The sequence below is a fragment of the Pseudomonadota bacterium genome (genome assembly GCA_027624715.1).
Lineage (GTDB): Bacteria > Pseudomonadota > Gammaproteobacteria > Burkholderiales > Eutrophovitaceae > Eutrophovita.
The window spans coordinates 57,672-115,342 of record JAQBTV010000005.1 but is presented as its reverse complement, the minus strand read 5'-3'; the positions used below and the strand labels follow the sequence as shown (position 1 = coordinate 115,342).

Annotated in this window: 53 protein-coding genes, 1 tRNA gene and 1 other RNA gene (2 of these 55 cut by a window edge); 43 read left to right on the top strand and 12 right to left on the bottom strand. The window is 45.7% G+C overall.

Annotated elements, in window-relative coordinates:
• From O3A65_05200 to O3A65_05175, 6 genes are all read left to right on the top strand, one after another.
• A protein-coding gene (locus tag O3A65_05200) for a fumarate hydratase (protein ID MDA1331868.1) crosses the window boundary here: on the top strand, positions 1–900 show its 3' portion. 627 nt of this gene lie to the left of the window's left edge; the window shows 900 of its 1,527 coding nt (coding positions 628–1,527); its start codon lies off the left edge, out of view; it ends in the stop codon at positions 898–900.
• A gap of 52 nt (positions 901–952) precedes the next feature.
• Positions 953–1,051: signal recognition particle sRNA small type (ffs, locus tag O3A65_05195), an RNA gene on the top strand.
• A 41-nt stretch (positions 1,052–1,092) separates the two neighbouring features.
• Positions 1,093–2,673, top strand: coding sequence for a DNA polymerase III subunit gamma/tau (dnaX, locus tag O3A65_05190; GenBank protein MDA1331867.1), 1,581 nt, complete (start codon positions 1,093–1,095; stop codon positions 2,671–2,673).
• A 48-nt stretch (positions 2,674–2,721) separates the two neighbouring features.
• A complete protein-coding gene (locus O3A65_05185) occupies positions 2,722–3,048 on the top strand; it encodes a YbaB/EbfC family nucleoid-associated protein (GenBank protein ID MDA1331866.1) in 327 nt (108 codons plus the stop codon).
• 20 nt (positions 3,049–3,068) lie between these two features.
• Positions 3,069–3,668, top strand: a complete 600-nt coding sequence (gene recR, locus O3A65_05180) for a recombination mediator RecR (protein ID MDA1331865.1) — start codon at positions 3,069–3,071, stop codon at positions 3,666–3,668.
• Positions 3,669–3,693: 25 nt separating this feature from the next.
• Positions 3,694–4,629: a pseudouridine synthase gene (locus tag O3A65_05175; protein ID MDA1331864.1), complete on the top strand. Its 936-nt coding sequence runs from the start codon at positions 3,694–3,696 to the stop codon at positions 4,627–4,629.
• Here the strand turns inward: O3A65_05175 and prmB are convergent.
• The 5 genes from prmB to O3A65_05150 all read right to left on the bottom strand — a co-directional run bounded on the left by prmB (position 4,563) and on the right by O3A65_05150 (position 8,810).
• A complete protein-coding gene (gene prmB, locus O3A65_05170) occupies positions 4,563–5,462 on the bottom strand; it encodes a 50S ribosomal protein L3 N(5)-glutamine methyltransferase (GenBank protein MDA1331863.1) in 900 nt (299 codons plus the stop codon). The two genes, O3A65_05175 and prmB, sit on opposite strands and share 67 nt — an antisense overlap.
• 62 nt (positions 5,463–5,524) lie before the next feature.
• Positions 5,525–6,346, bottom strand: a complete 822-nt coding sequence (dapD, locus tag O3A65_05165) for a 2,3,4,5-tetrahydropyridine-2,6-dicarboxylate N-succinyltransferase (protein ID MDA1331862.1) — start codon at positions 6,344–6,346, stop codon at positions 5,525–5,527.
• Between the two features lie 36 nt (positions 6,347–6,382).
• Positions 6,383–7,579, bottom strand: coding sequence for a succinyldiaminopimelate transaminase (gene dapC, locus O3A65_05160; GenBank protein MDA1331861.1), 1,197 nt, complete (start codon positions 7,577–7,579; stop codon positions 6,383–6,385).
• A gap of 95 nt (positions 7,580–7,674) precedes the next feature.
• Positions 7,675–8,358 carry a YdcF family protein gene (locus tag O3A65_05155; protein MDA1331860.1) on the bottom strand — a complete coding sequence of 228 codons (684 nt, stop codon included), beginning with the start codon at positions 8,356–8,358 and terminating at the stop codon, positions 7,675–7,677.
• An 83-nt stretch (positions 8,359–8,441) separates the two neighbouring features.
• The gene (locus O3A65_05150; protein ID MDA1331859.1) at positions 8,442–8,810 is read right to left on the bottom strand and encodes an MTH938/NDUFAF3 family protein; all 369 of its coding nucleotides are present in this window, start codon (positions 8,808–8,810) and stop codon (positions 8,442–8,444) included.
• A gap of 138 nt (positions 8,811–8,948) precedes the next feature.
• On the opposite strand from O3A65_05150, the gene alaC reads away from it, so the two are divergent.
• The 4 genes from alaC (at position 8,949) to O3A65_05130 (ending at position 13,852) form a co-directional block, all read left to right on the top strand.
• Positions 8,949–10,181, top strand: coding sequence for an alanine transaminase (gene alaC, locus O3A65_05145; protein MDA1331858.1), 1,233 nt, complete (start codon positions 8,949–8,951; stop codon positions 10,179–10,181).
• A 53-nt stretch (positions 10,182–10,234) separates the two neighbouring features.
• The gene (locus O3A65_05140) at positions 10,235–11,542 is read left to right on the top strand and encodes a homoserine dehydrogenase (protein ID MDA1331857.1); all 1,308 of its coding nucleotides are present in this window, start codon (positions 10,235–10,237) and stop codon (positions 11,540–11,542) included.
• A 44-nt stretch (positions 11,543–11,586) separates the two neighbouring features.
• Complete coding sequence (thrC, locus tag O3A65_05135; GenBank protein ID MDA1331856.1) at positions 11,587–12,708, top strand: threonine synthase; 1,122 nt, start codon at positions 11,587–11,589, stop codon at positions 12,706–12,708.
• A 94-nt stretch (positions 12,709–12,802) separates the two neighbouring features.
• Entirely contained in the window at positions 12,803–13,852 is a 1,050-nt protein-coding gene (locus O3A65_05130) for a class I SAM-dependent methyltransferase (protein MDA1331855.1), read from the top strand.
• Between the two features lie 333 nt (positions 13,853–14,185).
• On the opposite strand, the gene nadC is transcribed toward O3A65_05130, so the two are convergent.
• Positions 14,186–15,025 (bottom strand): carboxylating nicotinate-nucleotide diphosphorylase, encoded by an 840-nt coding sequence (gene nadC, locus O3A65_05125; GenBank protein MDA1331854.1) that lies wholly within the window; start codon positions 15,023–15,025, stop codon positions 14,186–14,188.
• 33 nt (positions 15,026–15,058) lie between these two features.
• Positions 15,059–15,628, bottom strand: a complete 570-nt coding sequence (locus O3A65_05120) for a DUF3365 domain-containing protein (protein MDA1331853.1) — start codon at positions 15,626–15,628, stop codon at positions 15,059–15,061.
• 118 nt (positions 15,629–15,746) lie between these two features.
• Between O3A65_05120 and clpB the strand changes: the two genes are divergently transcribed.
• The 14 genes from clpB to O3A65_05050 all read left to right on the top strand — a co-directional run bounded on the left by clpB (position 15,747) and on the right by O3A65_05050 (position 32,582).
• On the top strand, positions 15,747–18,320 hold the full coding sequence (gene clpB / locus O3A65_05115; GenBank protein ID MDA1331852.1) for an ATP-dependent chaperone ClpB: 2,574 nt from the start codon (positions 15,747–15,749) through the stop codon (positions 18,318–18,320).
• Positions 18,321–18,414: 94 nt separating this feature from the next.
• Complete coding sequence (locus O3A65_05110; GenBank protein MDA1331851.1) at positions 18,415–19,227, top strand: ScpA family protein; 813 nt, start codon at positions 18,415–18,417, stop codon at positions 19,225–19,227.
• Entirely contained in the window at positions 19,217–19,867 is a 651-nt protein-coding gene (gene scpB, locus O3A65_05105; protein ID MDA1331850.1) for an SMC-Scp complex subunit ScpB, read from the top strand. The genes O3A65_05110 and scpB overlap by 11 nt, the downstream gene beginning before the upstream one ends.
• A gap of 111 nt (positions 19,868–19,978) precedes the next feature.
• Positions 19,979–20,055: transfer RNA gene (locus O3A65_05100), tRNA-Met, on the top strand.
• An 82-nt stretch (positions 20,056–20,137) separates the two neighbouring features.
• Positions 20,138–21,349 carry a mandelate racemase/muconate lactonizing enzyme family protein gene (locus O3A65_05095; GenBank protein ID MDA1331849.1) on the top strand — a complete coding sequence of 404 codons (1,212 nt, stop codon included), beginning with the start codon at positions 20,138–20,140 and terminating at the stop codon, positions 21,347–21,349.
• A 356-nt stretch (positions 21,350–21,705) separates the two neighbouring features.
• Positions 21,706–22,281, top strand: coding sequence for a hypothetical protein (locus O3A65_05090; protein MDA1331848.1), 576 nt, complete (start codon positions 21,706–21,708; stop codon positions 22,279–22,281).
• A gap of 141 nt (positions 22,282–22,422) precedes the next feature.
• Positions 22,423–22,854, top strand: a complete 432-nt coding sequence (gene rimP, locus O3A65_05085) for a ribosome maturation factor RimP (GenBank protein MDA1331847.1) — start codon at positions 22,423–22,425, stop codon at positions 22,852–22,854.
• Positions 22,855–22,876: 22 nt separating this feature from the next.
• Positions 22,877–24,355 carry a transcription termination factor NusA gene (gene nusA, locus O3A65_05080; GenBank protein ID MDA1331846.1) on the top strand — a complete coding sequence of 493 codons (1,479 nt, stop codon included), beginning with the start codon at positions 22,877–22,879 and terminating at the stop codon, positions 24,353–24,355.
• Between the two features lie 22 nt (positions 24,356–24,377).
• On the top strand, positions 24,378–26,939 hold the full coding sequence (gene infB, locus O3A65_05075) for a translation initiation factor IF-2 (protein ID MDA1331845.1): 2,562 nt from the start codon (positions 24,378–24,380) through the stop codon (positions 26,937–26,939).
• Between the two features lie 22 nt (positions 26,940–26,961).
• Positions 26,962–27,315, top strand: a complete 354-nt coding sequence (rbfA, locus tag O3A65_05070) for a 30S ribosome-binding factor RbfA (protein ID MDA1331844.1) — start codon at positions 26,962–26,964, stop codon at positions 27,313–27,315.
• Positions 27,316–27,355: 40 nt separating this feature from the next.
• Positions 27,356–28,282 carry a tRNA pseudouridine(55) synthase TruB gene (truB, locus tag O3A65_05065; GenBank protein ID MDA1331843.1) on the top strand — a complete coding sequence of 309 codons (927 nt, stop codon included), beginning with the start codon at positions 27,356–27,358 and terminating at the stop codon, positions 28,280–28,282.
• A 53-nt stretch (positions 28,283–28,335) separates the two neighbouring features.
• Positions 28,336–28,605: a 30S ribosomal protein S15 gene (gene rpsO / locus O3A65_05060; GenBank protein MDA1331842.1), complete on the top strand. Its 270-nt coding sequence runs from the start codon at positions 28,336–28,338 to the stop codon at positions 28,603–28,605.
• Positions 28,606–28,720: 115 nt separating this feature from the next.
• Entirely contained in the window at positions 28,721–30,820 is a 2,100-nt protein-coding gene (pnp, locus tag O3A65_05055) for a polyribonucleotide nucleotidyltransferase (GenBank protein ID MDA1331841.1), read from the top strand.
• Positions 30,821–30,905: 85 nt separating this feature from the next.
• Positions 30,906–32,582, top strand: coding sequence for a thiamine pyrophosphate-binding protein (locus tag O3A65_05050; GenBank protein MDA1331840.1), 1,677 nt, complete (start codon positions 30,906–30,908; stop codon positions 32,580–32,582).
• 6 nt (positions 32,583–32,588) lie between these two features.
• Here the strand turns inward: O3A65_05050 and O3A65_05045 are convergent, their stop codons facing one another.
• Positions 32,589–34,163, bottom strand: coding sequence for a gamma-glutamyltransferase family protein (locus O3A65_05045; GenBank protein ID MDA1331839.1), 1,575 nt, complete (start codon positions 34,161–34,163; stop codon positions 32,589–32,591).
• Positions 34,164–34,332: 169 nt separating this feature from the next.
• Between O3A65_05045 and O3A65_05040 the strand changes: the two genes are divergently transcribed.
• Positions 34,333–34,986: a site-2 protease family protein gene (locus tag O3A65_05040; protein MDA1331838.1), complete on the top strand. Its 654-nt coding sequence runs from the start codon at positions 34,333–34,335 to the stop codon at positions 34,984–34,986.
• Between the two features lie 12 nt (positions 34,987–34,998).
• Entirely contained in the window at positions 34,999–36,201 is a 1,203-nt protein-coding gene (locus O3A65_05035; protein MDA1331837.1) for a tryptophan--tRNA ligase, read from the top strand.
• Between the two features lie 14 nt (positions 36,202–36,215).
• On the opposite strand, the gene smpB is transcribed toward O3A65_05035, so the two are convergent.
• Positions 36,216–36,662: an SsrA-binding protein SmpB gene (gene smpB / locus O3A65_05030; protein MDA1331836.1), complete on the bottom strand. Its 447-nt coding sequence runs from the start codon at positions 36,660–36,662 to the stop codon at positions 36,216–36,218.
• An 84-nt stretch (positions 36,663–36,746) separates the two neighbouring features.
• On the opposite strand from smpB, the gene O3A65_05025 reads away from it, so the two are divergent.
• Positions 36,747–37,193, top strand: a complete 447-nt coding sequence (locus O3A65_05025; GenBank protein ID MDA1331835.1) for a type II toxin-antitoxin system RatA family toxin — start codon at positions 36,747–36,749, stop codon at positions 37,191–37,193.
• Positions 37,186–37,491, top strand: coding sequence for an RnfH family protein (locus O3A65_05020; protein MDA1331834.1), 306 nt, complete (start codon positions 37,186–37,188; stop codon positions 37,489–37,491). The genes O3A65_05025 and O3A65_05020 overlap by 8 nt, the downstream gene beginning before the upstream one ends.
• Positions 37,492–37,506: 15 nt before the next feature.
• On the opposite strand, the gene O3A65_05015 is transcribed toward O3A65_05020, so the two are convergent.
• Positions 37,507–37,812, bottom strand: coding sequence for a hypothetical protein (locus O3A65_05015; GenBank protein MDA1331833.1), 306 nt, complete (start codon positions 37,810–37,812; stop codon positions 37,507–37,509).
• Positions 37,813–37,892: 80 nt separating this feature from the next.
• Here O3A65_05015 and guaB point away from each other — a divergent pair, with 80 nt between their 5' ends.
• The 3 genes from guaB (at position 37,893) to O3A65_05000 (ending at position 42,121) form a co-directional block, all read left to right on the top strand.
• Entirely contained in the window at positions 37,893–39,356 is a 1,464-nt protein-coding gene (gene guaB / locus O3A65_05010; protein MDA1331832.1) for an IMP dehydrogenase, read from the top strand.
• Between the two features lie 59 nt (positions 39,357–39,415).
• Positions 39,416–40,984, top strand: coding sequence for a glutamine-hydrolyzing GMP synthase (guaA, locus tag O3A65_05005; protein MDA1331831.1), 1,569 nt, complete (start codon positions 39,416–39,418; stop codon positions 40,982–40,984).
• A gap of 141 nt (positions 40,985–41,125) precedes the next feature.
• Entirely contained in the window at positions 41,126–42,121 is a 996-nt protein-coding gene (locus tag O3A65_05000; protein MDA1331830.1) for a fatty acid desaturase, read from the top strand.
• Positions 42,122–42,149: 28 nt separating this feature from the next.
• On the opposite strand, the gene O3A65_04995 is transcribed toward O3A65_05000, so the two are convergent.
• Both O3A65_04995 and O3A65_04990 read right to left on the bottom strand, forming a co-directional pair.
• The gene (locus tag O3A65_04995; protein ID MDA1331829.1) at positions 42,150–42,377 is read right to left on the bottom strand and encodes an NAD(P)-binding domain-containing protein; all 228 of its coding nucleotides are present in this window, start codon (positions 42,375–42,377) and stop codon (positions 42,150–42,152) included.
• Positions 42,378–42,388: 11 nt separating this feature from the next.
• On the bottom strand, positions 42,389–43,210 hold the full coding sequence (locus O3A65_04990; GenBank protein ID MDA1331828.1) for a phytanoyl-CoA dioxygenase family protein: 822 nt from the start codon (positions 43,208–43,210) through the stop codon (positions 42,389–42,391).
• A 575-nt stretch (positions 43,211–43,785) separates the two neighbouring features.
• Between O3A65_04990 and O3A65_04985 the strand changes: the two genes are divergently transcribed.
• The 12 genes from O3A65_04985 to O3A65_04930 all read left to right on the top strand — a co-directional run.
• The gene (locus tag O3A65_04985; GenBank protein MDA1331827.1) at positions 43,786–44,508 is read left to right on the top strand and encodes a glycosyltransferase family 25 protein; all 723 of its coding nucleotides are present in this window, start codon (positions 43,786–43,788) and stop codon (positions 44,506–44,508) included.
• Between the two features lie 64 nt (positions 44,509–44,572).
• Positions 44,573–45,736, top strand: a complete 1,164-nt coding sequence (locus O3A65_04980) for an O-antigen ligase family protein (protein MDA1331826.1) — start codon at positions 44,573–44,575, stop codon at positions 45,734–45,736.
• A gap of 323 nt (positions 45,737–46,059) precedes the next feature.
• The gene (locus O3A65_04975) at positions 46,060–47,778 is read left to right on the top strand and encodes an SET domain-containing protein-lysine N-methyltransferase (protein MDA1331825.1); all 1,719 of its coding nucleotides are present in this window, start codon (positions 46,060–46,062) and stop codon (positions 47,776–47,778) included.
• A 243-nt stretch (positions 47,779–48,021) separates the two neighbouring features.
• Positions 48,022–48,807: a Bax inhibitor-1/YccA family protein gene (locus tag O3A65_04970; protein ID MDA1331824.1), complete on the top strand. Its 786-nt coding sequence runs from the start codon at positions 48,022–48,024 to the stop codon at positions 48,805–48,807.
• Complete coding sequence (locus tag O3A65_04965) at positions 48,807–49,013, top strand: hypothetical protein (GenBank protein MDA1331823.1); 207 nt, start codon at positions 48,807–48,809, stop codon at positions 49,011–49,013. Before O3A65_04970 ends, O3A65_04965 begins: the two co-directional genes overlap by 1 nt.
• Positions 49,014–49,064: 51 nt before the next feature.
• Positions 49,065–49,448, top strand: coding sequence for a DUF4149 domain-containing protein (locus tag O3A65_04960; GenBank protein MDA1331822.1), 384 nt, complete (start codon positions 49,065–49,067; stop codon positions 49,446–49,448).
• 39 nt (positions 49,449–49,487) lie between these two features.
• Entirely contained in the window at positions 49,488–51,683 is a 2,196-nt protein-coding gene (locus O3A65_04955) for an OsmC domain/YcaO domain-containing protein (protein MDA1331821.1), read from the top strand.
• Between the two features lie 231 nt (positions 51,684–51,914).
• Positions 51,915–52,325 (top strand): SxtJ family membrane protein, encoded by a 411-nt coding sequence (locus tag O3A65_04950; GenBank protein ID MDA1331820.1) that lies wholly within the window; start codon positions 51,915–51,917, stop codon positions 52,323–52,325.
• Positions 52,326–52,337: 12 nt separating this feature from the next.
• Positions 52,338–52,490, top strand: coding sequence for a DUF5989 family protein (locus tag O3A65_04945; GenBank protein MDA1331819.1), 153 nt, complete (start codon positions 52,338–52,340; stop codon positions 52,488–52,490).
• Between the two features lie 20 nt (positions 52,491–52,510).
• Entirely contained in the window at positions 52,511–54,349 is a 1,839-nt protein-coding gene (locus tag O3A65_04940) for a carbamoyltransferase (GenBank protein ID MDA1331818.1), read from the top strand.
• Between the two features lie 392 nt (positions 54,350–54,741).
• Entirely contained in the window at positions 54,742–56,961 is a 2,220-nt protein-coding gene (locus O3A65_04935) for an NADP-dependent isocitrate dehydrogenase (GenBank protein ID MDA1331817.1), read from the top strand.
• 26 nt (positions 56,962–56,987) lie between these two features.
• On the top strand, positions 56,988–57,671 hold the 5' portion of the coding sequence (locus O3A65_04930; protein ID MDA1331816.1) for an NADP-dependent oxidoreductase. The gene runs 354 nt beyond the window's last position; only the first 684 of its 1,038 coding nucleotides appear in the window; its start codon is at positions 56,988–56,990; its stop codon lies beyond the right edge, outside the window.

Sequence of the window (57,671 nt, the reverse complement as noted above, 5' to 3'; positions counted from 1 at the left end):
ATGGAGTCGATTGATATGCAAGCGCTTAAGGCTAAAGGCCCCCAGAGTAAGTTAGAAGAGTTGCGTATTGAAATCTATGAACGAGTCAACGCCTTAGGTATTGGTGCGCAAGGATTGGGTGGTTTAACTACTGTGTTGGACGTCAAAATCAAAGATTACCCGACGCATGCTGCGTCGCTACCTGTAGCGGTGATTCCAAACTGTGCTGCGACACGTCATGCGCATTTTATTCTTGATGGTTCCGGTCCTGCTGTATTAATACCTCCTGTGATAGAGGACTATCCGGCGATTGAGTGGCGCGCTGCCGATAATGCGAGACGGGTCGATCTAGAAGAAGTCACCGCGAGAGATGTCGCGAGCTGGAAAGCTGGTGAAACTTTGTTGCTTAATGGCAAGTTTCTCACGGGCAGAGATGCGGCACATAAGCGTATCAAAGGTCTTTTGGATAGCGGAAAAGGCTTACCCGAGGGAGTTAATTTTGAGGGTAGATTCATCTATTACGTGGGCCCGGTTGATCCGGTTGGTGATGAAGTGGTGGGGCCGGCTGGCCCTACGACATCTACCAGAATGGATAAATTTACCGAAATGATGTTATCGCAAACAGGGTTGCTTGGCATGGTTGGGAAAGCTGAGCGTGGTCCTGTCGCGATTGAGGCCATTAAAAAACATAAGGCCGTGTATTTAATGGCGGTCGGAGGTGCAGCGTATCTAGTCGCCAAAGCGATTAAATCGTCAAGAGTGGTGGCGTTTGAGGATTTAGGCATGGAGGCAATTTACGAATTTGAGGTACGTGATATGCCGGTGACTGTGGCGGTAGACAGTACGGGAGAATCGGTGCATCAAACAGGCCCTAAATTTTGGAAAAGTAAGATTGCACAAATTCCAGTTGTATCAGCATAATTTATTGAAGGCGGGTAGACTACGGCTTGGATTATCGAACGTTTAAGCTTATGGCGGGCCTCCCCGCATTGCAAAGTAGTGAACCTGGTCAGGGCCGGAAGGAAGCAGCCACAGCTATTATTTGTAAGTGCCGGGGGTTTGGCTCGCCACCTCTTTCCTGTACTCTTGAGCCAGTGAACACTAAATATTGAGATGTCTTTAGCTTTAGCACGAAAATGGCGACCAAAAACGTTCTCTGAGCTGGTTGGACAAGACCATGTGGTGAGAGCGCTTACCAATGCTCTTCAACAAGGTAGGGTTCACCACGCTTGGTTGTTCGCAGGTACGCGAGGCGTTGGTAAAACAACGCTGGCGCGCATTATTGCCAAAGCGTTAAATTGCAACGCACTCAATAACGCTGACCCGTGTGGGGTTTGTGACTCGTGCCTGTCAATTGATCAAGGACGTTTTATTGATGTAATCGAGTTGGATGCGGCCTCTAATACCCAAGTGGATAATATGAGGGATCTTTTGGAGACGGCTGCGTATAAGCCGACTGTTGGCGAATATAAAATTTTTATTATCGATGAGGTGCATATGCTTTCTCGATCAGCCTTCAACGCGATGTTGAAGACACTTGAGGAGCCTCCTGAGCACGTAAAATTCATCTTGGCAACTACGGATCCGCAAAAGGTTCCGGTAACCGTTCTGTCACGTTGCTTGCAATTCAACCTTAAGCCCATTCCTGTCCCAATCATTGAAGAGCAAATGAAGAAGATCTTGCGAGACGAGAACATTGAATTTGATTCTCAGGGGATTGAGTTATTGAGCCGTTATGCAAGAGGAAGTTTAAGAGATGGACTATCTTTACTTGATCAATCTATTGCGCAAGGAAACGGTAAAGTAGAAGAAGAGTCGGTGAAGTCGATGTTAGGTGTTGTCGATGAGTCGCTTGTTCAAGATTTGGTGGAAATCACATTGAACCAAGATGCTGATCTATTGACGCAAAAGATTGGTGAGATTGAGCGTATGGGGGCTTCTTTTGCCTTCGTGTTAGATGAAATGGCGTCTTTATTGCAGCGTCTATCGTTGTTCTCTCTCACGACTCAGGGTCTGGATGAGCGTTTAATCGAAGGATATCAGCGGCTGGTTGATCAAACGGATGAAGAGCATTTGCAGCTTTTGTATCAAATCGTGACTGTTGGTAAGCGTGATTTGCCGCTGGCACCGGATGAGAAAGTTGGTTTCACGATGGTTCTGCTGCGTATGATGGCCTTCCTGCCTGATCATGGCCTTGATCGAGAGCCTCAAAAAAAGAAGGTGGTAGCTAAGATGGTTCCAATATCGAACCCCCTAAATAATCAGAAAGTGGAAACTAAAGCTGATGCCAATTCGCAATTACCCGTCGTTCTTAAGACGAACGCAGATTGGAAGGCATTTGTCTTGGAAAAAGTATCATCTGGTATGGCAAAAATGTTAGCGGATAATGCTGAGTTTGAAAGTTTTGGTGAGGGCGTATTGAAACTTTCTTTAGATGGTGATCAGAAACATCTAATGGAGGATCGTTATCGAGGTAAGCTCCAGGAATTGATTCGTGAACACATTGATGCAAAATGTCGCCTGGAGATCAAAGTTGGTGTGGTGAGCGATACACCTCTAGCTAACGAGCAGATTGAGAAAAAAAAGCGACTGGATCAAATAAGTCGAGATTTGGAGAAAGACCCATTTGTTAAGAGTCTAAAAGAGAATCTCGGTGGTAAGCTGGTTACGGAGTCTATCCGATCCACCAAATAATGTACGTTATAAATTTTCCTATCAATCGCATGAATTATTGGAGTAGGTATGTTTAAAGGACAGTTGGGTGGGCTGATGAAACAGGCTCAAGAGGTGCAGGAGAAGCTCAAGAAGACGCAGGAGGAAATAGCGCACATGGAGGTTGAGGGTGAGGCTGGAGCGGGGCTTGTTAAAGTGACGATGACTGGGCGTCATGATGTGCGCCGGGTGCATATAGATCCGAGTCTCATGAGTGATGATAAAGAGATGCTTGAAGATTTAGTTGCTGCTGCTATGAATGATGCGAATAGGAAGGTTGAGGAGATCACGCAAACAAAAATGTCAGGATTGAGTGGTGGTCTTGGGTTGCCACCAGGGATGAAGCTTCCTTTTTGATGTGTTTGGCGGTCCTTTGAATGAAAACCCCTAAGGCCCTCGAAGCGGTCATCGATGCGTTAAGAAAATTACCGGGAGTCGGTCCTAAGGCCGCACAGCGCATGGCATTCTATCTTATGCAACATGATAAAAGTGCTGCTCAAGATATTGCGGAAGCGTTGATTACGGCGCTTGGGCGTGTTCGACACTGCGAGCGATGCAATAATTTCTCCGAGCAACCCGTCTGTGACTTATGCTTATCAACAAACCGTGATGACAGTGTGGTTTGCGTGGTTGAGATGCCTTCGGATGTTCAATCGATTGAACAGACACAGTCATTTAAGGGGCGCTACTTTGTCCTTCTAGGTCGCTTATCCCCACTCGACGGTGTAGGTCCCAAAGAAATAGGGTTGGATCGTTTAATTGCCCGTGCGAGTGATGGCGTAGTTAAGGAAGTGATTGTCGCAACAAATTTTACCAATGAGGGTGAGGCAACTGCTCATTATATTGGTGAGAAGTTAATGCCTCTTGGGCTGTCGGTCACGCGGTTATCTCGAGGTGTGCCTGCCGGAGGAGAAATTGAGTATGTGGATATTGGTACGCTCGCGCAGAGTATCATTGAACGAAAAATAGTCGATTAGCTTTTAAAATTAGCCGAAGGTATTCATGACGAGGTCACGAAAAAGAGAAATAGCAAACGCTAGGGCTCCGGCTAAGCAAAGACCAGAAGACGCAAGAAGACGTGTAAGTAAGAAGGCGGATTCTGAGAGCCAACCTGTTGCAAGCGGAGAAACTCAAAAACTGCAAAAAGTGCTGGCGCAAACTGGAATCGGTTCGCGTCGTAAGATGGAAGAGTTAATTGAGCAAGGGCTTATCAAAGTTAACGGTCAGGTAGCAACACTCGGGATGCGCGTGTCAAGCACAGATCGTGTTGAGTTTGGTCGCCGGCGTGTAGATGTGAGTGGAGGGGCGGTCACTCGAGTGATTCTTTATCACAAGCCTGAAGGTGAAATTGTTTCTAGGGATGACCCGAAAGAGAGGCAGAACGTATTTTCGAATCTTCCTAAGCCTAAAAATGCCAAGTGGGTTGCCATAGGACGACTTGATTTTAATACGAGCGGACTGCTCATCCTCACGACTTCGGGTGAATTAGCAAACTGTATGATGCATCCTAGTTTTGATACTGAGCGAGAGTACAGTGCACGTATCTTCGGTCAATTGACTTTAGAACAAATGAATCTTTTACTCTCCGGGATTGAACTGTCTGATGGTCATGGTCAATTCAAAGTGTGTGAACCCATTGGAGGAGAAGGTCGAAACCGCTGGTATCGTGTGATTGTGAAGGAGGGTCGCAATCGATTGGTTCGACGGATGTTTGAATCTCTGGGATATCAAGTCTCTCGTCTCATTAGAATCCGATTTGGAGGTATTGTTCTTCCACCACGGCTTACTCGAGGAAAGTGGTTGGAGCTTAAAACCAGCGAGGTAACTCAATTAGAAGAACAGTGTGGTCTTGTTCGTGAAGATTCGACCCCTCAGCCTGCCAAGCCAATGCAAAGATCCTTTCTTGACAAGAGAAAAACAAAATCACGACCGGATTGAGTTTCAATCCAAGTAAATGGCACTTTAGGAAATTTAGCTTCAATGGCTGCTCGGTTACGTCCCACTTCTGAGATGAGTATCCCATTAGGGGCGAGGTAAGCAGGCGCTTCTCTGATGATCTGCTGCACAAGGTCAATCCCTTCTTCACCTCCAGCCAGTGCTATTTTTGGCTCCATTTGGAATTCCGGAGGTAACTTGTCGATAGATTTTTGATCGACATAGGGTGGGTTAGAAATAATGAGATCAAATTGCTGATTAATGTCAGAGAAAAGGTCTGACTGAATACAGGTTATTTGGTCAGCGAGTTCATATGATTCTATATTGGCCGCACAGATTGATAAGGCAGCCTTTGAGAGATCACTCGCAGCGACTTTAGCATTAGGAAATTGATGTGCCGCCAAGATAGCAAGACATCCAGATCCTGTGCAAAGGTCGAGAACCTGTTTAACCGAATCGTGATTGGTAATCCACACGTCAACTTGGTCGAAGAGTAAATCGGCAATATGTGAACGAGGAATTAGTACATCTTCATTAACATAGAATTTGTAATCTCGTAACCAGGCTTCATTGAGAATGTAGGCTGCTGGTACTTTGTTCTTCGTTCTCCTTTCGATGTGTTGGAGAGTTTTTAGAATTTCTGGCGGTGTGAGTGTCGCATCAAGGAAAATATCGAGCGAATTTAATGGCAGTGATAACGTCCGTAAGACTAAGAAACACGCCTCATCAAAGTGTGTTTCTGTTCCCTGCCCGAGATGGACTTTATGCTCGGCAAACGTAGTCGTCGCATGTCGAATAAGGTCTCGAATGGTTGACAGATTGTTCTCGTTAACCATGTAAGAATGGTTTTCCGAGTAACCTTAATACTTGCGGGTTCATGTGTTGCATCATGCCGCGATCAATCACCTCGAAGGAGATCATTGATGCTGGTCTTAGCGCGCGTCTTAGCATCAACTTGCTTGACGATTACCGCACAGTAGAGACTGTAGCTACCATCACTCGAGGGTAAATTTCCAGAGACTACAACAGAGCCTGGAGGAACACGGCCGTAGGATACTTCGCCGGTTTCTCGATTGAAGATTTTAGTGCTTTGTCCGATATAGACACCCATAGAGATCACGGATCCCTCACACACAATAACGCCTTCTACAATTTCAGAGCGTGCACCGATGAAGCAATTATCCTCAATGATTGTGGGGTTGGCCTGAAGCGGCTCCAGCACACCACCAATACCTACACCGCCAGACAAGTGCACATTTTTTCCGATTTGTGCACAAGAACCAACCGTAGCCCATGTGTCTACCATCGTGCCTTCATCAACGTAGGCGCCAATGTTGACGTACGAGGGCATAAGGACAACATTTTTTGCGATGTATGATCCTTTCCGCACGGCAGCAGGAGGAACAACTCTGTAGCCACCTTGACGGAAATCTTCATCGGCATAGTCCGAGAATTTAGAGCCTACCTTGTCGAAGTAATTGGTATAGCCATTTTTCACGACTTGGTTGTCAGCTATCCGAAACGACAGCAATACCGCTTTTTTTATCCATTGATGAACGACCCAATTACCATCTTTTTTCTCGGCAACACGGATTTTCCCACTGTCAATATCAAGGATTGTTTGTTCGACTGCTTCTCGAACTTCACTAGACACTGTTTTATGATTGATGTCAGCGCGTACTTCAAACGCCGTTTCAATGCTGCTTTTTAAATTACTCATGGTATTTCCCGAATTGATTGAAACAAACACTCTATTTTAGACAAAACCGCCATTTAATAAGTTAACAATGCGTCGCGCAGCCTCATCGCAATCTTTTTGGTCGGCGACTAGAGCGATGCGCACATGATTTTTTCCAGGATTTATACCGTGCGCGTCACGAGCGAGTAATCTGCCTGGAAGCACAACCACGCCATATTCTGAGTAGAGTCTTTTAGCGAATTCCACGTCGTCGATCGGAGTCTTTAACCAGACATAAAACCCTGCCGAAGGATATTGTATCGGGCAGTGTGGCTTTAGCTTAGCAATAAATGAGTCAAATTTATTTTTATAAAGAATGCGATTGGCTTTTACATGCTCTTCGTCTTTCCACGCGACAACGCTTGCACGCTGAATCGTTGGATTCATTGCGGAGCCATGATAGGTTCGATATAAGAGAAATTTTTGCAAAATATCAGCATCGCCACAAACAAAGCCAGACCGCATACCTGGCACGTTCGATCGTTTAGATAGGCTGCTAAAAACAATTAAGCGTTCTAAATCTCTACCGAGTAATTTTGCAGCAGTTATAGCGCCCAATGGAGGAGCGCTCTCATCAAAATAAATTTCTGAATAGCACTCGTCTGAAGCAATTACGAACCCATATTTGTCACTAAATGCAAATAAGTCTTCCCAATCATTTAATGACATCACATGCCCTGTGGGATTTCCCGGGTTACACACATATAAAAGTTTCGTACTCTTCCATGTGTTTGAGTCAAGCTCGTTTAATTGCCAACCGTCCGAGGTGTTGGTGCCTAAGTTGAGAAACTGAGGTGTGGCACCAGCCAGTAATGCCGCACCTTCGTATATTTGATAAAAAGGGTTGGGCATCACTACGACAGATTGGCGGTCGGAATGAGACAGCACGACTTGTCCGAGTGCAAACAACGCTTCCCGTGTTCCGTTGACAGGTAAAATTTCAGTGTCGGCATTAATGTTGTCTGTTCCAAAGCGATTCTCGACCCACTCTTTGATTGCTGATCTCAGCTCGAGTGATCCTTGGGTTGAGGGATATTGAGCAACTTGTTTTGAGTGGGTTTCTAGCGCTTTTAAAATGATCTCTGGTGTTTTGTGTTGCGGCTCCCCAATTGAGAGGCGAATCTGAACGTGCTTACTGCTGGGCTTAATTTCCCCAAGAATCTTAGAAAACTTTTGAAACGGATAAGGCTGTAATTGGTCTAGCAAAGGATTCATGATGATTGAGATCTAATTCTTTTTAGTATGTTGTTGATCTGAAATTCGTTGTTTAAATTAAATATTTAAGGAAAACAATTATAAAAGTTTATAGCCTATGGCAGGTGACTATAAATGCTGTAATAGATTCGGCCGAGTGATTCCCGTAATGCACTGAAGCTATCATGAAGCCCGTCTGTTGCAGGGATAAAACTCAAAACAGTGAGGCTAGAGGTGTTCGCTTTAAAGTTTACGGCGAAAGGTCGTAATTCGAAACCTTGTCGTTCAAAGAGCTTCGAAGCTCGATTCATGTGAAAGGCGGATGTGACAAGCGTTATTGTTTTGACTTCATTTCCTAGAAGGAGTCTGACTGCTTTGGCCTCTTGCTGCGTATTTTGGACTTCTTGGGTCACGAGCACCCGATCTATCGGAATGCCCAGTTCTACGGCCTTATTTTTCAGTTGCTTGCCCTCGTTCAGCGGCCCAACTGTCCACGGGAGCCTTCCTCCAGTAAATACAACGATGGGCGCTTTGCCTGCTTTAAAAAGGTCTATTCCTGCAAAAAAACGTCCGGGGCTATCCCACTGTAAAACAAAGCCTTGATCAGTTTTAATTGTGTCCACAATGCCGCTGAGTACGACAATGGCTTCAGAGGTTCGCGCGTGTTCGGGTAACGCGGGTGTGTAGTCGGCCTCGAGGTGATGCCAAAGCCAATTGGCAGTGATTGGCATGCTGAATGCGGCAATAGCGATAGTGATGAGCGTCAATCGGTGTATGCGTAGCTTTATTGAGTAGAACAAGACAAGTACTAAAAAAAGCAGCAACGGAGAGATCAGCAACGGTAAAATTTTATGGAGATAGATTGTCATTCAGGTAATTGAGCTCACATTGACAGAACTCCAGCCAACAGAACTTTTCTCCCTTCCCCAGCTACGATGTTAAACGTTCTGCATGCAGATACTGTAGTCATCACTTCGAAGCCCACAGTGTTGCTTAGATACCTCATGGCTTCTGTATCAAGTCGGGAGAATCGGTCTCCAGTTCCAAGGAGGAGTAATTCGTAGCCAGCGAGGGGTAATTTTTCTATCGCATCTTTATCAATGACCCCATGACTGACTGACCAAAGTGTTACGGCATGGTTAACTCCAACAAAAAAGGATTGTGAGACCTTAATGTCCTCGATCTCAATATGAGTCGATTCGACTTTTGTAATTTTTACGATATCTAAGTTGTTTTGTATGTCTATTTGCATTTTTTTTCAGTATTGTTTTTGTTGCAAGTCAGAGCTCGATAAACGTTTATTTTGCTGCATTCAAGCATATCAGTTAAACTTGGCCCGTATTTGTAAATGGGTTAGCCATAACACCTAAAATTACCAGAATTATATTTTATGTCGATTGAGTTTTCTCGTATCAAAAGGCTGCCTCAGTATGTATTTAATATTACGAGCGAGCTCAAGATGGCTGCTCGTCGTAGAGGTGAGGATATTATTGATTTGTCGATGGGGAACCCAGATGGACCAACGCCACCGCATATTGTTGAGAAATTAGTTGAGGCTGCGAGACGTCCAACGAATCATGGATACTCTGTTTCTAAAGGGATCCCGCGTTTACGTACAGCGATCACAAATTGGTATTTTGAGCGCTACGGCGTGAGTCTTGATCCGGAATCGGAAGCTATTGTGACGATCGGTTCAAAGGAGGGCATTGCTCATTTGGCCCTGGCAACGTTGGACCGAGGTGATGTCGTACTGGTACCGAATCCAAGCTATCCCATACATATCTATGGCCCTGTCATCGCAGGGGCGGATATTCGCCACGTTCGTAATACGCCAGATGTGGACTTCTTTGAAGAGGTAGAGAGAGCATTGAAGGAGTCTTTTCCGAAGCCGAAAATGATTATTGTTAATTTTCCAGGTAACCCAACAACGCAGTGCGTTGATCTTTCATTTTTCGAGAAACTTTTAGGAATTGCTCGTGAGAATGGAATCTATGTGGTTCATGATTTGGCCTATGCAGATATTGTCTTTGATGGATACAAAGCGCCTTCGATACTTCAAGTACCCGGGGCTAAAGAGATCGCGGTTGAGTTTTTTACTATGTCTAAAAGTTACAATATGGCCGGTTGGCGTATCGGTTATATGGTCGGTAATTCTGGTTTAGTGGCGGCTTTATCTAGAATTAAGAGTTACCACGATTATGGGACATTTACTCCTTTGCAGATAGCGTCGATAGTCGCGCTTGAAGGCCCGCAAGATTGTGTTGAAGACATTCGGAAAACTTATGAGATCCGACGTAATGTGATGGTTAAGGGTCTGCACGAGGCGGGGTGGAATGTGGATATACCTAAAGCTACGATGTATATATGGGCCAAAATACCCAAACCTTATCGACACTTAGGATCCTTGGAGTTTTCTAAACGTTTGTTAACGGATGCAAAACTGGCAGCTGCGCCCGGTATTGGATTTGGAGAGTATGGAGACGATCATGTTCGTCTGGCATTGATCGAGAATGAAGCGCGTATTCGGCAAGCGATTCGAGGTATTAAGGATATGTTCCGTAAAGATGGTGTGCTTGACTCGGCAGGCGGAAAAATTCTCAATGACGTGAAGGTCTCGCAATGATCATAAAGAGATAGACTGCGATATGGCGAACTTTTAAAGTTGGAGTTGATTCGGTGAATACGGTAAAAGTGGGTTTAATAGGTGTTGGCACTGTGGGTAAAGGCGTGTTTGAGGTTCTGCGCAGAAATCGTGAGGAAATTTCCAGAAGGGCCGGATACGAGATTATCGTCAGCGCTGCTAGTGCACGTGACCTAAAGAAGGCGCAAGATTTTCTTGGGCCGACTACTAAACTCCATAGAGATCCGTTAGATGTTGTTCGTGATCAAAACGTGGATATTGTTATCGAGTTGATTGGTGGCGTAACAACGGCACGAGCAGTTATTGAGGAATCAATCGCTTTGGTAAAGCCGGTAGTTACGGCTAATAAGGCACTTATTTCGGAGCATGGTAATGACCTGTTTGCGCTAGCAAAGAAAAATGGATCAATTATCGCCTTTGAGGCGGCGGTCGCGGGCGGTATTCCGATCATTAAGGCATTGCGTGAAGGACTCACTGCTAATCGTATTGAATCAGTTGCGGGGATCTTGAATGGTACAACCAACTTTATTCTCTCAGAGATGCGCACGCGCGGATTGTCGTTTCAGGACGCTTTAAGCGACGCGCAACGCCTAGGTTATGCAGAGGCGGATCCAACCTTTGATATTGAGGGGATTGATGCGGCGCAGAAATTAGCAATTATCGCGTCATTGTCGTTTGGCATCTCTATTCAACCTAAGAAGGTGTACTGCGAGGGCATTACGGATTTAACTCAAGGTGATATTCGAGCGGCAGAAGATTTCGGTTATCGAGTTAAACTTCTTGCGATAACAAAACGTCGACCTCATGGATTTGAAATGAGAGTGCATCCTACACTCGTGCCGCACGATTGTGTGATTGCGAGCGTTGATGGGGCGATGAATGCAGTATTAGTTCACGGCGATGCGGTTGGTCAAACCTTGTATTACGGAGCAGGCGCAGGCGCCGAACCGACAGCTTCAGCGGTGATCGCGGATTTGGTTGATGTGATGCGATTACGGGATACGGCTGCGAGTGCTCAGGTACCATACTTTGCTTTTCAGACTAATCGTTTGAGTGACGTTCCTATACTAGATATAGGTGAGGTTGAGTCCTCATGTTACCTTCGTATGAGAGTTCGGGATGAACCGGGTGTGCTCGCAAACATTGCTGGCATTTTAGCTGAGTATGGGGTGTCGATTGAGGCTATGCGTCAGCGTGAATTGGATAGCGGTCATGAAGGTGTTGATATCGTCATCTTCACGCACAAAACAAACGAAAGTTCAATCAATCGCGCATTAAAAAAAATCAATGCGCTAAACAGCGTATTTGATACGCCTGTTCGTTTGCGTATCGAGACGTTTTAATAGTTGAGTTTCCATTTAAAAAATTTTTTTCAACAAGAAACTTTATGATCAATACTTTTTATAATGGTTTAATTCACAAATATCGGGATCGACTTCCTGTCAATGACTCAACGAGGATTATTTCCTTAAATGAAGGTAACACGCCACTGATTGAGCTTAAAAATATGCCTGAACGTTTGGGTTGGGACCTTCAGGTATTTTGTAAATTTGAAGGATTGAATCCGACTGGCTCATTTAAAGATCGAGGTATGACTGTGGCTGTAACGAAAGCCGTTGAGTCGGGTGCAAAGGCCATTATCTGTGCATCAACCGGTAACACCTCGGCCTCGGCCGCAGCTTATGCAGCGCGCGCGGGTATCAAAAGTTTCGTTTTAATTCCGGACGGAAAAATTTCATTGGGCAAGCTTTCACAAGCCATGATGCATGGAGCAACCGTCATTCAAATTAGAGGTAACTTTGATGATGGCATGCGGCTCGTTCAGGAGCTATCTTCGAGTATGCCTTTAAACTTGGTTAACTCCATCAATCCATATCGTCTGCAAGGTCAAAAAACCATTGCTTTTGAAGTGATTGAGTCGTTAGGTGATGCGCCTGATTATCATGTATTGCCTGTGGGGAATGCCGGTAACATTTCGGCGCACTGGATTGGTTACAGTGAAGCTGCAGGTCAGAATTGTGGTAGTTGTAATTTGTGTGTTGGAGAGTGCATTCTTAGGGGTGAAGTGCTCAGTACGAAAAGACCTAAAATCGTTGGCTACCAAGCTTCTGGAGCCGCACCATTTCTTAGGAAGCAGATGGTAGATTCGCCTGAGACTATTGCGACGGCGATTCGCATTGGCCATCCCGTGTCGTGGGATTTGGCTTGGGCTGCACAAAAGGAATCGATGGGTTGGTTTGAAGAGTGCTCAGACGAAGAAATATTACGAGCACAAAAACTATTAGCTGAGTCAGAGGGTATATTTTGTGAGCCTGCTTCAGCGATTTCAATTGCGGGTTTGTCGAAGGATATCGAGATTGGTAGGTACGAGAAAGGATCAAAAATTGTGTGCACACTTACTGGCCACGGTTTGAAGGATCCTGATACGGCAGTTGCTCAGTGTGCCTCGCCTGTCGTAGTTGACGCCAACCGAGCGCAGATAAGCGCCATCATAAGCGACCTTTTATAAAATGATACTGCATTCTATAATTGCTAAACAAAGTATGAAATTGAGCATTTGACATATTTTTTATGAGCGTTCTTGTTCACAGAGAGAGTTGGGTATGGATACCAAGGTACTGAAGGCATTGCAATGGCAGGTGTTTCAAAATGTTGCTGCAGCTCAGCTGGTGCCGTTGATGCGAATCGGGGATGAGCTGGGTCTATTTACTACGCTGGCGCGCGTTGGTCCTTGCGACAACGGGCATTTTGCCAAATCTGCAGAGATTCACGCGCGTTACAGTCTGGAGTGGTTATGCGCGATGTGTGCGGCGGGGTACGCTTCTTACGATAGCGCGCATGGCCATTTTTTTCTGAGCGAAGAGCAGGCAGCAGTGTTCGCTGATGAAGACAGCACCGCACTGATGATAGGGGCGTATGACAGCGTGGCATCGCTGGTGATGGACGAGCCCAAAGTGCGCGCCGCATTCGAAACGGGTGAGGGTTTGGCCTGGGGCGAGCATCATCCTTGCTACTTCCGTGGTACCGCACGTTTCTTCAAGCCCATATATAAATCCAATCTGGTCTCGCGATGGTTGCCAAAAATACCCGCACTCACTGAAAAACTCTCGGCGGGCGGCAGTTTTGCCGATGTCGGCTGCGGTCACGGTGTCTCCACCATGCTGATTGCCGAGCACTTTCCCAGCGCTCAGGTGCATGGCTTTGATTTCCATGGTCCGTCGATTGAAGAGGCAAAACGTCTTGCCGCAGAGGCTGGTCTGAGCGAGCGCATCCACTACGAGACACGCAGTGCGAAGGACTACACCGGCACATTCGATGTGATTGCTTTTTTTGACTGCCTGCATGACATGGGCGATCCGGTTGGGGCTGCCGAACACGCCTGCCGGCAGTTAGAAGAAGATGGTCTGCTGGTCATCATTGAGCCCTTTGCCAGTGACAAGCTCGAGGATAATTTCAATATTGTGGGCCAGATGTTTTACACAGCGTCTACCATGGGCTGCGTACCTGCATCGATGGCGCAGGAAGTTGGCCTTGCGCTAGGTGCGCAAGCAGGGCCCGGCAAACTCGGTATGGTATTGCAGCAGGCAGGCTTTTCGACCGTAGAGACAGTGGCTACTACCGCGACCAATATGGTGCTCTGCGCTAGAAAATAAAGGGCAGACTCTTCCTCAATGTCTGATGAGGCAGACTTGCGAACCCATACCCAAATATCATCGTCAGCTAAATTCCCTATAGTAGAACCATTGATACGATAAGAACTGAATACAAAAAAGCTGTTTTTAGCTACCCAAGTATTTGGAAATCAATATCGAAACTACTGAACAAGGTTCATCTTTTGAAACAATCGTCAGCTCCCCTCGCTACTAATGAGAGTGCAACGTCAAATAATTCGGACGCGTTATACGGATTTCGTGCGTGGTCTCCACAACCTAAATCTAAATGTTTATTTGGGTTATCAGTAGTTTGCATGCGGGTTTAATATTTTTTTAGAAGACAAGGCGCATTGAAAGATCTATGGATTCAATATCTTTTGTTAATGCCCCAATAGATATTCGATCTACACCCGTCTCTGCGATGGCTACAATAGAGCTCAGGGTGATGCCGCCAGAAGCTTCCAACAATGCCCGCTTATTTGTTAGTGCAACTGCATCTTTCATGTCGGGGACCGTAAAATTATCGAGAAGTATCAGGTTTGCCCCATTATCAAGTGCCTCTTCCAATTGCTCGAGTGACTCTACCTCAACTTGAATCGGAATACTTTTGTCGATGTGCCGTGTGGCGGCAAGTGCTGCAGAAATCCCGTTAGACGCGGTAATGTGATTCTCCTTAATGAGGACTCCATCATACAATCCAATTCGGTGGTTTTTCCCACCGCCGATCACGACAGCATATTTCAAAGCATTTCTTAGTCCTGGAAGGGTCTTTCGTGTATCCAAAATAGTGGTCTTGGTATGAGAGATAGCATCGACGTACCGCCTTGTTTTTGTGGCGACAGCAGATAGTGTTTGTAAGAAGTTCAACGCAGTTCTCTCACCTGTTAAAAGTCCCCGTGCAGGCCCCCGTAACGTGCAGAGTATCTCGCCTGCCGTCACTCGATCCCCATCTTGGAAGTGCCAATCGAGTCTGATTGCTGGGTCGAGTTTTTGAAATGTTGTGTTGGCCCATTCGCTTCCAGATAGCACACAATCAACTCTGGATAGAATAGCTCCTTGGCCGAGCGTTTTTTCTGGAATTAAAAACGCAGTCAGATCGCCACTACCAACATCCTCTTGAATGGCTAAATCAACGTCGCGCTCAATGACTGCTTTTAAATCGTAATTACTCATCGTATCAAGACTGTGGTTGAGGAAGATAAGTGTTCATTGTGCGAATGCTTGAATGGAAATGGCTCCTCTGATCTCTCCAACTTTATACCCTTTGGCTTGGTCAAAAGGGTATAGCCGATTAAGCGTTTTGGACACATCGTTGGGAATGTCACTCTCGTTTCCGTGACACGTTAAACAAATTGGCGCAGTGGGTAGTGCTTTCATGTACCTAACGATAGTTTTTCCAGATTTATGGTCAATAAATGTGACCTCTAAATTTTTATCCGGTTTACCAGATAAGACTTTCGCAGCGAATTCTAGTAACTGCTCTCGTTCCCATGTATCAGCGGTTCCGATAAGTGGATTTCGTACTTTAAGACTCACTCTCGAGACTTTCCAGCCGGTCCGTCTTGAGAACTGATTGGCGAGTGTCGGTGCGACAGTCTCACAAACTTGGATAGCGGCTTCTGGACCATGGGAGGACATGGCGGTCTTCAGTGATTTACCCAATGATTCCATGAATTCTATGGCTATAGACTGCATGCTACCAATCAGGGCTTCATTTGATATTGGTTCCTTGGCATGAGAAAGCCCGCAATTCAGCAATAATATTAGGGTGGTCATTAAACATAATTTTTGTTTCATGTGAGACCTCAACAGTGATTCATACGCAGTGTGCACTTGAAATTAGTAAATTCTCCCCAATTTTAGTACTAACTGGACACAGACATGAGGAATTGTTATGAGGCTCGATAAATTCACGACTCGTTTTCAACAGTCGTTAGCGTCTGCTGAGACGCTTGCGTCGGCTAACCGGAATTCTATCATTGAGCCCGAGCATCTTTTACTCGCCTTGCTCGATTCGGATGAGCAATTGATACGTTCTATTTTGAGCCGTACTGGTGTTAAGAATGATGCGCTTACAGTAGAGTTGCAAGCGGTGATCTCTAATTTTCCCCGAGTGGATGATGTTCGAGAGCTTGCTTTGTCTCATTCTCTCAATCGTATATTAATAGATACAGAGAAACTGTCTCAAGACCGAAATGACCAATATGTTTCCATCGAATTATTTTTGTTAGCTGCGATTAAGGATAGGAACGGAATTGGGAAAATCCTCCTCAAGCATGGTGGTTCTGAGTCTGCTTTAAAGAAAGTAATTGAAGATATTAGAGGGGGAGACCCGAACGCCAGTTTGGATGCTGAAAGTCAGCGTCAAGTTTTAGAGCGCTATACCGTTGATATTACCGAAAGGGCAAGGCAGGGAAAGTTGGACCCTGTGATTGGGCGCGACGATGAGATCAGAAGGACGATTCAGATTTTACAGAGGAGAACGAAAAATAATCCGGTTCTTATTGGTGAGCCTGGCGTAGGAAAAACTGCAATTGTCGAGGGATTAGCTCAGAGAATTATCAACGATGAGGTTCCTGATAGTCTCAAAGGCAAACGTGTTTTATCTCTCGATATTGCAGCGCTTTTGGCTGGAGCAAAGTACCGAGGTGACTTTGAGGAAAGGCTTAAGTCGGTACTAAAGGCGTTAGCAAGAGATGATGGTATGACGATAATTTTTATTGATGAACTGCATACTATGGTTGGTGCAGGGAAGTCAGAAGGTGCGCTTGATGCTGGGAATATGCTCAAGCCCGCTCTGGCGCGTGGGGAGCTTCACTGTGTTGGCGCGACGACAATCGATGAATACCGTAAATATGTCGAGAAGGATTCCGCGCTCGAACGAAGGTTCCAGAAGGTGATGGTTGATGAGCCGACCGTTGAGAGCACTATAGCGATCCTTAGGGGTTTACAAGAGCGATACGAACTACACCATGGGGTAGACATTACCGATCCAGCAATCGTGGCTGCGGCACAGTTATCTTATCGTTATATTACGGATCGGTTTCTGCCAGATAAGGCTATTGACTTGATTGACGAGGCAGCTGCACGAATAAAAATGGAGCTTGATTCAAAGCCCGAGGCCTTGGACAAAATTGACCGTCGTTTGATCCAACTCAAAATTGAACGAGAAGCTGTGAAAAAGGAAGCAGATGAGGCATCCAAAAAAAGATTACATGTTATTCAAGACGAGATCGATAGGCTCAGTAAAGAATATGCAGATCTAGATGAGATATGGAAATCTGAGAAATCGGTAGTGCAGGGTGCGCAGCAGGTTAAAGAAGATATAGATCTGATTAAACTTCAAATTGATGTAGCAAAACGGAAAGGTGATTGGTCCTCTGTCTCAGAGTTGCAGTATGGTAAGTTGCCGGCATTAGAGGCCAAGTTGTTGCAAGATTCTAAGTTTCGCGAGGGCGAAGCAGCATTTCGTTTATTGAAGACTGAGGTCGGTGCAGATGAGATTGCCGATGTCGTGTCTCGAGCGACGGGTATTCCAGTATCCAGAATGATGCAAGGTGAGAGGCAGAAATTATTGTCTATGGAGTCCCAATTGCATCAACACGTCGTTGGACAAAACGAAGCTATTCGACTTGTATCTGACGCAGTTCGTCGCTCTCGAGCTGGTTTAAGTGATCCAAATCGACCGTACGGCTCTTTTTTGTTCTTGGGACCCACGGGTGTTGGTAAGACGGAGCTGTGTAAAGCACTTGCTCGGTTTCTCTTCGACTCGGAAGACCAACTCATTCGTATTGATATGTCTGAGTTCATGGAGAAGCATTCCGTATCTCGGTTGATAGGTGCACCTCCAGGCTATGTTGGGTATGACGAAGGTGGTTACTTAACAGAGGCCGTGCGTCGTAAACCGTATTCAGTCATCCTGCTCGATGAGGTTGAAAAAGCGCACCCAGATGTCTTTAATGTTCTGCTGCAAGCGCTTGATGACGGTCGCATGACGGATGGTCAAGGGCGAACGGTTGATTTTAAAAATACAGTCATGGTAATGACGTCGAATATAGGTTCTCACATCATTCAATCGATGGATTACTCGAATTATGAAGCGCTTAAAAAAGCTGTCATGGAGCAAGTTAAGGATTCATTCAAGCCTGAATTTATCAATCGGATTGATGAAACAGTGGTGTTTCATGGGTTGGCTCGTGAAGATGTGAATGCGATACTAAAAATTCAATTGACTCGTCTGGCTGAACGTCTAGCGAAGCTTGATATTGGCCTGACCTTTAATGATGCGGTCCTTGACACGCTTGGTGAGCGTGGCTTTGACCCCGTATACGGCGCTAGACCATTGAAGCGTGCGATCCAGTCTGGCGTTGAGAACCCGGTGTCCAAGTTGATTCTGGAGGGAGAGTTCGGGTCTGGTGATACAGTGATTATCGATGCGCACGAGGGGGGTCTTCGGTTTAGTAAGTAAAGCTGGTGTGGGGTTTCATTTAGTACTGGAAAATTTACTCCATATAGAGTAATTTGCACCTTAATACACAATATATAGTGTTTTTAGGTAATGTATGGATCCTGCTGACTTACTAGCAATACCCGCCGAAGAGACTCGGGTTGGTGTTTTTCGTGGTGAACCGATCATCGATTTGCCTGTTAACCTGTACATCCCGCCCGAGGCGCTTCAGATTATGCTGGAGTCGTTCGAGGGCCCTCTTGATTTGTTATTGTTTTTGATCAGGAAGCAAAATCTCGATGTGCTTGATATCCCAATGGCAGATTTGACCAGCCAGTACATGGTTTATGTCGAATCGATGAAAGTGCATAATCTAGAGTTGGCTGCTGAATATTTATTAATGGCGGCAGTGTTAACTGAAATTAAATCCCGGATGTTGTTGCCGCGTTCGCCTACCGGAGCTGAGGATGAAGAATCGGATCCGAGAGCAGAGCTGGTTCGTCGCTTGATTGAGTACGAGCGCATGAAAAAGGCGTCAATCCAGTTAGATGCGCACCCGGTGATTGATCGCGATTTTTATCGAGCCTCTGCATGTTTTGAGAAATCTAGTTATATTTCTCCGCCGTCGATTAATCCTGAGGATCTTCGCATGGCCTGGGTAGGAATCATCAATCGAGTTAAAAATAATCGACATCATACGATCAGTAGAGAAGAGCTTTCTTTACGGGAGCATATGAGCAAAATTCTACGCCGTCTAAACGATCAGCAATTTTTCCGCTTTGATGAGCTATTTGAGGTTGATAAAGGGGTTCAGTACGTTGTTGTTGCTTTTTTAGCGATACTCGAATTGGCCAAGGATGCATCAATTGAGTTGTCCCAGCATGGAGTGTTCTCCACGATTTATGTGAGGTTATCAAATGGAGCTTAATGAAATCGATAAAGCAGACATCAAGCGTTCAGTCGAGGCCGCGCTTCTCGCGTCCTCGGAACCATTGTCGATTCAGGACATAAAACTTATGTTTAATGCTGAAGTTACTGCTGTGATGGTAAGATCTGCTCTAGCTCAGCTGGCCGAAGAGTGGTTGACCCGAAGTGGGGAGCTCGTGGAAGTGGCTAGCGGTTGGCGGATACAAGTTCGAGTAGAATTTCAGCAGCAATTGAGCAAGCTCGAAACGCAACGACCACCTAAATATTCCAGGGCAGTCTTAGAAACTTTAGCGATTATCGCTTACAGACAACCTGTCACGAGGGGTGATATTGAGGACGTTCGCGGCGTTGCCGTTTCTCCAAATATCCTCAAGACATTAGAAGCCCGTGGATGGATTGACCAGATTGGATTGAGAGATACACCGGGAAGGCCTGCCTTATTTGGAACTACTGATGCATTTTTGGACGACCTTGGTCTGAAGGCATTGACTGAATTGCCACCCTTAGATGATTTGGGTGAGTTGATTGAGGCTACCCCCGATCATGGCGAGCAAATGACGCTTGACGTTGAGTATGGTGGCGGTGCAGCGTCAGACTCTCTACCTATTCAAGGATCTGTCGCGCCGTACTCATTGAATTGATTCACGCATTAAAAAAATTGATTTTACGAAGAAGCTGCCCCTCTTTATTTTCACTTACGGTTTGGTTGTGCCACCTGGGTAAAATCTGTTATAGTCTGAGCCTTTGCCGGTCGCGGGGTGGAGCAGTCTGGCAGCTCGTCGGGCTCATAACCCGAAGGTCGTAGGTTCAAATCCTGCCCCCGCAACCAATTAAAATAGGGGTTTCAAGGCGAATTTGCTCTGAAGCCCTTTTTAGTTTTTATTCCATGCTATTGGGTATGTGAAGCGTAAATGAAGATTACGGCTATTGAGACGATCCGTGTCGGAGAATTTCCAAATATCCTGTGGGCTCATATTCACACGGATTCAGGTTTGATCGGTCTTGGAGAAACCTTTTATGGTGTCGGTCCAGTAGCTGCGCACATTCATGAAACATGCTCTCAATATCTTCTTGGGAAAGACCCCCTGAAAATCGATGCTCACAGTAGACATTTTCTAAATACTTATCTTGGGTTCAACAGCGTCGGTGTCGAAATGAGGGCAGCCTCCGCAATTGATATTGCGCTATGGGATCTCTTCGGGCAAGTGACTGGCCAACCTATTTACCAGCTGCTCGGTGGTGCGACTCGCGAACAGGTTGAGGTGTACAACACATGTGCTGGATATGAATATGTGCGAACAAAACCAACGCAAGGTACAGAGAACTTTGGATTGCCATCCAAAGTCGATCGAGAAAAGCGCCCATATGAAGATTTGCTTGGGTTCAAGACCGATGCTGGTGCGCTAGCTGAATCGCTCCTTGATATGGGTATTCAAGGAATGAAGATATGGCCATTCGATGAAGCTGCAGAAGCAACCAACGGTACTGATATTTCAACAGCTGATCTTAAGCGGGCATTAAAACCATTTGAGCAAATCAGAAAGGCAGTTGGAGACCGAATGAATATTCATGTTGAATTTCATTCGATGTGGCAATTGCCAGCTGCAATCAAAATTGCAAAAGCAGTTGAACAATTCTCGCCATATTGGTATGAAGATCCTGTAAAAATGAATAACTTAGATGCTTTAGCTGACTACGCCCGCCGAACTGATGTTTGGGTGACGGCTTCGGAAACTCTGGCAACCCGGTGGGGTTTTCGTGAGCTTTTTGAGAAGCAAGCTGTTTCCGTTTGTATGTTAGATGTGGGTTGGTCTGGAGGACTCTCAGAGGCCAAAAAAATAGCAACCATGGCTGAGGCCTACCAATTGCCTGTGGCACCTCATGACTGCACCGGCCCGGTTGTTCTCACTGCATCAGTTCATCTTGCTATGAATCTGCCAAATGCGTTAGTCCAGGAAATGGTTCGTGCGTTTTACTATGACTGGTACGCTCAATTAGTGACAAATTTACCCGTAGTTAAAAATGGATTTATAACTGCTCCAGAGGGACCAGGGTTAGGTACACAGCTACAGCCCTCAGTATTGAAGCGTAGAGATGTCATTCGACAAATATCCAAGCTTTAACTTTTAAGCTTAAATATGAGCCAATCGTAGATCTTGAACCTCAACGAGTGCTACGTGCTGCTGTTTGGGTTAGCTGCTACTTAACGCTAGCTTGCAAGTATTTAGCTACTTGTAGGGCTTGCTGGCTTCTTTTTAGGTGGTTGTATACATAAATATATAGATAAAAGTTTATTGAAGGAATGTCATAAGTAAAGTAAACAACTTAATTGAGCAACAAAAAGAATTTCAATTACAGATAGATAATAAAAAAAAACTTAGTGCTGGAAGTAACGTTGAAGTAAACCTGAATGAAGATGTAAATAGATTCTTGTAAATGGATTTTCGGCAGTTTGCAATCAGCCAGGAGGAGTTTATCAATGAAACGCATACTTTTTGTTGTCGGTGCTTTGGTTCTGAACGCCGATGCAGCTTTTGCCCAAGATGAGCTTTGTGTTGCTCTCAAGGATACAGCTCTTTTTTCTGATGCGCGCCTTAAAGAAGAATTGCGTCCGATCTTTCAGTTTGATGGTGCCCAGTTCAAGCCTGAAACTAAAGATGGCGAAGTGATGTATGGTTTGGCTTATGATGTCCGCATGGAGCAAATGCTTGAAGAGGCCAGCTTTGTGCGTGCTAGCGACTGGGCCTGTGAAGTTGTTGGTAATACCGAAACGCCGAAAAGTGGAAAATCTTACGACGCCACTGCCGAAAGTTGTCGGCTTGAGCTATCCGATACACGCCTAACGGTAAGTGCAACGACCCTTATTTTCTACGAGTCCTCTTGTGATGTGGTGGACGAGAAAGCCGGAGACGGCGGGGCGAGGATCCTGTCACTCCAGTGCTCCGGATCGGGAGATGAATGGCCTGCACAGCTTGTGCTCAAAGACCTCAAAGATGGTAGTTTGTCACTGGAAACAGACGGACAAGCTCAGGCCTATGTGCTATGTGATTCGTAGTACGAGATAGTGGATAGAATTATGGCTGATTGTTGGGGCTTTTTTGTGGTTCTTTGATTGCTAAATTCTGGTATACTAAGCTTGTGAATAGTTTTTGAATACAGATGGGCCTTTGGCCCATTTTTTTTTCTAACTGAGCCGATGGATATAGAAATTTTACTTGAAAAAACCTTGAAGGGGATGAATTACAAGCTGGTCGACGTAGAAGTGGTCGGGCAATCTGGGTTAATTCGTATCTTGATTGATTCAGACTCAGGGATTGGTATTGAGGACTGCGCGACAGTCAGTAATCACTTGTCTCGTTTGTTTGAAATTGAGCGTTTTGAGTATGACCGAATGGAGGTGTCTTCACCAGGGCTTGATCGGCCGCTCAAGAAGCTTGCAGATTTTGAGCGTTTTCAGGGAGAAAAAGTGATTGTGCAGTTCAAGTTGGCGTTCGAGGGGCAGAGAAAGTTTAGAGGGCAGCTGATTGGTATTAAAGAGAATTTGATAGACATGGAGATCGAGGACGGCCGAGTGATTACGTTCGAGCTTCATGAAGTTAAAAAGGCGAACTTAATTCCTGTAATTTAGCTAATTTAAGAAGGTATAGGACATGCAACGAGAGATGCTACTGCTGGTCGATGCTCTAGCGAGAGAAAAAAATGTCGCAAAGGATATTGTTTTTGAAGCTCTAGAGATGGCACTGGCTTCAGCGACAAAACGTAAAAATAAATTAGATATTGATGTGCGGGTTTCGATAGACCGGACTACAGGCGAGTACGAAAGTTTTCGAAGATGGGAAATTGTTGAAGATGAAGAGCTTGAGTTCCCAGATCACCAGTTAACCCTTGAAGAAGGGTTAACTCGAGATACATCTATCCAGCTTCATGAATTTATTGAGGAGCCATTGGAGGCGATTGAGTTCGGGCGGATTGGTGCGCAAGCGGCCAAGCAGGTCATCATGCAGAAAATCAGGGATGCCGAGCGCGAACAGATTTTAAATGATTTCCTCGCGCGCGATGAGGTCATTGTGTCAGGTACTGTTAAACGTGTGGAGCGAGGTAATGTGATCATTGAATCGGGTCGTGTGGAGGCTTTACTCCCGCGAGAGCAAATGATTCCGCGGGAAAATATTCGTGTTGGTGATAGGATCCGCACCTACCTAAGCCGAGTTGATCGAGAGGCGCGAGGCCATCAATTAATTCTATCGCGAACTATGCCTCAATTTGTCTCAAGCTTGTTTGAGCTAGAGGTCCCGGAAATAGAAGAGGGATTCGTAGAAATCCTTGGAGCCGCAAGGGATCCTGGGTCGAGAGCTAAGATTGCTGTTAAGTCAAACGATAAACGTATTGATCCAGTGGGCACCTGCGTGGGGATGCGTGGGTCGCGAGTTCAGGCCGTGACAAATGAGCTGTCAGGAGAGCGTATCGATATCGTGCTTTGGTCAGATGATCCGGCAACATTTATCGTTAACGCCTTATCCCCGGCTGAAGTCAGTCGCATCACGGTTGATGAAGACAAACACTCAATGGACGTTGTCGTCGAGAAAGAGAATCTTGCCCAGGCCATTGGGCGTGGAGGGCAGAATGTACGGCTTGCCTCGGAGCTTACAGGATGGACGTTGAATATTTTGACGGAAGAACAGTCGCAGCAAAAAGTTGAAGAAGAGTCGACGACAGTGCGTCAACATTTCATGGATGAAATTGATGTTGATGAAGATCTCGCTGCTATTTTGGTTCAAGAGGGTTTTACTACTCTTGAGGAAGTCGCATATGTGGCCGAGTCGGAATTGCTTGAAATCCAAGGATTCGATGAGGGAACGGTCGAGGAGTTGAGGTCTAGGGCTAGAAATGCTTTGCTGGTCAAAGAAATAGCCAAAGAGGAGCAAGCTACGACAGCATCCAGTGACCTAATGAATGTGGAAGGTATGACTGAGGAGCTTGCACGTTCTCTTATCGGTGGAGGCATTATGTCTCAGGACGGGTTGGCCGATTTGGCGATTGATGATCTCAAAGAGATTATCGAAATTGATGATGAATTGGCTGAAAACTTAATTATGGCAGCGAGAGCACCATGGTTCACTGAGTCTTAATGAATTTGAGGGCAAAAAATAAATGGCAAATGTGAATGTTAAAGAGTTTGCGATAGAACTTAAACTTCCTGTTGGGCGTTTGCTGGAACAGTTGGTGGCAGCTGGTATAAAAAAAGATTTAGTCGAAGAGACTAATCTTACGGAAACTGATAAGCGCACATTACTCAATTTTTTGAAACAGGCGCACGGGGATGAAAAGCCGAGACCTAAAATCACGTTAAAGCGACTGGAAACAACTCAAATTAAAAAGTCTGATGGTGCTGGTCGGTCACGTACGATTCAAGTTGAAGTGCGCAAGAAGCGCGTTATCGTCAAAAAACCTGAGGTTGAGGCTAATGTTGAGCCTGATGTTAACGTAAAGATTGATGGAAGTGCAGCTGATGTGGTGTCAAGTGGTCAAGTGTTGTCTGTCGAGACAACTCTTAAGTATGAAGAGGAGACTAAGCGTCAGGCTGACCTAAGAGCCATTCAAGCTGCTGAAATCATTCAGAAGGAAAAAGACAAGAAACGTCGGCATGAGAAGAAAGAGACCACTGCGCATGAGCCGATCGGTGCTAAAGCAGCTGGGGTAATAAGCAAAAAAACGGCAGAGGTAGCTAAACCTCCAGAGGGAACGCTGCATAGCCCAATCACGAAAGACGAAGCCAAAAAAGCGCTTAAGAAAAAAGCAAATCAGGAGCGTTTTGAAGCGGAGAGTAAAAAACGCGGGATCAAGACCCTGGGTGGTTTTTCGGGATCAGGTGGACGCGAGGGTTGGAGAAACTCTGGCAGAAATAGAAATCGAAAAGGTCAGTGGTCAGACAACACTGCAGCAGGACCGCAAGAGGTTGTTGTGCGTGAGGTGCTTGTTCCAGAAACAATTTCCTTATCTGAGCTTGCTCATAAAATGTCTGTAAAAGCAGCTGAAGTCATCAAAGTGTTCATGAGGCTGGGGCAAATGGTTACGATCAATCAGGTGATTGATCAAGAAACTGCGATGATCGTCGTTGATGAGATGGGTCATATCGGGAAGTTAGCAAAAACTGATGACCCGCAAGCATTCCTAGTTGAAAGCGCAGATCAGCACGTGCCGCGTGAGCCAAGAGCGCCAGTGGTTACAGTAATGGGACATGTCGACCATGGCAAAACCTCGCTCCTGGATTACATCAGAACGACCAGAGTGGCCAGTGGCGAGGCGGGCGGTATTACGCAGCACATCGGCGCGTATCACGTCAATACGCAAAAAGGGATGGTTACCTTTTTAGATACTCCGGGTCACGAGGCGTTTACCGCAATGCGTGCTCGAGGAGCTAAGGCAACCGATATTGTGGTACTTGTGGTTGCCTCGGACGATGGTGTTATGCCGCAAACAATTGAGGCAGTAAATCACGCTAAAGCGGGCAATACGCCCATTGTTGTGGCGGTGAATAAGATTGATAAAGCTGAAGCGAGTCCAGAGCGTATCAAACAAGAATTGAGTCAACATGAAGTAGTGCCGGAAGATTGGGGTGGAGACACGATGTTCGTAAACGTCTCGGCCAAAACTGGTGAAGGAATTGAAGCGCTATTAGACGCCATTCTTTTACAAGCTGAGATGCTTGATTTGAAGGCGCCAGTTAAAACTGCAGCAAGGGGTATAGTCATTGAATCACGATTGGATAAGGGCCGAGGTCCGGTTGCGTCAATTTTAGTGCGTGAAGGTACGCTAAGCAGGGGAGACATTCTATTAGCTGGTGCAGTGTTTGGTCGAGTTCGAGCCATGGCCGATGAAAATGGCTTATCTATTGAATCAGCTGGCCCCTCAATTCCAGTCGAAGTTCAGGGTCTATCAGATGTGCCCGCAGCAGGAGAAGAAATTATCGTACTGCTTGACGAGAAAAAGGCTAGGGAAATTGCGCTATTCCGTCAAGGTAAATTCCGAGAGGTCAAGCTTGCCAAGCAGCAGGCCGCTAAGTTGGACAACATGTTTGATCAGCTTAAAGCGGGCGCAATTAGGTCTTTAGCGCTCATCATCAAGGCTGATGTTCAGGGCTCAAGTGAGGCATTGGCTCATGCATTGACGCGTTTATCAACTGAAGAGGTTCAGGTCAATATTGTGCACTCGGGTGTTGGTGGTATTAATGATTCAGATATTAACCTTGCTTTAGCCTCAAACGCAGTCATTATTGGCTTTAATGCCCGTGCAGATGCCACGGCAAGAAAGTTGATTCAAACGCATGGTATCGATGTACGTTACTACAACATTATTTATGATGCGGTTGATGAGGTGAAAGCGGCCCTAAGTGGTCTACTTTCACCTGACAGAAAAGAAGAAACACTCGGATTAGTTGAAATCCGACAAGTATTTAGAATTTCTAAAGTTGGCGCTGTAGCGGGCTGTTATGTGCTTGAAGGTTTAGTCAAACGCGGCTCTCTAGTGAGATTGCTTAGAGACAATGTTGTGATTTATGAAGGCGAATTGGATACCCTTAAGCGATTTAAGGATGATGTTAGGGAAGTGAAATCCGGGTTTGAATGTGGACTATCCCTTAAGAACTTTGCAGACATCAATGAAGGCGACCAACTCGAAATATTTGAAGTTGTAGAAATTGCCCGCTCGTTGTAACGTATTCTTTTGATGATTTCTCTTGGTTAAAAGCACACAAAGATCGGGACGACTTAGAGATTATTTGCTCCGCGAGATCTCAGAATTGGTTCGATCTAAAATCAGAGACCATCGTGTAGGGCAAATAACCATCACGGATGTTGACGTTAGCCCAGATAGCTCTTTCGCCAGAGTTTACTTCACACGGTTAGGTGAAGATTACGATAAGGCGACAGTTGAGGATATTCTTAATAAGGCACAAGGTTTTGTGCGCACACACATCGCTAAAAACTTGAATATGAGAGTGGCACCACATATCGCTTTCAAATATGACGACACCCTTGAGCAGGGCGATCGTATCAGTCGGCTTCTTTCGGAAGCAAACGAAAAAATCTAGAGTACGAGAGCATCCTATTTGTTGTTTAGGGGGTTAAGGTATGCCGCATAGTTACAATGGAATTTTATTTCTAGATAAGCCCAGCGGCATGTCCTCCAATCATGCGTTGCAAAAGGTAAGGCGGCTATTCGCTAACGCAAAAGCTGGGTATGCAGGTACGCTTGATCCGCTAGCTTCAGGTTTGCTTCCAGTTTGCATTGGAGAGGCAACTAAGTTCATCAGCTTCTTTAGTGATGCAAGTAAATCCTATGAATCAACCGTAAAGCTTGGGTATCGCAGTACGACAGGTGATGCTGAGGGCGAGTTGTCACAGACTGGGTTTGTAGCGATTGACAAGGCTGGACTAGACGCTGTTGTTAAAGCATTCACTGGTAATGGAGAGCAGATCCCGCCCATGTACAGCGCGATAAAGGTCGACGGAAAACCACTTTATAAGTTGGCTCGTCAAGGGAAAACGATTTATCGTGCCAAGCGGCAGATCACGATTCACTCATTATCCATTGTTAAGAAGGCCGATAATGTATTGAATCTCTCTGTCACTTGCTCTAAAGGCACGTACATTAGGGTTCTTGCTGAGGATATCGCAGCTAGTTTAGGAACGGATGGTTATTTAACCTCTTTAAGGCGTACAGGTCTGGGTGAGGTCTCGGTTTCCGAGAGTGTTACTCTGTTACAAATTGAAGAAGTCGAGTTGACTTCTAGGGCTAAGTTTCTGAGAAACATAGACTTCTCACTAGCTCATTTAGCTCGATTGTCGCTAATACAAAATAATGAGCGGCGATTTACGAATGGGGTTGAGACAGAGGTCTCAGCTACAGTAATGGCAGCTGGGGCAGTTTCGGTATACACACATGACGGAATTTTTGTTGGGCTTGGTGCTTTAACGGATACGGGTTTACTTAAACCTAAACGTCTGATGTCGCAAGAGTTTATCGAGACTAGTCGTAATATCGAGATTGTTAACTAATTATGGTTTATGCTGTATACTGTGCGCTTTTTTGACCGTTAGGAAAAGTATTAATGTCGATAACTGCTGCTGATAAAGCTAAAACTGTAGGTGACTATCAGAAGGCGAAAGGGGACACGGGTTCTCCTGAGGTGCAAATCGCTTTGCTGACGCAAAGAATCAATTACTTGAGCGAGCACTTTAAGGTCAATGCGAAGGATAACCACTCACGACGAGGACTCCTAAAAATGGTCAGTCGTCGTCGTAAGATGCTGGACTATGTAAAACGTAATCATATTGATCGTTACCGCGAGGTGATTGAAAGCCTTGGCTTGAGAAAGTAAGATAGTTAGTGGTGAATATCTTAGGAAACCAGAGTCAATTCAATTTGATAAACTTGAGAATTAATTAATTTATATGGCGCGGGTTGTCCGCGCCAATTTTTTTGAGGTTACGATTTTGAAAGCTACGAAAAAAACAATTCAGTATGGTGAACACCAACTTACGATAGAAACTGGTGAAATTGCGAGGCAAGCTTCTGGCGCGGTGCTGGTCTCTTTAGGCGACACAGTGGTTATGGTGAGTGTTGTTGGTAAAAAAGAAGCGAAGCCAGGACAGGATTTCTTTCCTTTAACGGTCGATTATGCGGAGAAGACATATGCCGCGGGTAAGATCCCTGGTGGCTTTTTCAAGCGTGAAGGGCGTCCTTCGGAAAAAGAAACTCTCACCAGTCGCTTGATAGATCGTCCGATACGACCATTATTTCCAGAGGGGTTTTTAAACGAAGTTCAGGTGATAGCGACAGTGATGTCGTCTGACCCAGAAATTGATGCTGACATTCCAGCGCTGATTGGTGCGTCAGCGGCTTTGTCGATATCGGGGATTCCATTTGATGGCCCAATTGGTGGAGCGCGTGTTGGATATATCAACGGCGAATACGTGATTAACCCTTCTGCAAGCCAACTAAAAGAGAGTCAATTGAATCTCGTCGTGGCGGGTACTCAGCAAGCCGTTTTGATGGTGGAATCAGAAGCGGAGCAGCTGCCTGAAAACGTCATGTTAGGAGCCGTCGTTCATGGTCATGAGCAGATGCAAGCCGTGATTAGCATGATTAATGATTTGGCTGATGAGGCAGGAAACCCCCTTTGGGATTGGAAGGCGCCAGAGAAAGATGCGGTACTTGCAGCTCGCGTTAAAGAATTTGCGGAAACAGGTTTACGAGATGCATATGCAATCAAGGAAAAACAAGAGAGGTCTCAGAAAATTGCGGCAATCTCTGATTTAGTCATTAATACACTTTGTGGTGATGCTGAGGATGCATACGATAAAGGGACTGTTCACGACCAACTTAAATATTTGGAGAAAGACATTGTGCGTGGTCAGATTCTTGCTGGAGAGCCTAGAATAGACGGGAGAGATACGCGAACAGTCAGGCCTATATATATCCGTACAGGGGTCTTTCCACGAACTCACGGTTCGGCGTTATTCACAAGAGGTGAAACGCAAGCTCTAGTGGTGGCTACCTTAGGAACTGCTCGTGACGAGCAAATCATTGACGCGTTAGAGGGTGAGTATCGAGACCATTTTATGCTTCATTACAATATGCCGCCTTACGCAACTGGTGAAGTTGGTCGGTTCGGTGTACCAAAGCGGCGAGAAATTGGTCATGGACGTCTTGCAAAACGAGCCCTCCTAGCAGTGTTACCTTCTAAGGAAGAATTTGGCTATTCACTCCGCCTGGTTTCAGAAATTACTGAATCGAATGGCTCTAGCTCCATGGCCTCTGTGTGTGGTGGATGTCTAGCATTAATGGATGCTGGCGTACCTCTTAAGGCACATGTTGCCGGAATTGCGATGGGTTTGATCAAGGACGGTGGTCGATTCGCTGTGCTGACCGACATTCTAGGTGATGAAGATCATCTTGGAGATATGGACTTTAAAGTGGCGGGATCAGAAACCGGGATTACAGCCCTTCAAATGGATATCAAAATCCAAGGCATTACTAAAGAGATCATGCAAATTGCGTTACAGCAAGCGAAAGATGCTCGTATGCACATCTTGGAAAAAATGAAGGAGGCAATTGGCGATTCAAGAGAAGAATTGTCTACTTATGCACCTCGAATGATCCAGTTAAAAATTAAGCCCGAAAAAATTCGGGATGTGATCGGTAAGGGAGGGGCAGTCATTCGTGCGATTACGGAAGAGACTGGGACGACTATAGATATTCAAGATGATGGTTCTGTGACGATTGCTTGTGTATCAGCAGCAGGAGGTGAGGCGGCACGTAAGAAAATAGAGGAATTAACCGCAGATGTTGAGGTCGGTCAAATCTATCAGGGTGAAGTTCTTAAACTGCTTGATTTTGGTGCAATTGTTAGCGTGTTGCCAGGACGAGATGGCTTGCTTCATATTTCTCAGATTGCAGAGGAGCGTGTCAACGCTGTCTCCGATTATCTTAAAGAGGGCCAACAAGTCCGTGTTAAGGTGCTTGAGGCGGACGATAAAGGTCGATTAAGACTAAGCATGAAAGCAGCTGTGGCTGCTCAAGAGTCTGAGTAAATCATTGACAGTTGAAAAAACCCGCTAGATGGCGGGTTTTTTTTTGGTACATTAAACCAAATAGCTCAATTACGGAGAGTCATGCGTGGATAAAAATTTGAGAAGTGGTGGGCAAGTGCTTGTGGATCAACTCATCCACCAGGGTGTTACTGATGCATTTTGTGTGCCCGGTGAGAGCTATTTAGCAGTTCTTGACGCTTTATATCTCAAACGGAATGAAATTACTCTGTATGTTGCAAGGCAAGACGGTGGTGCTGCGTTCATGGCAGAGGCGTATGGTAAGGCGACGGGGAAACCCGGTATTTGTTTTGTCACAAGAGGGCCAGGAGCGACGAACGCCAGTATTGGCGTGCACACGGCATTTCAGGATTCCACCCCGATGATTTTATTTATTGGGCAAGTTGGTGGCGACATGGTTGATAGGGAAGCCTTTCAGGAGATAGATTATCGTCGAATGTTCGGTCAGATGAGCAAATGGGTTGCGCAAATTGATCGAGCCGAACGTATTCCTGAGTACGTTGCGCGTGCGTTCCAAATGGCCTGTTCGGGGAGACCCGGTCCTGTAGTGTTAGCTCTGCCTGAGGATATGCTCATTGATTCAGTAGATGTGATGGATGCGCAGAAGGTCACTTTTGCTAAGAATCGTCCTACTGGAAAAAGTATTAAAGAGGTGCAAGCGCTATTTGAAAAGAGCAAAAAACCGCTTGTAATTTTGGGCGGGAGTGGGTGGTCAGCGCGTGCGTGTGAGTTAGTAAAGACCTTTGCCGAAAACAATCATTTACCGGTCGGATGTTCGTTTCGAAGGCAAGATTTATTCGATAATCGGCATTCCAATTACGTGGGTGATATCGGTATTGGTATTAATCCACATTTAGCCGACATGGTTAAGGCGTCAGATCTACTCTTAGTTCTGGGGGCGCGATTAGGAGAGATGACAACCAGCGGATATACGCTTGTGGAGGCTCCGACACCCAAACAAAAGCTCATTCATATACATCCTGGTTTAGAAGAGCTTGGGCGAGTTTTTCAAGGATCAGTACTGATTAATTCAGATATTGAAGAGGCTGTTGATGCGTTAGTATCGATGCCAGTTTTAGAGCCAAACTGGAAGACTTGGCTAAAAGGCGGTCATGACAATTACCTGACGAATCTTATCCCTCAATCATCTCCGGGTCACGTGGATCTAGGGCAAGTGATGGTAGTTTTGAGAGATTTGTTACCTACAGATGCAGTAATTACCAATGGGGCGGGGAACTTTAGTGGTTGGATTCATCGGCATTGGCAATACGCCGGATATAGGACCCAAGTCGCACCAACAAACGGTGCGATGGGCTATGGAGTTCCTTCGGGTATTGCCGCGAAAATCGCGTTTCGGAATAAGTTGGTTGTGAGTGTCTCTGGAGATGGATGTTTCTTAATGAACGGCCAGGAGATATCGACAGCCATTCAATATAATCTTAAAATTCTTTTTATCGTTTTTGATAATGGAATGTATGGCACGATTCGCATGCACCAAGAGCGAGATTATCCCGAGCATGTGTATGGGACAGACTTGAAAAATCCAGATTTCGCAGCCCTTGCTAGAGCCTATGGCCTCTATGCTGAAACGATAAATACGACGAAAGAAATTAGGGGGGTGTTTGAACGCTGCCTTGGACAGACTGTGGCCAGTCTGATTCACATTAAGGTTGATCCAGAGGCAATTACAACGCGGACAACATTAACGGCGATCCGTGAAAATGCATTATCTAAACAGGGCTAATTACGCTCAAAATGTAACTGCTTGTCCATCTCTTCTTGGCTCCGAGCCGGCAGCATAGCCATGCGTCCCTTTTATGATCATTTGTGCGGCTCCAAAATCATAAGTGCCATAGGGCATCTGTAGTATCTCATGACCAAGAGATTTGAGACCGTTCAGTATATCTGCCCCAAAAGTCTCCTCAACTAAAAGTGCGCCGTCTTTATTTAACTTCCAACGCGGAGCATTCACAATAGCTTGAGGGTTTAAAGAGTGCTTTGCGAGGGAACGAAATAGCTGAAGATGTCCTTGTGCCTGCATGTCTCCGCCCATTACGCCAAAACTCGATAAGGGCTGTTCATTTTTTTTGATAAAACCTGGAATGATCGTGTGAAAGGGGAACTTATTTCCATCCACGCAATTGGGATGATATCGCTGAGTCGTAAAACCAGCAGCTCTATTTTGTAGGCTAATACCAGTGTTAGGGACAACGACTCCAGAGCCAAAGCCCATATAGTTAGATTGTATGAATGAAACCATCATGCCGTTCGAATCTGCAGTAGTCAGGTAGACGGTGTCCGACGTGATTGGTTGACGGGTCTCGAGTTTAAGAGCCTTTTTAGTGGAGATGGTAGAGGCAAGCGCCCGATGTAGATCCTCAGATAACAAGTCATCAACTGTTACATGCATATGCAGGGGATCACTGACCTGTGAATACACTTTATGAAGAGCAATTTTCATTGCTTCGATCTCTATATGGAGCGTTATTAAATTTGATTTTTTTATCAGGCCGCTGTCGAGTTGATTAAGAATGCCCAAGGCGATTAGGGTCGCAATACCTTGCCCGCTAGGTGGAATTTCGTGAAGTTCAAGACCCAGGTGATTCATAGAAATTGGGGCGACCCACTGTGGCCTATGTTCATGAAGGTCTGTGAGACTTAATTTTCCGTGGTTTTTTTTTGAATCCTCAACCATGCGATGTGCTAATTCTCCGCCGTAAAAGTCTTCCCCATGCGTGGCCGCTATCCTTCCTAAGGAGTCTGCATGGTCAGGAAGATAAAATCGATCACCAGCATGAGGAGCTTTTCCTTGATTCGTGAAGATACGATTAAATTCTGAAAATCTATTGAAGCGATTGAGTTGTTTGTGCCATTGGTCCGCAATGATGCCTGAGACTAAAAAACCTTCGGTGGCATAGCGAATGGCCGGCTCGAATAATTCCTCAAATTTCATGCGTCCGAAGCGACGTGATAGTTCGACCCACGCTGAGACCGCCCCGGGTACAGTAACCGATCTCCAACCAGCGCTGGGCATGGGTTGATCTTGTTTAAAGTCATTGAGGCTCCATCCTTTTGGGTATCTACCAGAGGCATTGAGACCATGTAACTTGGTCCCATCCCATACAATGCAAAAAGCATCTGAGCCAATACCGTTCATTGTAGGTTCAACGACTGTGAGTGTGATGGCTGTTGAAATGGCTGCGTCAACCGCGTTGCCGCCCCTATTAAGTATTGTGAGTCCCACCTGGGCAGCGAGTGGTTGAGAAGTTGCGACTACGTTGTCTCCGTAGATAGGACTGCGATGAGAGTCAGGCCGAATAGCCATAGCGTACGTATTGGTTGGATGAAATCAACTATAATCGTGATTTGTGAATAATGTCATATCTAAGTTTTTATTTGTTTCAATGTTGCATGAGTGAGAGGTTACTTGTTTGTTAGGACTTAAGGTTTAGGCGTTACATATGATTTTGATAGGCACTATCTGAGGATTTAAGGTGGATATAGTTTATTGGATTCGTTTGTTGAGCCTTTACGCAATCCCTGCGGTATTGGCAATCACTTTGCACGAAGCAGCACACGGATACGCCGCGAAGCGACTGGGAGATCTTACCGCTTATCAAGCGGGCCGTATTACTTTAAATCCTATTAAGCATATAGACGGCATTGGAACACTTGTTGTGCCCGCTGTCCTTTTGTTGGCAAGTGGCGGCAAAATGGCGTTTGGATGGGCTAAGCCGGTACCCGTAAACTTTGCTGCCTTGAGGAATCCTAAAAAGGATATGTTTTGGGTGGCTGCGGCTGGGCCAGGAGCCAACTTAATTATGGCCATAGGTTGGGCCATTCTTGTTAAGTTGACGGTGATTATGCCTGAACATTATTTCAGTTCACCATTACTCGAAATGGCTAAGGGCGGTATTTTGATTAATTTAGTACTTATGGTATTAAATTTAGTACCGGTGCCACCATTAGACGGAGGTCGTATTGCGATCAGTGTCTTGCCACACATGCTGGCTTATAATTTAGCTAAGCTTGAGCCCTATGGTTTATTGGTTATCATGCTGTTGATGGCTTCAGGCGTACTCAGTTCGATCATGTATCCAATATTGGGATCAATCATTGGGATTTTATCTTTTGTTTTTGGTATCTAGAGGGATCATTTAATGTTCGATGACCGAGTATTATCCGGTATGCGCCCAACTGGCGCCTTACACTTAGGCCACTATAATGGGGTTTTAGAAAACTGGTTAAGACTCCAGAATGAGTACCAGTGTTTGTTTTTTGTCGCAGATTGGCATGCATTAACGACTCATTACGAGTCTCCTCAACTGATTGAAAATAATGTTTGGGACATGCTGATCGATTGGTTGGCTGCGGGCATTGATCCATCTCAAGCGATTTTATTCATCCAATCAAAAGTTCCCGAACACGCAGAGCTTCATTTGCTGATGTCTATGATAACGCCACTTGGTTGGCTAGAGCGAATCCCTTCGTATAAGGATCAACAGGAGAAGCTCTCTGAGAAAGATTTATCAACTTATGGTTTTCTAGGCTACCCATTACTTCAAAGTGCTGATATTTTGATTTATCGGGCCAATCTGGTTCCGGTGGGTGACGATCAAGTACCTCATATTGAGTTTACTCGAGAGATCGCACGTCGTTTTAATCATCTTTACGGTAAAGAGGCAGGATTCGAAGCTAAAGCTGAGGCAGCGTTAAAACAGCTTGGCATTAAGCGCGGCAAATTGTATCGGGAACTGAAAAACCGTTATCAAGAACACGGGGAGGAATCCGCGCTTCATTCAGCTCGCACGTTAATCGAAGACGCAGCAAATTTATCTTTCGGCGATCAAGAAAGGCTTTTTGGGTACTTGGAGGGTGGAGGTAGAATGATTCTATCCGAGCCGCAGGCGTTACTTACGGCGGCTTCGAAGATGCCTGGGCTTGATGGGCAAAAAATGTCTAAGTCCTACAACAATACGATATCGCTAAGAGAAGATTCGGTATCTATTGAGAAAAAGATAAGAACGATGCCCACCGATCCAGCGCGGGTTAGGCGGACTGATCCTGGAGATCCAAAAAATTGCCCAGTATGGCAGCTTCATTGCATTTATTCGGAAGAGTCAACGAAAAGCTGGGTACAAGACGGCTGTAAATCGGCAGGCATCGGCTGTATTGAATGTAAGCAGCCTCTTGTTGCGTCGATTGGTAAAACTTTAAATCCCATTCGCGAACGCGCGCAACAATACATTGATGACCCAGCGCTGGTTAGAAATATCATTGCGGATGGTAATGATCGTGCCAGAAAGTTAGCTTCAGATACTATAAAAGATGTTCGTGAGGCTATGGGCTTAGATTACACTTAGGCGACTACTTCCTGCTAGTTTTTTTGTCGTATTAGTCGCTGTTGTTCTCTTTGCCAATCTTTCTCTTTAGTCACAGCGCGTTTATCATGTTGTTTTTTGCCTTTCGCTAACCCAATGGAAAGTTTGATTCTTCCCCCAGAATAATGGAGGTCGAGCGGAGTTAGCGTGTATCCTGAGCGTTCCACTTTACCTATCAGTTTTGCAATTTCTTCGCTGTGCATTAATAGTTTTTTTGTTCGAACAGGGTCTGGTTTTATATGCGTCGACGCTGAATTTAGAGGACTGATATGAGAGCCTATTAGGAAAAGTTCACCGCTTCTAATGATGACGTAGGATTCCTTTAGCTGACTACGGCCAGCTCGAATGGCTTTGACCTCCCATCCTTGTAAAGATAGACCAGCCTCAAATTTTTCTTCGATAAAAAAATCGTGATAGGCTTTTTTGTTTTGAATAATACTCATTATGAATCTCGTGTTGGGCTAACCGGTATGTTATTTTAAAAGAAATGTTTATGCTGAATAATTAAAGATGATAATTGATCTTTTATGCCAATTGTAAAGAAATCTGCTCTCGTATTGCATTCTGCTAACTGTGTCTATGATTTGGTTAATGGAGTGGATTGCTATCCAGATTTTTTACCCTGGTGTTGCAGCACTACAATTGAAGAACAATCCGAGACGCATATGGTTGCAGAGATCGTCATCGGCTATAGAGGTATTAATAAATCGTTCAAGACAAAGAATCAGATCGTGAAGCCGACAGAAACCGCGAGTGGGACTATCGAAATCTGCCTGGTTGAAGGACCTTTCAAGAATCTCCATGGAATATGGTCATTTACGCCACTTGAGTCTCACGGGTGTCGAATCGAGTTTGAAGTGCAATATGAATTCTCGAATGCTTTAGTATCAAAAATTGTAGGCCCAGTTTTTAATCAAATTGCAGAAACCCTTTTGGATTCATTTGTTCGCAGGGCTGAAAAATTGTATGCATGAGTGCCTTAAAATTAGTGTGTATGTTTTATTTGTTACTGAGAGCCAAGAGTATTCGGAATGCCTGACGGTCGTCAGTCCGGTAACAATTGCTGATATTTTGGAAATATCCAGAACCGTTTCTGTCGCTCAAGAACACTTGGGGAGCAAATCCTTATCTGTTGGTGTCTGGGGTAAACGGGTGAAGTCAAGTACTTATGCGAAGGATGGTGACCGTATCGAAATCTATCGTGCCTTGATCGCAGATCCAAAAGAGTTGAGGCGAAGTGGCAGATTAATGGGAAAGCGCAGAGAGCGGTAATTTTTATCCAATAATCTATTGATGTTCATACAGAGGAAGCTGCTTTTGTATCAAACCTAGTTTAAAGAAATAAATCGCACGATTAGCGTGTTTGTATGAATTCTCATATTCGCCGGTGCTTATCAAGATCTCGGCTTTTTCCAAATGTTGTATTGCGATTGTCCAGGAAGCGCCTTCTCGTATTGCTGCCGCATGAAGGTTTCGAGCTTCATTGAGGGCTTCGATGGTCTCCTCAATAGTGGCTGACAGGGCAAGCGGTGTCGTGAGGAACCATTGAGAGAACATGGCTAGGATAACTAAGCGTTTCAAGAACGTAATCATGGCGTTTTAAATCTATTTTGGAATGGTTTATAAATTGGGCTCGTGTATCGTATAATAACGTCTTTGGACGGCAAAACTCTATGCGTGTGCAGCAAAAGGCTCTGACGTTTGATGACGTACTTCTCGTCCCGGCACATTCGACTGTGCTTCCTAAAGATGTGTCGCTTGTTTCTCGATTGACTAAGAACATCACCCTTAGCATCCCCATCGTCTCCGCAGCAATGGACACAGTGACGGAGTCGCGTCTAGCGATTGCCGTAGCACTTCAAGGTGGGATTGGGATCCTTCATAAGAATATGTCGCTTCAGAACCAAGCGCGTGAAGTTGCTCGCGTCAAGCGATTTGAAAATGGGGTAGTTAAGGATCCGGTAACTATATCTCCCGATATGACGGTTGGGGCAGTTTTAGAATTAACTAAGCAACATAATATTTCCGGGTTACCCGTGTTGGAGGGTCGTAAAGTCGTTGGCCTCGTAACCAACAGAGATCTTCGTTTTGAGAAGAATCTTGATCAACCTATAAGTAAGATTATGACGGTGGCTGAGAAACTCATTACCGTTGACGAAAAAGCATCCATTGAAGACGCAATAACGCTCCTGCATCAGCATCGTATTGAGCGGGTACTTGTTGTTGATGACAAGTTTCATCTTAAGGGGCTAATAACGGTTAAAGATATCTTAATGTCGTCTGAATATCCGATGGCGGCCAAAGATGCTCAAGGTAGCCTTTACGTTGGTGCGGCAGTAGGTGTGGGTGGTGATACGGAGCAAAGGGTTGAGGCCCTCGTAGCGGCTGGTGTTGACGTGATCGTTGTGGATACCGCTCATGGGCATTCCCAGGGCGTAATTGATCGGGTCTTTTGGATAAAGAAAAAATATGCGCAGATCGATGTCATCGGTGGAAACGTCGCGACGGCCGATGCGGCAAAAGCGCTAGCAGGGGTAGGTGCTGATGGTGTGAAGGTTGGCATCGGACCAGGATCAATTTGTACAACGCGCGTGGTCGCTGGGGTAGGGGTACCACAAATTACTGCAATCGATGATGTTGCTAATGCGCTGCAGAGAGATAGCATCCCACTCATTGCAGATGGCGGCATTCGATATTCTGGTGATATTGCGAAAGCGATCGCTGCCGGTGCTTCAACGGTTATGCTCGGTGGCTTACTCGCAGGTACTGAAGAGTCACCCGGGGAAATAGAATTCTTTCAAGGTCGGTCTTATAAGTCCTATCGAGGTATGGGGTCGTTATCAGCGATGCAGAAAGGGTCGAGCGATCGTTATTTTCAAGACAGCGCTTCAACAGCGATAGACAAGCTTGTGCCCGAGGGTGTTGAGGGTCGAGTGCCATACAAGGGTTCAGTGGTTGCAGTAGTCCACCAACTTATTGGTGGACTGAGATCATCGATGGGTTACTTGGGGTGTGAGACGATTGCGGGTGTTCATGAAAGCGCATCATTCATTGAAATCTCCTCTTCGGGAATGAAAGAGTCACACGTACATGATGTTCAGATTGTAAAAGAAGCGCCCAATTATCGGCTTGACTAATGTTTTAGTGTCTTTTTCAATCAACAATCTAAACTAGCTGAAATGGGCAGCATAAATTCATGTTCAAAAACAGGATACTTGTATTGGATTTTGGATCTCAATACTCTCAACTTATTGTTCGGCGTATTCGAGAGGTTGGCGTGTATTGTGAATTGTTACCATATGACATTGACGTTTCGAAAATTACTGAGTTTGAGCCCAGAGGTATCATTCTCTCAGGTGGTCCTGCGTCAGTCTATGAGGAGGAGGACAGCCCCAGCGCTCCCGAAGACGTGTTTACTTTGGGTATACCGATTTTGGGGATTTGTTATGGCATGCAAACAATGGCTAACCAACTCGGAGGCACTGTACTGGCGGCGTCAAAACGAGAATTTGGTTTCTCTGAGGTAAGGGCTAGAGGGCATTCGAGGTTATTAAAAGACATATCAGATCGAACAAACTCGGAAAATCATGGCCTTCTTGATGTTTGGATGAGTCATGGTGATAAAGTTACAGAATTACCAAAGGGGTTTAAAGTTATTGCTTCCAACGATTCCACGCCAATTGCAGGAATGGCTGATGAAGCACGGAAGTTTTATGGACTTCAGTTTCATCCTGAAGTTACACATACCTCTCAGGGCGTAGAGATAATCAAGCGATTTATCTTAGATCTATGTCAGTGTAAAGCTGATTGGAGCGTACCGTCCTTTATAGACACTGAAGTCTCTCGCATCAAAGAAGCGGTCGGTGATGATGAGGTTATCTTGGGTCTATCTGGCGGCGTTGATTCCTCGGTTACGGCTGCGCTGATCCATAAAGCAATTGGATCGCAACTAACGTGTGTGTTCGTAGATAACGGCTTGCTTCGATTGCATGAGGCAAATCAGGTCATGGCAACGTTTAAAGAAAATCTAGGTTTCAATGTGCTTCATGTTGATGCCGCAGAGCGGTTTATGAAGGCACTTTCTAGTGTGATTGATCCAGAGGAAAAAAGGAAAGTCATTGGACGCGAGTTTGTTGATATTTTTCAAGAAGAAGCGGCTAAGTTACAAAATGTACGTTGGCTTGCTCAGGGAACGATTTATCCTGATGTAATTGAATCTGCAGGGTCGAAAACTAAAAAGGCTAAGACTATTAAGTCTCATCACAATGTTGGTGGATTGCCTGATACCCTCAACTTGAAGCTTCTCGAGCCTCTCAGAAATCTCTTTAAAGACGAAGTGCGTCACTTAGGTTTAGCGCTCGGCCTGCCTCAGAAAATGGTCTTTCGGCATCCATTTCCAGGACCGGGTCTTGGTGTACGGATACTTGGAGAAGTTAAAAAATCATATGCTGATTGTCTACGAGCAGCTGATGCGATATTCATTGAGGAGCTAGTGACTTCAGGATGGTATGACAAGACTGCGCAAGCTTTTGCGGTTTTTCTGCCAGTTAAGTCTGTTGGAGTCATGGGTGACGGACGTACTTATGAATATGTGGTAGCGCTCCGAGCTGTTGAGACATCAGATTTTATGACTGCTAATTGGGCGCCGTTACCGCACGACCTATTGTCCAAGATCTCGAACAGAATCATTAACGAAGTTAGAGGTATTAATCGTGTGGTCTATGATATTTCCGGTAAGCCGCCTGCTACGATTGAGTGGGAGTAGAAACTCCAAATTAAAATTTTTTGATTCATAACAATATTGTACTTTTACAAAAATTTCACACACTGAACTAAGTTGTTGATTTAGTTGTGCGTTGGCATTAAAGTTACACGTAAAGCTACACAATTAACACTGAGGAAAGCCATGTCTGTCCCTGTTTCCAAGCCCCAGGTACTCCCCGCTGCGGCGCTGTTTTTGTGGGAACTCGAAGGCCGCCATGTCGTGCCGCAGGAGGTGCTGCGGCGCTTGCAGCAGCGGCGTAACGGCCCCGGGCTGGTCTATCTGGCGGCGCACTTTGCGGTCATCGGCATCAGCGCATGGCTGCTGTATCTGGCGCTTGGCACCGCGTGGGCGCTTCCTGCTGCGTTTTTGTTGGGATCCACGTCGGTGTTCCTGTTCGCGCCGTTGCACGAATGCTGGCATTGGACAGCCTTCCGTGCACGCTGGCTCAATGACGTGGTAGGTGTGGTTTGTGGTGCCATCATCGCGCGTCCGTTCTTCTGGTTCCGCTATCTGCACACAGCCCACCACACCTACACCCAACTTGAGGGCAGGGATACCGAGCTCGTGCGGGTGCCCAAATCGTTCTCTGCCTACATCTATTACATCAGCGGCATTGGTTTTTGGCTCCGCAGTGCGGCTTCGTACTGGCGCGGAATTACTGGCCGCTGGAACGATTTTGACAAAGGATTTCTGCCTGAGTCCGAATACCTCCTGGCCAGCATGGAAATTCGCATGCAAGTCCTGTTTTGGCTGACGCTGGGGGCCGTTTCGGCCTACTACGGGTCGTCGGCTTTTCTCTGGTTCTGGGTAATTCCCCGCCTTGTAGGTGAGCCAACCATGCGGGTTTTTCGGATGGCCGAACACGCCGGGGCACAACTGACCCCCAACTTGCTCAGCAGCACCAGGACCACCTACACCAACCCGGTCATCAGGTTTCTTTACTGGCAGATGCCATTTCATGCGGAGCACCACCTTTGCCCCTCGGTTCCGTTCCACGCGCTGCACGAAGTGAACAGGTTCACTGCGCCGCACATTACATGTGTCGGCCAAGGGTACCTGCGCGTGCACCTGGACATCATGGCGCAAGCCTGGGCGAACGGCAGGTCACGCAAAAAGGTACTGGGCGAAACGGCTTGATGCTGTCGCTGGCCGGACATCTGGCCGTTTACCGCAAAACCAGCGTGGCACTTGAGGTTGGAAGAAGTGTAATGACAAATTCACAACCCTGTGCCGTATCAGCAGGGTTGTTACCTATCTGAACATGAGGCCCCGAAATTCGATGGTAGGCTTTCGGGTTAGTGTCGAAGATCGCAAGATGATGGCCTTCACTGGCAAGATTGTTTAAAAAATGGGCACCCATTGCGCCAAGCCCAAAAAATGCAATACTCCCCATTTCTCTAAGCTTTATTGCTGAACGTCGTTCAACCCTGAGCGATCTGTCCCCCTGACCAGAAAAAGCTTGCGACGAGAAATATCAGGCACTCCAAGTTCTTTAACTTGTTGGGTCGCCAATTGGCGATCGAAATGGGAGCTTGCGGGCATATATCGAAATACAAGTCCAGCTCGGCGTTTGCCCGAGTTGTTTGGATTGGCACCGTGAATCAAATACACATCGTGAATAGAAAACTTTCCAGGGGCTAGCTCAATGTCTCGTGGTGGCGCACTTTGCAAATGTTCCGATTTAATTACTTGATTGAGAATGATTTCGTCGCTGTTATCTACATCATGTGAATAACTGACGCGGTCGCGATGTGAGCCGGGGATGACGCGCAGACAACTATTCTCAGAGTTCACATCGTCAATCGCGATCCATGCTGTAACGGTTTCAAGTGGTCGAATAGGCCAATAATGTCCATCTTGGTGCCATGGTGTTGCACGACCACCTTTACCTGCTTTGCAGAACAAGGCGGAGGCCCAGATGATGATGTCTTCGCCAATGATTTTTTCGACGACATCCAAAATTTCAGGCATCGATCCAATCTTCAGCCAGCTGGGATCGCGGTCAAGGATATTGGGGACATAGTCAGCATCGGTAATACCCTGCTCAGACAGGAAACTATCTAACTTGTGCCTTAAAGCTGCAACTGCATCAATCCCTAAGCCAACCCTTGGAATGATGATGCCATCTTCGCGATATCTTTTAAGTTCTTCAGATGCTAGAGCTGCTTGCATAGTTGTGTCCTTCAGTTGAACATTAAAGTGTCCATAACTTATTGTACTTAACATCTATTACTGTGTTCTAACAACTGCACCATTCTTGAGTTGCGTTGATTTTGGTTCCTTGTGTGGTGTGCATAATCTTATTTCTGCTAAACTCGCTAAAATGTTAGCGTTTACGTTGATTGCCAAAACTTACACTCACATAGTGTGTGAGTAATTTAAATGCACGTCTGTGTTTTCAATGACTTAAAAAACTTTAGATTTAAACCAGCTGATATGCTACTCACACGCTTCTCACACACGGCTTATAAGTCATTATTTTTACGTATAAAAAATGCGTGAAACTATATATTGAGCGTAGTAATTAATATTTAAGTCATTAATTTATATGTTTTTTAATTGCACGAAACCTTCGCGCTCAAAATAGGTCGTTGATTTTATTGAGCGTTGACATTACAGTCGGACAGAAACTTGCACAATGCTGCTGCAACTACTCAAAACTTTAATCACTCAACGCTTTGAAGCCACTTAAAAAAGTAAAATTTGAAAAATACGAAGAAGCTATATTCTATGATCCCGTTATCCACAAGCGTGGTCAAACATACACAAATGGAGTGGTCATGGATGGGGAGCGAACCGCAATGAGCCCGGCGCAGCACCTCGATTCGATCTACTTGATTAACGTCCGATCGTTTACGGACCGGCTCAAACACGCCCGGGCACAGCTGGCACGATTCAACCTGCAGGCGGAACTGGTACATGAGTGGGATGCCGACGATCTCACGGAAGAGATAGATAAACGGTATTTTGCGTCGAGCGACCTGTCCCCCGCGCAGAAATCCTGCAGCATGAAACATGTCACCGCGCTGCAGCGCATCGTGGATCGCGGCGAGCGTTTCGCGCTGGTGCTTGAGGACGATGTGTTGTTCGAGGACGGGTTTTCGGAGGGTTTGAAAGCAGCGCTCGCGGAGACATCGCGCCATCCGTGGCCCCAAGTCATTTTCATCGGGAGTGGCGGAAATTTTTATACGCCACGCAGCCAGCGCAAACCCGGTCAGAGGCTCTATTCCTCCAGCCGCGGCCGGTTTGCGGACTCCTACATTATCGGTCACGATGCGGCGCGTTTGCGGCTTGACTGGATCGTACGTCATCGCATTAACAAGTCGATCGACAGCCAGTTCGAAGAAATCGATCCTGTAATGGGCATAACTATGCTGTGGCTTGAGGATCCTATTGTGAAGCAGGGCAGCAAAACTGGATTGTTCACAACGACCCTGGAGCCGGCACATCCCAACTGGCTGCAGCGGCTGCTATTCTGGCTGGAGAAGTTTCGGCGCAAGTATGTTTACCAGATCTGGCGCTGATGGGCGGTCCGCGATGGCCTTAGCGCGGAACTGGAGCGATCTCTGTCTTGACGCAAGTCGTACCATGGCCATTGCGGCAGCGGCGTTGGTGTCCGCTTCGACGGCGGCAGCGAGTATAGCGATTGTTCTGATGCTGGCGACTTGGGCGGCATCTGGGCAGGCAATGCATACCTTGCGCGCGTCGGCGTCACAACGCGTGGGTCAGGCAATCCTGTTATTTTTTATGGTGCTGGTGATCGCCATGTTTTATGGAACGACGAATTGGGCGGAGCGCTGGGATTCTCTGTGGTCCTGGCGTAAGCTGGTGTTGGGTTTCATTATCCTCGGCTTGTTTGCCAAAGATCCCTGGAAACAGCGGTTTCTTCAGGCCTTTGTGCTGGTCACTGGCGTTGGCCTGGTCCTGTCCTATCTGGCTATCCTGGGGATTATCCCCTCTAAGCCAGGACAAGTTTCTGGGGTTCTGATGACCAACCATACGGTTCAGGGCATGGCATTTGTGGTTGCCGCGCTGTGCTGTTTGGAACTCCAGCGTGCGGCGGGACGCCGTCTGCGTCTGCTGTTGCTGTCGGTAGTTCTGCTGTTCATCCTGAACATCGCCTTTATCTCGATCTCACGCAGCGCTTATTTGGCATTCGCGTGTGTTGCACTAGTCTGGGGCGGTGCGCAGCTCGGCTGGCGCAGACTACCGCTGGTAGCGGCCGCGATAGCGGCTTTCGCGGTTGTCGCGTTCAACGTCTCTCCTAAGTTCCACGAACGCGTACAACTGGGCTTCGACGAGGTTCGGGCCTATCAGACTGCGCCGAAAGGGTCATCGGCGGGGGTAAGGGTGGCCTTTCTGATCAATTCGCTTGCACTCATCAAGGACCGCCCATTACTGGGATACGGTACTGGCAGTTTTCCCTCGGAATATAGAAGCCATTTTTCCGAACGGGGAACGGACTGGCGGAATGCACCTACGCGCGATCCGCACAATCAATACCTTTTTATTTTAGTCGAGAACGGTTTGTTGGGACTTGGCGCGTTTATTGCGATCCTGGCGGTTGCGTTCCGTGCCACAAGTGGTGACGGGGTGCACAGCGGCGTAGTTCGTGCAGTTCTGCTGGCTTGGTGCGTGACCAGTCTGTTTAATTCACATTTCCGCACATTTCCTGAGGGGCACCTGATCTGGTTATTCGTCGGCGCCTTGCTGGCAGCAGTGCCGTTGCGGCGTGACCAGGCCGTCAGGTGATAGAACAGCCGGCGCCCCTGGTTCGCGAGGTCATAACCTCGGGCCACCAGGAACCGGTGTATGTCGCCATTCAGTATCGCGTCGATAGTCGCGAGGTTGGCTAGGATGAGTATCTCCCGTGGAGAGTAGCGTGTGAGACTAGGCATTGCAACACTCTGAGGCTTAGCCCTTCCTGCGGTATTTCCGGTAAGTCTTATTTAGCTTACTCAGTACTCTCACACAAAAAATCGGCCGTTGACTTTATTGCTTGTTTCTTGCAAAATTCTGCGATCTGTTGCGCAAACGTGTGACCAGTAAAAACCACAGTAACTTCGTGAGTAAAATTGGCACTTAGAAAACAACATTTTGCTTTAGGTGAAATAGCAATTTTGGATGTAAGTGATAAGTGCCCGGCGCACATTCAACGCTATTTTGAAGAGAGTATCCAAGATACTCCTTACCTGCTAATAGATATTGCAAAAGTTGAGGAAACATTCAAAAGGCTTACCACGTCAATGCCGGATGCACGGCATTATTACGCCATTAAGGCAAATCCACACCCGCATATTTTGCAAAGCCTTGTTGCTCTCGGCGGCTATTTTGAAGTCGCCAGCGTAGGCGAAATTAATATGTGTATTGATGCTAGTGCTTTGCCTGAAAAAATCCTCTACGGTAACCCGCTTAAAAAAGAAAAAGAAATTGCCACGGCTTATCAGAAGGGTATTCGTGAGTTTGTGTTTGATGAATTTTCCGAGCTACAAAAAATAGCGCGTTCGGCACCGGGATCCAAGGTAATCTGCCGTATTGTTTCAGACGGCACGGGGGCAGTCTCTCCCTTAACGGTCAAATTCGGGTGCTTGTTCGAGAAAGCAGAAGAATGGTTAAAGGCTGCGCCAGAGTTAGGCTTAGTGCCTTACGGCGTTTCTTTTCATACCGGATCTCAACAGCTTAACCCGGAATCTTGGGAAAAGCCGATGCTTGAAGCAAGCCGTATTTTTGATGCTTTAGCACTTGCGGGTTACCCCTTGAGTGTTGTGGATGTCGGTGGTGGCTTTCCTGTGATGTATCGTGCGGACGCGCCGCCAATCGAAGCCTTTGCCAAAGCAATTTTAAAATACGCAAACACCTATTTTAAAACGTCTCCGACTCTTTATACGGAACCTGGACGCTACCTGTGCGGGGAGGCTGGTTATATTTTGTCCGAGGTGGTGCAAATTTCACAAGATTATCAAAACCATGATTTGCGTTGGGTTTATCTTGATATCGGTCGCTATGGCGGATTGGTAGAAGAGAAAATTGATTACCCGGTTCTTTCTAACAAAACCGGTGAAACTGGACGTGTAATATTAGCGGGACAAACCTGCGATTCTAACGATGTCATATATCAGGAATGTTTCGATTACCAATTACCCTTAAGCCTTCAAGAGGGTGACAAAGTCGTTCTGGCATATACAGGTGCTTACACAACAACTTATTCAACAACCCTGAATGGCTTTCCGGCGCTTCAGGCTTTTACAATTAGAACAAAAACAATAGATAGCGGACAGCCCTGTATTTATCCCGAAGATTTTCTCAAACTCTGTCAGTTTTCTAATCAGGAAAGAGCGCTGTTTCCCAAAATAGATAGTGTGCGACTTCAAGGTTTTGGCGAATACGGTGTCGGACTTGTGGCTATGCGCGATTTTGTGCGTGGTGAAATAATCGGCACGTTCACAGGTATCATTGACTCTGAAATAAAGCAGCATACTCTTCAAGTTGATGCTTCTCAACACCTGTATGACCCTCATTTTATCGGTTATTTATTGCATAATTGCGACCCAAATGCAGTGTTGGATATGCGCCAGCACAAGGTTTACTGCATTAAAGATATTCGTAAAGGCGAACAGCTCACTATGGATTATGCATCAACAGAAGATCATCTGTTTAGACAATTTCCATGCCTATGTGACGCAAAAAACTGTCGCCTTTGGATCACAGGGCGCAATGAAAAAATATCTGAAGATGGGCACCTGTATTTGACGGATTATCAGATGAAACAAACCGCATCAGTTACGGTATCATAAATTGAACGAGTAGCGGCAAATTCGGCTTCTACGGTGGCCTTGGCCTTGGCCATGGCACGGCCAAACGAATGTTTCTAAGTATGGTGAGGTTACCAGAGTTAGTCGTGATGCCTTCCCGGCAGGTATACCCGCCAGTACGACTGCTTGAACGCTGGCGCTTGTGTTTCCCTCGTTATTGTTGGAATTTGAGGCTATCGCGATAATTGGTATTGGCATTTAGATCAAAAAAGAAAGGATTTTTTCATGTCTAAACATAGTGCATTAGAAAAATTTGGTCGGTCGGGTAACCCCGCGCTGAATGCTGGAACTTTTATTGGAGCAGCGCGAAAATCTGGTGTAGATGCCCGAGATATACCCATCATGTCCTTAGAAGGGACAGTCAATAAGACGGGAATTCTACTACTTTTGGTGGTGCTCTCTGGAGCTTGGACGTGGAATTTTTTTTTCCAAAGTGGTAATCCGACGACGATAATGCCGATAATGCTGGTCGGCGGTATAGGTGGTTTTATCTTTGCTCTAGTTACAATATTTAAAAAGCACTGGTCCGGCTTAACTGCACCGATCTATGCTGTGTTACAGGGTCTATTTTTGGGTGGGATTTCAGCAATTTATGAAGCTCAGTTTGACGGTATCGTAATTCAGGCGGTCGGCCTGACTCTTGGTACATTGTCGTCACTGTTGCTTTTGTATAAGACAGGAATTATCAAACCAACGGAGAATTATCGGTTGATGGTGACCTCGGCTACTATGGGTATTGGATTGTTGTATTTGGTGAGTATGATTATGAACATGTTTGGCTCGAGTATTGGTTTCATTCACTCTAATGGATTGCTCGGTATCGGATTTAGTCTGTTTGTGGTGGCTATTGCCGCACTCAATTTAGTCCTAGACTTTGATTTTATCGAACAGGGTTCTGAGCAGGGTGCGCCTAAGTACATGGAGTGGTTCGGCGCATTTTCATTAATGGTGACGCTCATATGGCTGTACTTGGAAATGCTACGTTTGTTGGCTAAGCTGAGAAGTCGCTAGTGAATTTTAACAGCGTGATATTTGGTGGTCTCGCGATTATCTCCCTAGCGGTATTTTTGTTTATTGGACGTTTTAAAGCGTTCAAAAGACAGAGGGAGCGGGATGACCGCATAGATTGGAGCAAACGACAATTCTCATTATGGAAAATTGGCTTATATAGTCTTGGGTTTGTTGTAGCAATAGTGTTAGTGACGCAAATGTTGTGATGCTTTATTTTGATTTGGTGAATTGATCATTGGATAAAAGGATGGAGGGTGATGGAAAATATTTCGCTGCTTATTAGCGGTATGGTCGTGGGTGTGATCGTTTTTCAAACGGCAATTGTTGCCCCAGTGGTTTTTACGGCACTCTCTGGTGCTGATAGCTCGGTTTTTCTGCGTAAGATATTTCCTAGATTTTTTGTCTTGTTAGCTACGCTCGGTGCGGCCGCTAATATCGCTGCTATTTTTGCTCAAGACGGACAAGCCATCATCACCTCTGGTGCTACTGTGACGTTTTCCGTGTTTGCCTACCTGTTGATTCCAATGACCAATAAGAGTCGTGACGAGGGCAACGAGAAGGCTTTTAAGCGCTTGCACCTAGTTAGCGTCCTATTGACTCTGGGGATGCTAGCTATAAATTTTGCTAGTGTATTCGCGTAACGCTTGGATAACAGTGTGAAGCTAGCTTCATAGTCTTCTATGGAAATTAAAGTTAATTTTCTTGACAAGCTGCGCCTTGAAGCTAAGTTCGATGACTTTACAATCGTTACCGATCAGCCTATTCGTTATAAGGGAGATGGATCGGCGCCTAGTCCCTTTGATTACTTTTTAGCCTCATCGGCTTTATGTGCAGGTTACTTCGTGAAACTGTACTGCGAAACTCATAACATTCCTACTGAAAACATCCATCTGTCACAAAACAATATTGTAGATCCAGAACACCGTTATCAGCAAGTTTTTAAAATTCAGGTTGAGTTACCAACTGATATTGCTGAGGTACACCGCCGTGGTATTTTACGTTCAATTGAACGTTGTACTGTCAAAAAGGTAGTACAAGCAGGCCCCGATTTTGTTATTGAGGAAGTAGATAAGCTTGATGCTGATGCTCAGTCGTTACTTACGGTAAGACCGTCTTCTAACATTAGTACTTTTATTGCTGGTAAAGATCTGCCGTTGGAGCAAACTATCGCTAATATGTCGGCAATTTTGGCAGACCTAGGTATTAAAATTGAAATTGCGTCATGGCGCAATATCGTGCCAAATGTCTGGTCCTTGCATATTCGCGATGCGCATTCACCGATGTGTTTTACAAATGGTAAGGGAGCGACCAAAGAAAGCGCGTTGGCATCAGCCTTGGGTGAATATATCGAAAGGCTCAGTAACAACCATTTCTACGCTGAAGCTTATTGGGGTGAAGATATTGCCAACGCAGACTTTGTTCATTACCCGAATGAACGCTGGTTCGAACCAGGACCTGAGGATGTGCTGCCGATTGAAATTCTCGATGAGTACTGCCTGCCGATCTACAATTCCGATGGTGAGTTGCGTGGCTCACATCTAATCGATACTAATTCTGGCAATGTGCAGCGCGGTATTTGTTCGCTACCGTATGTGCGACAATCTGATGGGGAGGTGGTATATTTTCCTTCCAACCTAATCGAAAACCTGTTTGCCAGCAACGGTATGAGTGCGGGTAATACGTTGGCGGAAGCACAAGTGCAATGTCTGTCTGAGATTTTTGAGCGAGCGGTAAAACGTGAAATCTTAGAAGGCGAAATCACCTTACCCGATGTGCCTTATGACGTGCTGTCTAAATTTCCCGGCATCATGGCAGCCATTCAAGGTTTAGAGGTACAGGGTTTTCCGGTTTTAGTAAAAGATGCATCAATGGGCGGGATATACCCAGTAATGTGCGTTAGCCTGATGAATCCGCGCACGGGTGGTGTGTTTGCATCGTTCGGCGCTCATCCCAGTTTTGAGGTGGCGCTTGAGCGTAGCCTCACAGAATTGCTTCAAGGTCGTAGTTTTGAAGGTTTGAACGATTTGCCTCGCCCCACTTTTGAAAGTAACGCAGTTACTGAGCCAAATAACTTTGTCGAACACTTTATTGATTCCAGTGGAATCGTGTCATGGCGCTTTTTCAGTGACAGAGCGAATTATGAGTTTGTTGAGTGGAATTTTTCCAGTGACAGTGAAAACTCTAATGCCGAGGAAGCCGTAACCTTATTCAACATCCTTAAAAATATGGGCAAAGAGGTTTACACTGCGACATATGACCAATTGGGTGCCGTGGCCTGCAGGATTTTGGTGCCTGGCTATTCGGAAATTTACCCAATCGACGAGTTAATTTGGGATAACACCAACAAGGCGCTGTTGTTTCGCTCTGATATTCTGAACTTGCATTGTCTGGACGATGCCAATTTGGCATCACTGCTTGAGCGTTTAGATAACAATGACCTTGATGAATACTCTGATATTGCCACCTTAATTGGCATAGAATTTGACTACAATACAGATTGGGGGCAATTGACAGTTCTCGAGTTAAAACTGCTGATTCATCTCGTGCTAAAGCAATTTGAAGAGACTCATGAGTTGATCGGAGCCTTCCTCCAATACAACGACAATACCGTCGAACGCGGATTGTTTTATCAGGCTTTGAGCGTGGTGCTTGAGGTGCTGCTTGATGACGAATTGGAATTGGATGACTATGCCGTCAACTTTCGTCGCATGTTTGGTCATGCTCGTATGGATGCTGTCATGGGGTCAATTGACGGCACGGTTCGGTTTTTCGGATTGGCGCCAACGAGTATGAAGCTGGAGGGTCTTGAAAGGCACCGCCGCCTTATTGACAGTTACAAAAAAATATATCAGGCGCGATCTGAGCTAGCGGAATGATATGTTTTTGGGTTAAATATTTTTAAGAGCGAGTCAGTACTGACGGAGCCGTTTCTATGTTGCAAAGAGAGTTCCAATGACGAAAATTAGACTTATAATTTTTAAATTCTGAGTTCTCAGTCAAAAATAAATAGATGTAAATAGATAAAAGTGCTAGGGTCGGACTCGGCACTGAATAAATAGTATCGTTGTTAACCTTCTCAAGAGCTTATTGATCACTTAATAGTATTCATGTGCACGCAATCAACCGATACGGACCTGCCGTCAAACCGGACATTTGGATATTTTTTTTCCGCTTTATTCGCGGCAATCGCTTTTTATTTATTTGCTAAAAATCAGAGTGTTGTGGTCTATGTTGGCTTAATCACACTGACGGTTCTACTCTCAGTTGCCGCCACATTTAAGCCCGATTTGTTACTACCTCTTAATCGACTTTGGATAAGGTTTGGACATTTGCTGGGTAAAATCATCAGTCCAATTATCATGGGTGCTATTTACTTTGGCTTGTTCGTCCCCATGGGTCTGGTGATGAGGGTATTCGGGAGAGATGAGCTTCGGTTACGCATCAAACCATGTCAAACGTACTGGAGACCTAAAGAGGTAAAGGGTTTGAATGATGACTCGTTCAATAATCAATTTTAAATAGAACCTCTCATGATCGAAATATTAAAAGAGTTGTGGCGTTTCTTAAGTGTTCGGAAAAAACTCTGGATGACACCAATCATCACTGTGATGCTTCTTCTTGGAGGGTTGTTACTTCTAGCGCAGGGCTCAGTAGTAGCCCCTTTCATATACACGCTGTTCTGATTTCAGACAACTTTTCGGACATGTATATCTTAGGAATTTCCGCTTTCTATCATGACAGTGCTGCCTGTTTGCTTCAAGATGGTCAAATCATTGCCGCTGCACAAGAGGAACGTTTCACTCGTAAAAAGCACGATGCCCGATTTCCAAGCAACGCGATTGAATATTGCTTGCGCGAAGGAGGGTTGGATGCCAGTGAGATTGACAGCGTAGTTTTTTATGAAAAACCGTTCGTAAAATTCGAGCGGCTATTGGAAACCTACTTTGCCTTTGCGCCCAGAGGTTTTAAAAGTTTTGCATCGGCAATGCCGTTTTGGATTAAAGAGAAGTTATTTCAAAAAAGTCAGTTAATCAAGGGACTCTCTCAAACTTTAGATATTTCAATCAATTGGGGTGAGCGTTTGTTATTCTCGGAACATCACCTATCACATGCCGCTAGTGCTTTTTATCCTTCTCCGTTTGATGATGCTGCAGTTCTTACCATTGACGGTGTGGGTGAGTGGACGACGACTTCTTGGGGTGTTGGTTCTGGTAAGGAACTCAAACTTATCAAAGAAATACACTTTCCCCATTCATTGGGATTGTTGTACTCAGCATTTACTTATTACACAGGATTTAAGGTTAATTCTGGCGAGTATAAAGTCATGGGTCTTGCTCCCTATGGGAGGCCCATATACGCGGATTTAATCAAAGAGAAACTTATTCATATCGCAGCCGATGGCAGTTTTCAGATTGATATGACGTACTTTGAATATGCCACTGGACTGACAATGACGAATAAAAAATTTCATACGCTCTTCGGTGGTCTACCACGTGCTCCGGAGGCTAGGGTGACACAACGCGAGATGGACTTGGCGGCTTCTGTTCAAAAAGTAACTGAAGATGTCATTTTGCTTATCGCAAAAAATATAGCCCAAGAAACTGGTCAAAAGAATTTATGCCTCGCTGGAGGAGTTGCTCTTAATTGCGTGGCTAACGGTCGTTTAGTTCAAGAGAAGATATTTGATCACATATGGATTCAACCGGCAGCTGGTGATGCGGGCGGGGCGCTGGGTGCTGCGCTGTCGGCATGGTATTTGCATTTTGCTAAGGAGCGTAGTCCTGTTTCGCATCGTGATGGTATGTTGGGTTCGTATCTCGGTCCATGTTTCACGGATGAGGAAATTGAGGCTCAATTAGTCGAGAGTGGCGCTACGTTTCACAGGTACCAAGGAGATGAATTTTTAGATACTGTCACAGACGCTTTAACTGACGAAAAAGCTGTGGGTTGGATGCAAGGCCGAATGGAGTTTGGTCCAAGGTCTCTGGGTGCGCGCAGTATACTTGCCGATCCTCGCTCGCCGACGATGCAAAAAAAACTAAACCTCAAGGTCAAATACCGAGAGAGCTTCCGCCCTTTTGCGCCAAGTGTTCTGCGAGAGTATGCGAAGGATTGGTTTGAGTTCGAAGGGGACAGTCCATATATGTTACTCGTGGCTGGTGTGGCTGAGGCAAAACGTCGTGTGATGACTCAGGAAGAGGAAGACTTATATGGAATCGCCAAGCTTAACGCCTTACGATCTGTGGTACCAGCTGTGACACATGTTGACTACTCGGCACGTTTACAGACAGTGCATCTCGATACCAATCCACGGTATCACGCACTAATTTCTAAGTTTTATAAAAAGACAGGCTGCCCGATGTTGGTGAATACGTCATTCAATGTTCGGGGAGAGCCGATTGTCTGCACTCCCGCAGATGCATTTAAATGTTTCATGGGTACTGATTTGGATGTGCTGGCAATAGGTAGTTATGTGCTCTTCAAAGAAGAGCAGGTTGGTGTACCTCGATCAAATTATGAAATTCAATATGAACTCGATTAGTGATTCTTACAATAGCTTTTTATCTGCATTTATTGTTAGATCTTCAAGTAACTCGTCACCTGTGCTCACAGTGATGCAAGTCAGCATGCTCAACCGCTTCTTTCCTAAGGGCCATATTGCGCGCTGATGAAGGTGCAGTCATCGCTAATGGGTTTGTAAAAGACGTAATGTCGCAGACTGAAGTGGTGTTTTCTGAATTTTATTCTTCCTGCAACCAAGGTGGAACTGAAACCACACCTGCACTCTAATCCTAGATGAATTTTATAAGAATCGCTCTACTTAACTGCGATATGATAGCTTCCTAGGATTTTATGTGACCGCGTAAAATAATGCTGCGCACCTCTAGCAGGATGGGCGGGTTAACTTAGTTTTTATAAAGGGAGTAATCCGGTATGGCTGGTAGTAAAGAGATGGACATTGTTTATACGATAGTGGATGAGGCGCCTGAGCTCGCGAGTGGTTCGTTTTTGCCTATCATTCAAGCGTTCTCGTCGCATGCAAATATCACGGTCGGAACTAAAGATATTTCTCTAGCCGGGCGAATACTTTCTATTTTTCCTGAAGCTCTAGCTGACTCACAGCGCCAGTCCGATGACCTCGAGGAGCTTAGTGGGATGGTCACGGGCCCATCAGCAAATATCATTAAGTTACCGAATATTTCTGCTTCCGTGCCACAACTTAAAGCTGCGATTGCTGAGTTGCAGCAACAAGGTTTTGGTATTCCAGATTACGCAGACGAGCCAACTACTGATGCCGAGAAAGGCGTGCGTAAAAAATATGACTCATTAAAAGGATCGGCGGTTAATCCTGTTTTAAGAGAGGGAAACTCTGACCGTCGTTCTACCAAGGCTGTAAAAGAGTTTGCTAAAGCCAATCCCCATTCTATGGGTATTTGGAAGAAGACATCGAAGACGCACGTCGCCTCAATGCCATCTAACGATTTTTATGCGAATGAGAGCTCTGTGACTATTGATTCAGGTCAGGTCGGCAACGCTAGAATTGAGTTTGTGCCTTTTGAAGGAGAGGTACTAACGTTAAAAGATAACCTCTCATTAAGTAATGGCGCCGTAGTTGATGCGACTTTCTTAAGTATAAAAACGCTTCGTGGTTTTTTACAGACCGAGATTGAAAACGCAAAAAAAAATGGAGTGCTTTTCTCAATACATCTTAAGGCTACGATGATGAAGGTCTCTGACCCCATTCTGTTTGGCCACGCAGTGTCTGTTTTTCTTGATCCTATCTTTGATAAGTACGCTCAGAAGTTCAAGGATCTAGGCGTTAGCCCGAATGCGGGTCTTGGGGATATTTTGACTCGTTTGGCTGATGAGGTCGAGATTCTCAGCGAGATCAATGTTTGCTTAGCGACTCGTCCAGCTTTGTACATGGTGGACAGCAATAAAGGAATAACGAACTTACATGTGCCCTCCGACGTTATCATTGACGCTTCTATGCCTGCCGTAATAAAAGCCGGTGGTAAAGGATGGGGACCAGATGGCAACGAATATGACGTTAAGTGTGTGATCCCAGATAATTGTTATGCGCCAGTTTATGATGAAACCATCAATTACTTCAAAGAAACAGGGGCGCTCGATCCTTCGAGCTCTGGTGCTGTTGCTAACGTAGGCTTAATGGCGCAAAAAGCGGAAGAGTATGGTTCGCACCCCACTACTTTCGAAATACCTGCGGATGGTGTGATTCGAATGTTTGCAGCAAATGGTGATTTGCTTCACGAACACTCTGTGGAGCGGAACGATGTGTGGCGCGCTTCAGTCACGCAGAAGGCAGCTATTGAGGGTTGGATTAAATTAGCAATTTCGAGGCAGCAAGCAACTCGATCTCATGCCGTATTCTGGCTTGATGCTTCAAGACCTCATGATGCCCAAATTCTGGCTTATGTGAAGCCGATCTTAGAGTCTGCAGGGGCAATAGAGAACTTTGACATTTTAGCACCTAGAGAAGCAACTCGGACCACCTTAGAAACCATTCGCAAAGGTGATAACTCTATTTCCATTACAGGTAATGTCTTAAGAGACTATTTGACCGATTTGTTTCCTATTTTGGAACTTGGAACTTCTGCGAAGATGCTCTCCATTGTTAAATTGATGAATGGTGGGGGTTTGTTTGAAACAGGGGCAGGAGGTTCGGCCCCCAAGCACGTACAACAGTTACTTGCTGAAAATCATCTACGATGGGATTCGTTGGGTGAATTTTGTGCTCTAGCTGAAAGTCTCATGTTTTACGCGGATACTTCTGGAAACCAACGTGCAAAGATTTTGGGGCAAGCTGCTGAAACTGCAACACAACAAATCTTAAACAATAACCGTTCTCCATCTCGAAGAGTTGGAGAGGCGGATAATCGTGAGAGTCATTATTACTTTGCAATGTATTGGGCAGAAGCTCTAGCAGAACAATCCGATGACAAAGAGGTGGCTTCGCAATTTAGAGAGGTCTTTGATAGTTTAAAATTGAACGAACAAAAAATTATTGATGAACTCCGCAGTGTGCAAGGTAGAAAAGTAGATATTGGCGGCTATTATCATCCTGACGTCAAAAAAGTAGCTCAGGTCATGAGACCCAGCGTGACATTTAATTCAATCATCAACGCTGTTTAATTGTTTGAAGAAAGGGTTCAGTGGATATGACTGCAACGGGAAAACGAGTAATACTTTCAAGTAGACCTGTTGGTTTACCGACACTGGATAATTTCAATCTCGAGTCATTTTCTACGTCGTCTCTTATTGGGGGTCAGGTACTTGTCAAAATCGCGCATTTCTCACTTGATCCATACATGCGTGGACGTATGGATGATGCCCGATCTTATGCGCCACCAATTCAAATTGGGAGCGTCATGGAAGCGGGAGCGGTAGGCTGTATTGAAGCCAGTGCTTGTGAGGGGCTCGAAGTGGGAGACTGGGTTTATGGTCGCATGGGATGGGCCGACTTGGCAGTAGTTGAAGGTGCATTAATTCAAAAACTTCCTATTTCAATAGAACCGAAATCTCTGGCGCTGGGAGTGCTTGGCATGCCCGGTTTTACGGGTTGGTGGGGTTTAACTCAGCATGGCAAACCTAAAGCAGGCGAGACACTCGTAGTTGGCGCTGTCACGGGACCTGTTGGGTCAATGGTTGCGCAACTTTCGAAACAACTTGGTCTTAAGACAATAGGCATTGCAGGATCTGAAGAGAAGTGTGCCCTGGCTGTTGATAAGTTTGGCGTTGATCATTGTTTGAACCACAAAAACTTTGATACGCCGGAAGCACTTAGTGCTGCGCTTAAGACGGTTACCCCTAAAGGTGTTGATATTTATTTTGAGAATGTCGGT

Excerpts from the sequence above, each read along its gene's own strand:
- nusA (MDA1331846.1), top strand. The coding sequence starts at position 22,877 with ATGCAACGAGAGATGCTACTGCTGGTCGATGCTCTAGCGAGAGAAAAA.
- O3A65_05045 (MDA1331839.1), bottom strand. The coding sequence starts at position 34,163 with ATGGCTATTCGGCCTGACTCTCATCGCAGTCCTATCTACGGAGACAAC.
- O3A65_04950 (MDA1331820.1), top strand. The coding sequence starts at position 51,915 with ATGTGCACGCAATCAACCGATACGGACCTGCCGTCAAACCGGACATTT.
- O3A65_05035 (MDA1331837.1), top strand. The coding sequence starts at position 34,999 with ATGTTCGATGACCGAGTATTATCCGGTATGCGCCCAACTGGCGCCTTA.
- O3A65_04970 (MDA1331824.1), top strand. The coding sequence starts at position 48,022 with ATGTCTAAACATAGTGCATTAGAAAAATTTGGTCGGTCGGGTAACCCC.
- O3A65_05015 (MDA1331833.1), bottom strand. The coding sequence starts at position 37,812 with ATGATTACGTTCTTGAAACGCTTAGTTATCCTAGCCATGTTCTCTCAA.
- O3A65_04985 (MDA1331827.1), top strand. The coding sequence starts at position 43,786 with ATGAGCCCGGCGCAGCACCTCGATTCGATCTACTTGATTAACGTCCGA.
- O3A65_05150 (MDA1331859.1), bottom strand. The coding sequence starts at position 8,810 with ATGCAAATAGACATACAAAACAACTTAGATATCGTAAAAATTACAAAA.
- thrC (MDA1331856.1), top strand. The coding sequence starts at position 11,587 with ATGATCAATACTTTTTATAATGGTTTAATTCACAAATATCGGGATCGA.
- O3A65_05020 (MDA1331834.1), top strand. The coding sequence starts at position 37,186 with ATGCATGAGTGCCTTAAAATTAGTGTGTATGTTTTATTTGTTACTGAG.
- O3A65_04990 (MDA1331828.1), bottom strand. The coding sequence starts at position 43,210 with ATGTTAAGTACAATAAGTTATGGACACTTTAATGTTCAACTGAAGGAC.
- nadC (MDA1331854.1), bottom strand. The coding sequence starts at position 15,025 with ATGAGTAATTACGATTTAAAAGCAGTCATTGAGCGCGACGTTGATTTA.
- O3A65_05000 (MDA1331830.1), top strand. The coding sequence starts at position 41,126 with ATGTCTGTCCCTGTTTCCAAGCCCCAGGTACTCCCCGCTGCGGCGCTG.
- rpsO (MDA1331842.1), top strand. The coding sequence starts at position 28,336 with ATGTCGATAACTGCTGCTGATAAAGCTAAAACTGTAGGTGACTATCAG.
- O3A65_05025 (MDA1331835.1), top strand. The coding sequence starts at position 36,747 with ATGCCAATTGTAAAGAAATCTGCTCTCGTATTGCATTCTGCTAACTGT.
- dapD (MDA1331862.1), bottom strand. The coding sequence starts at position 6,346 with ATGAGTAATTTAAAAAGCAGCATTGAAACGGCGTTTGAAGTACGCGCT.
- O3A65_04945 (MDA1331819.1), top strand. The coding sequence starts at position 52,338 with ATGATCGAAATATTAAAAGAGTTGTGGCGTTTCTTAAGTGTTCGGAAA.
- O3A65_04940 (MDA1331818.1), top strand. The coding sequence starts at position 52,511 with ATGTATATCTTAGGAATTTCCGCTTTCTATCATGACAGTGCTGCCTGT.
- guaB (MDA1331832.1), top strand. The coding sequence starts at position 37,893 with ATGCGTGTGCAGCAAAAGGCTCTGACGTTTGATGACGTACTTCTCGTC.
- O3A65_05130 (MDA1331855.1), top strand. The coding sequence starts at position 12,803 with ATGGATACCAAGGTACTGAAGGCATTGCAATGGCAGGTGTTTCAAAAT.
- O3A65_04955 (MDA1331821.1), top strand. The coding sequence starts at position 49,488 with ATGGAAATTAAAGTTAATTTTCTTGACAAGCTGCGCCTTGAAGCTAAG.
- smpB (MDA1331836.1), bottom strand. The coding sequence starts at position 36,662 with ATGAGTATTATTCAAAACAAAAAAGCCTATCACGATTTTTTTATCGAA.
- O3A65_05175 (MDA1331864.1), top strand. The coding sequence starts at position 3,694 with ATGACGAGGTCACGAAAAAGAGAAATAGCAAACGCTAGGGCTCCGGCT.
- clpB (MDA1331852.1), top strand. The coding sequence starts at position 15,747 with ATGAGGCTCGATAAATTCACGACTCGTTTTCAACAGTCGTTAGCGTCT.
- recR (MDA1331865.1), top strand. The coding sequence starts at position 3,069 with ATGAAAACCCCTAAGGCCCTCGAAGCGGTCATCGATGCGTTAAGAAAA.
- scpB (MDA1331850.1), top strand. The coding sequence starts at position 19,217 with ATGGAGCTTAATGAAATCGATAAAGCAGACATCAAGCGTTCAGTCGAG.
- rimP (MDA1331847.1), top strand. The coding sequence starts at position 22,423 with ATGGATATAGAAATTTTACTTGAAAAAACCTTGAAGGGGATGAATTAC.
- O3A65_04935 (MDA1331817.1), top strand. The coding sequence starts at position 54,742 with ATGGCTGGTAGTAAAGAGATGGACATTGTTTATACGATAGTGGATGAG.
- dnaX (MDA1331867.1), top strand. The coding sequence starts at position 1,093 with ATGTCTTTAGCTTTAGCACGAAAATGGCGACCAAAAACGTTCTCTGAG.
- O3A65_05120 (MDA1331853.1), bottom strand. The coding sequence starts at position 15,628 with ATGACCACCCTAATATTATTGCTGAATTGCGGGCTTTCTCATGCCAAG.
- O3A65_05095 (MDA1331849.1), top strand. The coding sequence starts at position 20,138 with ATGAAGATTACGGCTATTGAGACGATCCGTGTCGGAGAATTTCCAAAT.
- prmB (MDA1331863.1), bottom strand. The coding sequence starts at position 5,462 with ATGGTTAACGAGAACAATCTGTCAACCATTCGAGACCTTATTCGACAT.
- dapC (MDA1331861.1), bottom strand. The coding sequence starts at position 7,579 with ATGAATCCTTTGCTAGACCAATTACAGCCTTATCCGTTTCAAAAGTTT.
- O3A65_04995 (MDA1331829.1), bottom strand. The coding sequence starts at position 42,377 with ATGGGGAGTATTGCATTTTTTGGGCTTGGCGCAATGGGTGCCCATTTT.
- guaA (MDA1331831.1), top strand. The coding sequence starts at position 39,416 with ATGTTCAAAAACAGGATACTTGTATTGGATTTTGGATCTCAATACTCT.
- alaC (MDA1331858.1), top strand. The coding sequence starts at position 8,949 with ATGTCGATTGAGTTTTCTCGTATCAAAAGGCTGCCTCAGTATGTATTT.
- O3A65_05110 (MDA1331851.1), top strand. The coding sequence starts at position 18,415 with ATGGATCCTGCTGACTTACTAGCAATACCCGCCGAAGAGACTCGGGTT.
- infB (MDA1331845.1), top strand. The coding sequence starts at position 24,378 with ATGGCAAATGTGAATGTTAAAGAGTTTGCGATAGAACTTAAACTTCCT.
- truB (MDA1331843.1), top strand. The coding sequence starts at position 27,356 with ATGCCGCATAGTTACAATGGAATTTTATTTCTAGATAAGCCCAGCGGC.
- O3A65_05185 (MDA1331866.1), top strand. The coding sequence starts at position 2,722 with ATGTTTAAAGGACAGTTGGGTGGGCTGATGAAACAGGCTCAAGAGGTG.
- O3A65_04960 (MDA1331822.1), top strand. The coding sequence starts at position 49,065 with ATGGAAAATATTTCGCTGCTTATTAGCGGTATGGTCGTGGGTGTGATC.
- O3A65_04980 (MDA1331826.1), top strand. The coding sequence starts at position 44,573 with ATGGCCATTGCGGCAGCGGCGTTGGTGTCCGCTTCGACGGCGGCAGCG.
- O3A65_05090 (MDA1331848.1), top strand. The coding sequence starts at position 21,706 with ATGAAACGCATACTTTTTGTTGTCGGTGCTTTGGTTCTGAACGCCGAT.